The following is a 57,025-nucleotide window of genomic DNA, read 5'->3' on the forward strand; positions in this document are numbered from 1 at the left end:
CCGGCACGGGCGGCCAGGGTGAGCGCCAGCCGCCCCGCGACCGCCGCGACGACGGCCGCGAGCGCGCCGCGCCCCCGGGAGGCGCCGTACAGCTGCGCCAGCGCCGCCGCCTGGGCGAGCAGGACGAGGACCAGGGTGAGCACGCCGAACGGCCCGATGTCCGACTGCTTCATGATCCGCAACGCGTCCTCGGCGGGCCTGCCGCTGCCCAGCCCGTCCGCGGTGTCGGCCAGCCCGTCGAGATGCAGCCCACGGGTGAGGACGGCGGGTACGGCGACGGAGGCGACGGCGGCGAGCAGGGGGCCCGCGCCCAGCAGCAGCGCCGCCAGCCCGGCCCCGGCCGCGCAGCCGCCGACGACCAGCCCGGCCACCGGGGCGCCGAGCATGCCCCCGCGCGCGGCCCGCCGGTCCCAGCGGGGCACCCGCACCGGGAGCACGGTGAGCGTGCCGAAGGCGAAACGGAGTCCGTCGAGGCGGGAGGGCGCGGGGAGCGGGGGCGGCGGGGGAGGCGGTGGCGGCGGGGTCGTGGACACCGGCGCAGGTTACCGGGCGGTCGGGCGGGCACCCCCGGGGGACGGGGATGAGAATGCGCTTATGGGACATTGGGTGCAGCGGAACATCGTCGAGCCGGGCAAGCTCCCGCTGCTCCTCGCCCTCGCCGCCTTCGTCCTGACCTTCCTGGTCACCCGTGCCGTCACCCGGCTGATCCGCGCCGGCCGGGGCCCGTTCGGCAACGTCAGCGCGGGCGGCCTGCACGTCCACCACGTGGTCCCGGGCGTCGTCCTGACCGTGCTCGGCGGTTTCGGCGCGGTGGCGAGCGGCCGGAACGGCTTCGGCGCGGCCGCCTTCGCGATCGTCTTCGGCGTCGGCGCCGGACTCGTCCTGGACGAGTTCGCGCTGGTCCTGCACCTCGACGACGTGTACTGGACGGCGGCGGGCCGCAAGAGCGTCGAGGTCGTCGTCCTGACGGCCGCCCTGGTGGGGCTGGTCCTGGTGGGGTTCTCGCCGTTCGGCGTCAACGACGTCGGCCCGGACGAGCGGCAGGACCGGGGGAGCGTGATCTCGACCGTGGTGCTCAACTTCCTGTTCGCCCTGGCGGTCCTGAGCAAGGGCAAGGGCCGGATGGCGATCTTCAGCGTGATCGTCCCGTTCGTCGGCCTGATCGGCTTCGTCCGCCTGGCCCGCCCCGGCTCCTGGTGGGCCCGCCGCTTCTACCGCCGCCGCCCCCGGGCGCGCGCGAGAGCGGCGCTGCGCGCCTACCGGCACGACCGGCGGTGGGCGCGGCCGAGGCGGGTGGTGGGGGACTGGCTCGGCGGCAAGACGGACGCGGAACTGCGCTCCGCCGGGCGGGGGTGAGGGCGCTCGCCGGGCGGGGCGACCGGCTCGTGATCCCCCGCGCGCCTGCGAGGAGCCGCCCCTCAGGGGCGCCGCGCCGCGCCGCGCCCCGGTGGCACCGCCCGCCGTGCGTGCCGCCCCGTCCGAACGAGCCCGCACCCCACCGCCACGCCCGCGATGGCCGCCAGGTGCTCCTTGCCCGCCAGGTTCGCCTTCAGGAGCACCTCGACGACCATCGCCACGACGACCGCGCCGGCCGTGGCGTACGCGTGGTACCGGTGGCCGAGGAGGACCGCGAGGCCCACCACCGCCGCCGAGGGGCCGGTGTCGACCACCTGGGCGTCGGAGGCGGGCAGGCCCAGGAGGCGGCCCGGGCCGAGGGCGACGCCCACGCGCGCGTACAGCGAGCCGGCGAGGGTGGCGGCGTACGCGACGAGGAGGGTCGGCCGCCGGCCCAGGCAGATCTCCGCGAGGCCGAAGACGCACAGGACCTGGGCGAGGGCGCCCCAGACCGGCAGGTCCGGCGCGGGCACGAACAGCGACAGCGGGGTGCGCAGCAGGGCCGCCCCCAGCGGGTCCCCGGCCCGCACCACGCCCACGGACCGCACGAACGCCTGTCCCCAGCCCTGGTTCTGCACGACGTGCAGGGCCGCCGTCAGGCACACCGCCCCGAGCGTCATCGGGACCGCCCGCCACCGCCGGGCCAGGAGGGGTCCGCGCACGGCGGCGCCGAGCGGCCCCCACTCGGTGCGGGCCCAGCGGGCGAGCGGGTTCACCGGCGGGCCCCCAGGCGCGTACGGCGCGGTCGCCCGGCCGGCACCGGCGGCTCCAGGAAGCCCTCCGCCCGCGCCGACGCCAGGCCGATGCGGAGCAGGTCCGCGCTCTTCTCGAAGAGCAGGAAGCGGGGCTCCCAGGCGGGCCGGTACTTGGCGTTGGCGCGGTACAGCGACTCGATCTGCCACCACCGGGAGAAGAAGCCGAGCAGCGACCGCCACAGCCTCAGCACCGGCCCGGCGCCCAGGCGGGAGCCGCGCTCGAAGACCGACCGGAACATCGCGAAGTTCAGCGAGACCTGGGTGATGCCGAGGCCGCGGGCGCGCCGCAGCAGCTCGATGACCATGAACTCCACCAGTCCGTTGTCGGAGTCCCGGTCCCGCCGCATCAGATCGAGCGACAGCCCGTGCGGCCCCCACGGGACGAAGGACAGCAGGCCCCTGAGCCGGCCCTCGGCGTCGGTGCACTCGACCATCACGCACCGCCCGTCCTCCGGGTCCCCGAGCCGCCCCAGCGCCATGCTGAACCCGCGTTCGGACGCCCCGTCCCGCCACTCGTCGGCGCGCCGCACCAGGTACGCCGTCTCGTCGGCGGAGATGTCCTCGTGCCGCCGGATCCGCACCGCGTACCCGGCCCGCCGCACCCGGTTGTGGGCCTGCCGGACCGTCCGCATGGCCCGCCCCTCCAGGGTGAACCCGGCGACCTCCACGACCGCCTCGTCGCCGAGTTCGAGCGCGTCCAGCCCGTGCCGGGCGTAGACCGTCCCGGCCTCCTCGCTCGCCCCCATCACCGCCGGGATCCAGCCGTGCGTGCGGGCCTCGGCGAGCCACGGCCCGATCGCCCCCGGCCAGGCCTCGGGGTCCCCGAGCGGGTCCCCGGACGCCAGGGACACCCCGCCGACCACCCGGTAGGCGACGGCGGCCTTCCCGGTCGGCGACCAGCGCACGCTCTTCTCCCGGCGCAGCGCGAAGTAGCCCAGCGAGTCCCGCTCCCCGTGCCGGTCGAGCAGTTCCCGCAGCCGTTTCTCGTCGTCCGCGGTGAGGGGGTCGACGGCCCGCCGGGAGCGGAAGGCGGCGTACAGGACGGCGAGGACGAGGAGCGTGCTGAGGACGTTCACGGCGACGTCGACCCAGGTGGGCGGGGAGATCTGGGGGAACAGGTGGTCGTCGGCGACCGAGACCAGCCGCAGCGCGCCGTAGCGCCAGCGGTCGAGGAAGGTGGACGGGCCGGGGGCCCGGTCGGTGAGGGTCACCAGCAGCGAGGCCAGCAGCGAGGCGCCGAGCAGCCCGCCGGCGCCGACGGCCGCGGCGAGCCTCGGATTGGCGCGGTCGCCCTTGGCGTAGAACTCCGCGCGTCCGACGAGCAGCGCGGCGACGAAGGCGGCGGTCAGGGCGAGGGAGATCCAGTTCTGGGGGTACCGCCGGATCTCCGGGAACGCCATGGCGGGGCCGAGCAGCGCGAGGAACGCGCCGCTCAGTCCGAGGTTGAGGATCCACGCGGCCCGTTTGCGGCGCCGCATGGTGACGGCCAGGAACGCGGTGAAGACACCGGGGGCGAACCCGGCCGTCAGCAGGTAGGGGGTGAAGAAGTCCGCCTGGTTGTGCCGGCGCACGTCCTGCCCCAGGGAGACCCATACCGCGCTGAGCAGGTTGACGAAGGCGACGGTCCGCAGATACCAGACGGTGAAGGCGGCGGCCCGACGGGAAGCGATCCGGACATCTCCCATGACATGTGATCATATGGGCGTAGATCGGGTGAACCGCTCTTCCGCCGCCTCCGCCGGTGCCGCCCCGTCAGCCGTCCGGCCCACGCCCGCCCCGCTCCGGTGAGGACGCCGAGGACGCCTCCGGCGCCTTGGTCTCCCGGTTGTCTCCGGTGCCTCGGTCTCCCGGTTGTCTCCGGCGCCTTGGTCTCCCGGCCGCCTCCGGTGCCTCGGTCCCCCGGCTGCCTCCGGTCCCTCCGGCTCCTCCTCCGTCTCGGTGCCGCCCCCCGCTCCGGCTTCGCCGCCGCGCCGGCCTCCTACTCCTCCTCCGCCGCGGCCGTCTCCTGCTCTTCCGCCGCCGCGGACCCCTCCGGCTCGTCCGACCCCTCGGGCTCGTCCGGCGTCCCGTGCTTCGCCTGCTTCTCCGGCAGCTCGGCGGCCAGCGCCGCCGCGGCCTGCACCAGGGGCAGCGCGAGCAGGGCGCCCGCGCCCTCGCCCACGGTCACGCCCTGGTCCAGCAGCGGCTCCAGCGCCATCCGGTCCAGCGCCTTGGCCTGCCCCGGCTCGCCGCTGCGCTGCCCCGCCAGCCACCAGTCCGGCGCCCGGAAGGCGATCCGCTGCCCGACCAGCGCACAGGCGGCCGTCACGACCCCGTCCAGGACCACGGGCACCTTCCGTACGGCGCACTGGAGCAGGAAGCCCGTCATCGCGGCGAGGTCGGCACCCCCGACGGTCGCCAGCAGCCGCAACTGGTCCCCGAGCACCGGCCGGGCCCGCCGCAGCGCGTCGCGGATCGCCGCGCACTTGCGCATCCACGCCAGGTCGTCGATCGCCTCCCCGCCCCGCCCGGTCACCACGGACGCGTCGGTCCCGCACAGCGCGGCGACCAGCACGCCCGCCGCCGTGGTGCCGCCCACGCTCACATCGCCGAGCACGACCAGGTCCGTACCGGAGTCCGCCTCCTCGTCGGCGACGGCGACCCCGGCCAGGAAGGCGGCCTCGGCCTCCTGCGCGGTCAGCGCGTCCTCGACGTCGATACGGCCGCTGCCGCGCCGCACCCGATGCCGTACGACGTCCTCGGGGAACGCGTCCGGCTCGCAGTCCAGCGCCATGTCCACGACCCGCACCGGAACCCCGAGCCGGCGCGCCAGCACCGCCGACGGGCGGCCGCCCTCCAGCACCTCCCGCACCAGCTGCCCGGCGCCGCCCGCGGGCCGGGCGGAGACGCCGAGCGCGGCGATCCCGTGGTCGCCGGCGAACAGCACCACCCGCGGCCGCTCCACCGGGCGCACCGGCACCGCGCCCTGCGCCGCCGCCAGCCACTCACCCAGGTCGTCGAGGCGCCCCAGCGCCCCGGCCGGGACGATCCGGCGGTCCCGGTACGCCTCCGCGTCGCGCCGCACCCCGCCGTCGGGGCGCTCGATCAGATCGGTGAAGTCGTCGAGATTAAGCGAGCTCATTCGCCGAACAGTACCGGCACCGAACGAACGGTTCCGCGCCACACCGCCACCCCGTCCGCACGGCGTCTTTGCACCCGTCACCGCGATCCCATACGTTCCGTTTTGCTATGGATTGCCGCATGGTTCGCCCGCCCTCCCACCGGAGCCGCTCATGCCCCCCAGGCCCATCCACGAGCCGCGCCGCGACGACTGCCCCTGGTGCGGCTCCAGACGCCTGCGCACCCGGCTGCGCGCTCCGGACCTGCTGCACCACAGACCGGGCACCTTCACCGTCGACGAGTGCAGGGACTGCGCCCACGCCTTCCAGAACCCCCGCCTGACCCCGGAGGGGCTCGCCCTCTACCGGCGCGGCCCGGACGAGGAGTTCCCCACGGTCCCCACCCACCGCGCCCTCACCGACCGCGTCCTCGCGGTCCGCACCCGCCGCCGCCGTCTGCGGGCCGTGGCCCGGACCATGCTGCCGTTCGGGGAGCCGGAGAGCTGGCTGGACGTGGGCACGGGCCACGCCCTGTTCCCGGAGGCCGCGCGGACGATGTTCCCGTACACGGCGTTCGACGGCCTCGACCCCACCCCGACGGTGGAACGGGCGCGGCTGGCGGGCCGTGTCGAGGAGGCCCACGTCGGGCACCTGACCACCCCGGGCGTCACCGCGCGCCTGCGCGCCCGCTACGACGTGGTCAGCATGCTCCACCACCTGGAGCACACCCACGACCCCCGCGAGGAACTCCGCGCCGCCCTCACCGTCCTCCGCCCCGGCGGTCACCTCCTCCTCGAAGTCCCCGACCCGCGCAGCGCGTTCGCCGCCCTCCTGGGCAAGTGGTGGCTGCCGCACGGCCAGCCCCGCCACGTCCACCTGATGCCGCTGCCCAACCTCCGCACCGAACTGGAGGGCCAGGGCTGCACCGTCCTCACCGCGGACCGCCGCGCCCCCCACCTCCCCCACGACCTGTCGGCGGCGCTCTCCCTGTCCCTGGCCCGCGCCGTCCCGCCGAACCGCCCCGGCCTCCTGCGCGGGGCGGCCGCCCTGGTCCGGACGGCGACCGTGCTCGACCACACCCTGGCCCCGCTCCTGTGCCGCACCCGCTTCTCGAACGCGTACCGGCTCATCGCCCGGAAGGGATGAGCACACGGCGGAACACCGCACCCCGCACTCCACTCCGCGCACGCCCCCCGCTCGGCCGCCCGCCCCGCCCGCCCCGCCCGTCTCACCCCCGCAGCACCACCGCCTGCCCCGCCACCACCAGCACCACCTGCTCGCACTCCGCCGCGACCGCCGCGTTGAGCCGCCCCAGCTCGTCGCGGTACCGCCGCCCCGACGCCGTGGCCGGGACGATGCCCGAGCCGACCTCGTTGGAGACCAGGACGACCGTCCGCCGGGTCGCCCGCACGGCCGCCGCCAGCTCCGCGACCCGCGAACGCAGCGCGCGCTCGCCGCCGTCCGCCCACACCGCGTCGTCCCACGCCCCCACGGCGTCCATCGCGTCCGTCAGCCACAGCGACAGACAGTCGATCAGCAGCGCGGGACCGTCCAGCCCCAGCAACGGCACCAGGTCGCACGTCTCGGCCGTACGCCACGAACCCGGCCGCCGCTCCCGGTGCGTCAGGACCCGTTGCGCCCACTCGGTGTCCCCGCCGCGCGAACCGCCCGTCGCGACGTACAGCACGCCGGGGAAGGACTCCAGCCGCCGCTCCGCCTCCACCGACTTGCCCGACCTGGCCCCGCCCAGCACCAGCGTCCGCCGGGGCACGTCCGGCACGTCCTCGTACGCCCCCACCGTCAGCGTCGACCCGTCGGGCACCGCTCGGGCCCCCGCCGCCGCGAGCCGCCGCCGGGACTCCCGCCCCGGCGGCACGTCGTGGTCCAGGTGCACGGCGAGGACGTCGGTCGTCGGCCCCACCGCGCCCACCGCCCGCAGCTTCGCCAGCGCGTCCGGCCGCCCCATGACGTCCAGCAGGACCATGGCGTACCGTTCGGCCGGCTCCGCCCCGTCCTCCAGACCGGCCGGCGCGCCCCCCGGCGGCAGGTACAGCAGCCGCTGCCCGTCCGGTCCCGTCACCGCGTACCCCGTGCCCGGCGCGTCCATCGCCACAGCCCGCACCCGATGCCCCGTCAGCAGCGTCAACTCCCGTCCGTCCGGCACCCGCCCGGGCTGCGGCAGTCCGGCCGGCACCTCGACGGGCGGCCCGTCGTGCGGATGCGACAGCAGCACCTGCCGTACGCCGGCCAGCGAACGCCCGGCGCGGGCGGCGGCGAACGCCGCACCCGGCGTCAGGTCCAGCAGCAGCGAGCCGTCCACGAGCACCGCGGCCGCCGCCCGCGCGTCCACGCCGAGCGAGGCCGCGCAGGCCGCGCAGGGACAGTCGGGGCGGGGCAGGCCCGCGGGGGCACCGGTACCGAGCAGTGTCACTTCCACGAACCGATTTTCGCCGCTCGCCCTCCGCCCCGCGCGCCCGGTACCCCCGATCATGGCGGCCCGTTCCCGCCCGGCGCACCCGCCGAGCGCATAGGCTCTGAGCAGGAGCCGGACCGAGATCCGGCTTCCGCTCTGCTGGTGCCGACGCGTTGGAGGCGTACATGGCGGCATGGACGTGGCGTTTCGAGAAGGCCGACGGGACGGAGGTCGAGCCCGCGGTGCAGCCCGAGGAGTTCACCACGCAGGGGGACGCCGAGTCCTGGATCGGGGAGCACTGGAAGGACCTGCTCGAAGGCGGCACGGACCAGGTGCGGCTGTTCGAGGACTCCACCGAGATCTACGGCCCGATGAGCCTGCGCGCGGCCGAGGCGTCCTAGACGACGGGGCCCGGCGCGGGACCGGGCCGGGCCGGACCTGACCTGACCGGAAGGGCTGGACCTGACCGGGGCGGACCGGCACGGACCGGGGCGGGCCGGGGCGGCCACACCCCGGTCCGGTGTCCCGCCGCGTCCGGTCAGTCCGGCGGCCCCTCCTGCTCGCCCAGCGTCACCTCCACGGTCCGCTCCCGGCCGTCGCGCGTGAACGTCACCGTCGTGCGCCGTCCGGGCCGCTGCGCGGCCAGCGCCTCGGACAGCGTGGTGATGCTGGTGACGCCGGTGTCCCCCAGCGCGGTGATGACGTCCCCGGCCTCCAGGCCGGCCCGGTCGGCCGCGCCCCCGCCGCTCACCTCCACGACGGCCACCCCGGCGGGCCGGAACTCCGCGTCCACGTAGGTCCGTCCGACGATGCCGAGCGCCGCCCGGCCGGACGCGGTCACCCTGCCGTCCCGGACGATCTGGTCGGCGAGCGACCGCACCGTCGACGCCGGGATCGCGAACCCGATGCCGGGCGCCGCGCTGTCGCCGAACCCCGGGTCGACCGCGGCGAGCGTCGGGATGCCGATCACCTGCCCGTCCAGACCGACCAGCGCGCCCCCGCTGTTGCCGGGGTTGATGGCCGCGGACGTCTGCACCATGTTGGTGAGCGTCGCCCCCGTACCCCCTTCGGCGCCGCCCTCGGTGACGGTCCGTCCGGTCGCCGAGACGATGCCCTGCGTCACGCTCGACGACAGCCCCAGCGGCGAGCCCATCGCGAGGACGATCTGCCCGACCTCGACCTTCGCGGAGTCCCCGAAGGCCGCCGGCCGCAGCCCGTCGGGCGCCCGGTCCAGCTTGACGACGGCGAGGTCCTGCTCCGGGTACGAGTAGACGACGGTCGCGGCGAGCGCCGCCCGGCTGGTGGCGGTGGTCACCTCCAGCGTTCTCGCGACGCCGACCACGTGCGCGTTGGTGACGATGTGTCCCTGGTCGTCGTAGACGACGCCCGAGCCCAGACCGTTGCCGGTCCGCAACTGCACGACCGACGGCAGAACGTCCTTGATCACCTTCTGGTAGGCGTCCTCCAGGTCGTCCGCCCGCGTGACGACCTCGCGCCGTACGGCCTGCCGGGTCACCGTCTCCCCGCCCGAGGACCCGGGGGCGGAACAGCCGGCGACCAGCGCGAGGGCGCACACCCACACGGCCGGGACCGGCCGGCGGACACGGGGAGGGGAGGAAGGATCCATGCCCCGAGTCTTCCCGCCGGGCGAGAGCCCGGCTCGCCCTGATCACCCGAAAGAGCGCCACCGACCGTCCCGCGGGGACCGCGCCACGGCCTGCCGTGGCCGTGTTCGGTGTGCCTCAGCGGGCGGCGGTCCGCGGCGCGCGGGTGGCGTGCATGCCGCTCCTGCCGGCAGCGGGTGCACCGGCCCCGCGGGGACCGCGCCGCGGCCTGCCGTGGCCGTGTTCGGTGTGCCTCAGCGGGCGGCGGTCCGCGGCGCGCGCAGCGGTGTGCATGCCGCTCCGGCCGTCGGCCGCCGGTGCCGGCCGCTCAGCCCCGTACCCCGCACAGGTGCAGCAGCGCCGCCACACCCCGGTAGGGATCCGTGCGCCCGGCCCGCTCCTCCACGGCCAGCAGCGTCTCCACGTCGTCCGGGGGCCGCGTCTCGTCGGCCGCCGTGTCGGTGAAGACCCGCACGCCGTACCAGGCCTGAAGGGGCGCGCCGATGCCGGCGAGTGTCGCGGTCAGCGTCTCGCGCCGGTCCGCGCGGACGTCCAGACCGAGCCGGTTGGTGTAGGAGACGCTGTCGAAGGCGGCCAGGGCGCCCGCCCAGTCGCCGGCCAGACCGGGCCGCATGGCCAGCCCGTCGGCGTTGCGGACCAGCAGCGACAGCAGCCCGCCCGGGGCGAGCACACGGGCCAGACCCGCCAGCAGCGGGTCCGGCTCCTCCACGTACATGAGCACGCCGTGGCAGAGCACCACGTCGAAACTGCCGGGCAGGAAGTGCACCCCCGTGTCCCGGCCGTCGCCCTCGAAGATCCGCATCCGCTCCCGGATGCCCTCCGGCTCCCCGGACAGCGCCTCACGGGCCGCCGCGATCATCGTCGCGTCCTGCTCCAGGCCGGTCACCTGGTGACCGAGCCGGGCCAGCCGCAGCGCCTGCGTGCCCTGGCCCATCCCCACGTCGAGCACCCGCAGCCGCTGCCCGACCGGATACCGCCCGGCTATCTGCTCGTCGAGCTGCCGGGCCACCAGCTCCTGCCGTACGACGTCACGCAGCCCGCCCAGCTTGTTCAGCCAGGCCTCGGCCGCCCCCCCGGAGAACGCAGCAGTGCTCAGGGCCGCTCCCCGCGCTTGACCAGCGGCTTGGGCAGCCGGAGCCGGCGCATCTGGAGGGAGCGCATCAGCGCGTAGGCCACCGCGCCCCGGCGGTTCTGGTCGGGGAAGCGCTCGGCCAGCCGCTTCTTCAGACGGAACCCGGTGACGATGGAGTCCAGCACGATCAGCACGATCACCACGAGCCACAGCAGCAGCGCGATGCTCTGCAACGACGCCACCTGGATCATGCTCAGCACGAGGATGACCACGGCCATGGGCAGGAAGAACTCCGCCACGTTGAACCGCGAGTCGACGAAGTCGCGCGCGAACTTGCGGACCGGGCCCTTGTCGCGGGCCGGCAGATACCGCTCGTCGCCGCCGGCCAGCGCCTGGCGCTGACGCTCCAACTGGGCTCGGCGCTCGTCGCGCTGCCGCTTGGCGGCCTCCTTCCGCGTCACCGGCGTGTTGGCCACGCTGCGGCGCTGGGACTGGGCCTGACTGCGCTTGGGCGTCGGCCGGCCCTTGGGGGCCTGCGGGTCTCGGGTTTGCTTGGAGTCGGTCACCGTCGCCTTGTCGGCGACCGGTGCCTTCTCTTCCTTGGCACGGCTACGGAACACAAAACCCAAGGGTAAGCGCTCCCCCCGCATGGACCCCAGCCCCAAGGGGAACGATCCGGCAACACCGGTCGTCCGAACTGGGGAAGGACCTGGGACAGACCGGGGGAGAGGGGACAGCCGGTGACCTGATGCCACGGGAGGGCCACCACCCGGAAGGTCACCTACTCCTCACGCCGGAGCAGGGCCTTGGTCAGTCGTCCTTGGGGAGGAGCGCATCCGCCCCCGAACAGTGCGTCAATGGAAGCAGGGCCCGTACTGTGGGTTCTGTCGCAGACCGGTGAGCTGGAGTCCGTCAGAAGGGGGCGCGCGAAGCCCATGAGCGGTGTCATGAAGCGTATGGGGATGATCTTCCGCGCGAAGGCGAACAAAGCCCTTGACCGGGCCGAGGACCCGCGCGAGACCCTCGACTACTCGTACCAGAAGCAGCTGGAACTCCTCCAGAAGGTCCGCCGCGGCGTCGCCGACGTCGCCACCTCCCGCAAGCGCCTGGAACTCCAGCTGAACCAGCTCCAGTCGCAGTCCTCCAAGCTGGAGGACCAGGGCCGCAAGGCGCTCGCCCTCGGCCGGGAGGACCTCGCCCGCGAGGCACTCTCCCGCCGCGCGGCCCTCCAGCAGCAGGTCACCGACCTGGAGACACAGCACGCGACGCTCCAGGGCGAGGAGGAGAAGCTCACCCTCGCGGCCCAGCGGCTCCAGGCCAAGGTCGACGCCTTCCGTACGAAGAAGGAGACCATCAAGGCCACCTACACCGCAGCCCAGGCCCAGACCCGCATCGGCGAGGCCTTCTCCGGCATCTCCGAGGAGATGGGCGACGTCGGCCTGGCCATCCAGCGCGCCGAGGACAAGACCGCCCAGCTCCAGGCCCGGGCCGGCGCCCTCGACGAGCTCCTCGCCTCCGGCGCCCTGGACGACCCCACCGGCCTGGCCAAGGACGACATCCAGGCCGAGCTGGACCGGCTCTCCGGTGGTACGGATGTAGAGCTGGAGCTCCAGCGGATGAAGGCCGAGCTCGCCGGAGGCGGCTCCGCCGGGCAGCAGGCCATCGAAGGTGGCACGAGCCAGTCGCAGCCCCAGCAGCAGCCACAGGACACCCCGCGCTTCGACAAGCAGTAGCCCGGCGCCGGGGACCGGAGCCGAGGAGGGCGACGTGATCGTGCGGATCATGGGGGAGGGCCAGTGGGTTCTGGCCGACTCCCACCTCGCCGAGCTGGACAAGCTCGACGACGAACTGCTCGCGGAGATGGAGGGCGGTGACGAGGAAGGCTTCCGCCGCACCGTGGGCGCCCTGCTGGACGCCGTCCGCCGTCTCGGCGTTCCCCTGCCGGACGCCTCCCTGGAACCCTCGGAGCTGATCCTCCCGGCCCCCGACGCGAGCCTGGAGGAGGTCCGGGAGATGCTCGGCGACGGCGGGCTGATCCCGGGGTGAGACCCCCGTCGCCGCGGGCTCGGGGCGGATCTCCGTCCCCGGCAGCGGTTCGGCGCCGTCCGCCGGCGGGTCTCCGGTGCCGGCCACGGCACCCCAGCCCGTCCGGTGTCCGAGGACGAGGCCGTGCAGGGCCGACGCGGGGGTCCGGGGGCCTCTGAGACACGCCGGCCTCGCGGCAGCTCCCTGCGAACCGTCCGCACCGCGGCAACCCCCCTGCGACACGCCCGCCTCGCGGCAGCCCCCGGCGACGCGCCCGCACCGAGCGACGGTCATCCCGAGAAGGTACGGCACCTTGACCCCCCTGGCCCGAGCCCACCGCCGGCTCACCGCACACCCCCTGGCCCTCGACGCCGCCCTCGCCGCCGCCGTCCTCCTGTGCATGCTGGCCGGCTCCTTCGTGGACCCGCGCGAGCAGGGCGTCAGCTGGGAGCTGCGCACCCCGGACCCGCTGAGCCTGCTGCTGATCGTCCTCGGCGCCGCGGCCCTCGTGCTGCGCCGCCGCGCCCCCCGGACGGTCCTCGCCGTCACCGGCGTCCTCTCCGTGGTCGAGTCCGTCACCGGCGACCCCCGCGCGCCCGTCGCGATGGCCGCCGTCGTCGCCCTCTACACCGTCGCCTCCACCACCGACCGCCCGACGACCCTGCGGGCGGGCCTGCTCACCACCACGGTCCTCACCGGCACGGCGATGCTCGCCGGCCCCCTGCCCTGGTACGCCCAGGACAACCTCGCCCTCCTCGCCTGGACCGGCATCGGCGCCACCGCGGGCGACGCCGTCCGCAGCCGCCGCGCCGTCGTCCAGGCCATCCGGGAACGCGCCGAGCGGGCGGAACGCACCCGTGAGGAGGAGGCCCGCCGCCGGGTCGCCGAGGAGCGACTGCGCATCGCCCGCGACCTGCACGACGTGGTCGCCCACCACATCGCCCTGGTCAACGTCCAGGCCGGAGTCGCCGCCCACGTCATGGACAGACGTCCCGACCAGGCCAAGGAGGCCCTGGCGCACGTCCGCGAGGCCGGCCGCTCCGCGCTCGACGAGCTGCGGGCCACCGTCGGCCTGCTGCGCCAGTCCGGAGACCCCGAGGCCCCCACCGAACCGGCCCCCGGCCTGGACCGCCTCGACGACCTCGCCGGCACCTTCCGCAGCGCCGGACTCCCGGTCGAGGTCGCCCGCGCCGACCACGACACCCGGCTTCCGGCCGCCGTCGACCTCGCCGCCTACCGCGTCATCCAGGAGGCCCTGACCAACGTGCGCAAGCACGCGGGGCCGGACGCCAGGGCCGAGGTCAGCGTCGTGCGGGTGGGACCCCGTATCGAGGTCACCGTCCTCGACGACGGCCCCGGCGAGGCCACCGGCCCCAACGAAGCCACCGGCCCCGGCGAGGCCACCGGCCCCGGCGAGGCCACCGGCCCCGGCGAGGCCACCGGCCCCGGCGAGGCCACCGGCCCCGGCGAGGCCACCGGCGTCCCGGACGGCGGCGGTCACGGCCTGCTCGGCATGCGGGAACGCGTCACCGCCCTGCGCGGCACCCTCACCACCGGGCCCCGCTACGGGGGCGGCTTCCGCGTCCATGCCATCCTGCCGCTCGACACCCCCAGCGCCTCCGAGGACTCCGCATGACCATTCGCGTCCTGCTCGCCGACGACCAGGCGCTGCTGCGCAGCGCCTTCCGCGTGCTCGTCGAGTCCGAGCCCGACATGGAGGTCGTCGGCGAGGCGTCCGACGGCGCGGAGGCGGTGCGGCTGGCCAAGGAACGGCAGGCGGACGTCGTCCTGATGGACATCCGCATGCCCGGCACCGACGGACTCGCCGCGACCCGGCTGATCAGCGCGGACCCGGCGCTCGCCCGGGTCCGCGTGGTGATCCTGACGACCTTCGAGGTCGACGACTACGTCGTGCGGTCGCTGCGCGCGGGCGCCTCCGGCTTCCTCGGCAAGGGCAGCGAGCCGGAGGAGCTCCTCAACGCCATCCGGGTCGCCGCGGCCGGCGAGGCCCTGCTCTCCCCGGCCGCCACCAAGGGCCTGATCGCCCGCTTCCTCGCCCAGGGCGACGCCGACGGCGACCGCGACCCGGCCCGGGCGCAGCGCCTGGACGCGCTCACCGTGCGCGAGCGCGAGGTCCTCGTCCAGGTCGCCGGCGGCCACTCCAACGACGAGATCGCCGAACGCCTCCGGGTCAGCCCGCTGACCGTGAAGACGCATGTCAACCGGGCCATGGCCAAGCTGGGCGCCCGCGACCGGGCCCAGCTCGTGGTGATCGCGTACGAGTCCGGGCTGGTCCGTCCGAGGGTGGAGTGATCCCCGCCGGCCGTACTGCGCCCGGAGTATGCGCCGCATAAGGAAACCGACCTGGGGCCTACGGAACCACCCGCCCCGATGCCACAGGGTGAAGGGGCCACTTCTGTCGCTCCCAGAAGAGAGAACCTCCACCCATGTCCTGGCTGTCGAGATTCAGCCTCGCGCAACGGGCCCTGATCGGCCTGATGTCCATCATCGCGATCGTGTTCGGCGCGATCGCGATCCCCCAGCTCAAGCAGCAGCTGCTGCCGACCATCGAACTGCCGGTGGTGTCCGTGCTCGCCCCCTACCAGGGCGCCTCCCCGGACGTCGTCGAGAAGCAGGTCGTCGAGCCGGTCGAGGCCGGTCTCGAAGCCGTCGACGGCATCACCGGCGTCACCTCCACGGCGAGCGAGGGCAACGCCGTGATCATGGCGTCCTTCGACTACGGCAGCGACACCGACCGGCTCGTGGCCGACGTCCAGCAGGCCGTCAACCGGGCCCGGGCCCAGCTCCCGGACTCCGTGGACCCGCAGGTCGTCGCCGGTTCCACGGACGACATACCGACCGTGGTCCTCGCCGTCACCTCCGACCGGGACCAGCAGGCGCTCGCCGACCAGCTCGACCGGACCGTCGTCCCGGCGCTGGAGGACATCGACGGCGTCGGCCAGGTCACCGTCGACGGTGTGCGCGACCTCCAGGTCTCCGTCACCCCCGACGACGCGAAGCTGGCGCGGGCCGGCCTGACGACGCAGTCCCTCGCCCTGGCGCTCCAGGCGGGCGGCGCCACCGTCCCGGCGGGCTCCTTCGACGAGGCCGGATCCAACCGCACCGTCCAGGTCGGCGGCGGCTTCACCTCGCTCGAGCAGATCCAGGACCTGATGATCGCGGGCACGGCCGGGGCGAAGCCGGTGCGGCTCGGGGACGTGGCCGGCGTGCGGCAGGAGGAGGCCCCGGCCGACTCGATCACCCGTACCGACGGCCGGCCCAGCCTCGCCGTCTCCGTCACCATGGACCACGACGGCAGCGCGGTCGCCATCTCCGACGCCGTCGAGGACAAGCTGCCCGGGCTGCGCGAGGACCTCGGCTCCGGCGCGTCGGTCACGGTCGTCAGCGACCAGGGCCCGGCGGTGTCGAAGTCCATCGAGGGCCTGACGACGGAGGGCGCGCTCGGCCTGCTCTTCGCGGTGCTCGTCATCCTGGTCTTCCTGGCGTCGGTCCGCTCGACGCTGGTGACCGCCGTGTCGATCCCCCTGTCGGTCGTGCTGGCGCTGATCGTGCTGTGGACGCGGGACCTGTCGCTGAACATGCTGACGCTGGGCGCGCTGACCATCGCCATCGGCCGGGTCGTCGACGACTCGATCGTCGTCCTGGAGAACATCAAGCGCCACCTCGGCTACGGCGAGGAGCGCCAGGCCGCGATCCTCACCGCGGTGCGCGAGGTGGCCGGCGCGGTCACCTCCTCCACCCTGACCACGGTCGCCGTGTTCCTGCCGATCGGCCTGGTCGGCGGCATGGTGGGCGCGCTGTTCGGCTCGTTCAGCCTCACCGTGACGGCGGCCCTGCTGGCCTCCCTCCTGGTCTCGCTGACGGTCGTCCCGGTCCTGTCGTACTGGTTCCTGCGCGCCCCCAAGGGCACCCCCGAGGACGCCGAGGAGGCCCGCCGGGCCGCGGAGGAGAAGGAGGCGAAGAGCCGCCTCCAGCGCTTCTACGTCCCCGTCCTGCGGTTCGCGACCCGGCGCCGGCTGACCAGCGTGGCCATCGCCGTGGTCGTCCTGATCGGCACCTTCGGCATGGCGCCCCTGCTGAAGACCAACTTCTTCGACCAGGGCGAGCAGCAGGTGCTGACGGTCAGGCAGGAGCTGGCGCCGGGCACCGGCCTGGCGGCGACCGACGCCCAGGCCGAGAAGGTCGAGCACCTGCTCGCCGACGTCGACGGGGTGAAGGACTACCAGGTCACCGTGGGCTCCTCCGGCTTCCTCGCGGCCTTCGGCGGCGGAACGGACACCAACCAGGCGTCGTACCAGGTGATGCTGGAGGACTCGGCGTCGTTCGAGGACGTGCGGGACCGCGTCGAGGCGGGGCTGAAGAAGCTCGACGGCATCGGCTCGACCACCGTCGCCGCCGGTGACGGCTTCGGCAGCCAGGACCTGAGCGTCGTCGTGAAGGCGGCCGACGGCGACGTGCTGCGGAAGGCGGCGGAGCAGGTCCGCGAGGCGGTGGCCGGGCTGGACGACGTCACCGACGTCACCAGCGACCTGTCGCAGAGCGTGCCGCGCATCTCCGTGCGGGCGAACGCCCGGGCCGCGGCGGCCGGTTTCGACCAGCAGACGCTCGGCGCGGCGGTCGCGCAGGCGGTCCGCGGCACGACGGCGGCGAAGGCGGTCCTGGACGACACCGAGCGGGACGTCGTCATCACGTCGGCGAAGCCGGCGCGGACGCTGGCGCAGCTGAAGGCCCTGCCGCTGGGCAAGGTGACGCTGGGCGACATCGCGACCGTGCAGCTGGTCGACGGCCCCGTCTCGATGACCCGTATCGACGGTCAGCGCGCGGCCACCGTCACCGCCCGGCCCACCGGCGACAACACCGGCGCGGTGAGCGCCGACCTCCAGTCGCGGATCGACGGGCTGACGCTCCCGGCGGGCGCGACGGCCCAGATCGGCGGTGTCACGCAGGACCAGGACGACGCGTTCGCCAACCTCGCCCTGGCGATGCTCGCGGCGATCGCGATCGTCTTCATGCTGCTGGTGGCGACCTTCCGGTCGCTCGCCCAGCCGCTGATCCTGCTGGTCTCCATCCCGTTCGCGGCCACCGGCGCGATCGGTCTGCTGCTCGTCACCGGCACCCCGATGGGCGTCCCGGCGATGATCGGCATGCTGATGCTGATCGGCATCGTGGTGACCAACGCGATCGTGCTGATCGACCTCATCAACCAGTACCGCCGCCAGGGGTACGGCGTCGTCGAGGCCGTCGTCGAGGGCGGCCGCCACCGTCTGCGGCCCATCCTCATGACGGCCCTCGCGACCGTGTTCGCCCTGCTGCCGATGGCCCTGGGCGTCACGGGGGAGGGCGGCTTCATCGCCCAGCCCCTGGCGGTGGTCGTCATCGGCGGCCTGATCACCTCGACGCTCCTCACCCTGCTGCTCGTGCCGACGCTCTACGCGATGTTCGAGCTGCGCAAGGAGCGCCGGGCGGCGAAGCGGGCGGCCAAGCGGCGGCCGGAGCCGGAGAAGACGCCGGAGCCGGCGGGCGTGTAGCTCGGGGGTGTCCCCCGGGGGAGCCCCCCGGGGCGGGGGCTGTGCGTCGGCGGTCGGCTGCGGGCCGTCGGTGGCTGGTCGCGCAGTTCCCCGCGCCCCTGGGGGGTTGGTGCCTGCGGTGTCGGCAGGTGGGCCCCGGTTCCCGCGTGCCTGGGGGGTTGGTGCCTGCGGTGTCGGCAGGTGGGCCCCGGTTCCCGCGTGCCTGGGGGGTTGGTGCCTGCGGTGTCGGCAGGTGGGCTCCGGGGAGTCCGGTCCGTGTGCCTGTCCCCGGCAGGGCGCCGGGGCGTCGTCGTACTGCGGTCGGGGCAAGGCGGCCTGTTCGGCACTTCTCCTTGTGCGGGGTGTACCTATCCTGTGAGCTCGGACTGCTCTGCGGGGGAGGGGGATCGGGGCGGTGCCACTGCACAGGGACGATCCGCGGTCGGTCGGCGGGTACCGGGTCGTGGACCGGTTGGGATCCGGCGGGATGGGAGTCGTCTACCGGGGGAAATCGAGGTCCGGCCGGGAGGTCGCCGTCAAGGTGGTGCACGCCCAGTACGCCGAGGACCCGGTCTTCCGCACCCGTTTCCGTCAGGAGATCGAGGCCGTCCGCAAGGTGAGCGGTGCCTTCACCGCCCCGGTGGTCGACGCGGACCCGGACGCCGTACGGCCCTGGATGGCCACCCAGTACGTCCCGGCGCCCACGCTCTCCGCCCGGATCCGGGCCGACGGCCCGCTGCGGGGCGCGGAGCTGCGGCGGCTCGCGCTGGGTCTGGTGGAGGCGCTGCGGGACATCCACCGGGCCGGGGTCGTCCACCGCGATCTCAAGCCCGCGAACGTCCTGGTGGCCGAGGACGGCCTGCGCGTCATCGACTTCGGCATCTCCCGGGCCGCCGAGAACCAGACACTGACGGAGACGGGGAAGGCGATCGGCACCCCGCCGTTCATGTCCCCGGAGCAGTTCACCGACGCCCGCTCGGTGGGCCCCGCGTCGGACGTCTTCTCGCTCGGGGCGCTGCTGGTGTTCGCGGCGACGGGACGCGGCCCGTTCGACGCCGACAGCCCCTACCTCACGGCGTACCGGGTGATGAACGAGCAGCCGGAGCTGGAGTCGGTGGCCGAGCCGCTGCGCGCGGTCCTGGCCCGCTGTCTGGCCAAGGACATCGCCGACCGGCCCGGACTCGACGAGCTGGCGCGGGAGTTCGCGGCCGCCCTGCCGGAGCCCGCGCCGGGTGACGCGCACACGGTGACGTTGCGTCTGGCCCCGGCGGCGGGGGAGTCCCGCACGCCGACCGAGGTGGACGGGGCACCGGACCGTCCCGCCCCCCGGACCCGCCCGCGCCGCCTGCCGGCCGTGGCCGTCGCGGCCGGCGTGCTGGCCGTCGCGCTCACGGCGTACCTCCTCCTCGGCCCGCTGCGGGACGGCGGCGCCGCGGAGGCGGAGGGGCCGGCGAGCCCCTCGGCGTCCCCGGCCTCCCGCTGGGAGGCGCTCCCGGCCGGCTGGCAGCCCTGGCGGACGACGCTGTTCGAACCCGCGGCCCGCGGCGAGGAACCGCTGCGCGACACCTCCGACGGACTACCGGTCTGCCGGTTCGGGGAGGGCGCCCTGTTCTGCGGCGGCGACACCGTCCTGCCGGTCCGCCTGGACGCCCTGACCGGCAGGACGGACTGGCGGGCCGCGTCCGTGCCGGCCACGGTGGAGCCCGACGCGTACGCCTCCTGGATCCTCGACGTGCGGGACGGCACGGTGCTCGTCCGGCAGACCCTCACCGATCCCCCCACGGGCGAGACCGAGAGCGACCTCCTCATCGCCCTCGACGCGGTGTCCGGGAAGCGGCTGTGGTCCCGCGAGATGAACGGCGAGAACATCGAACCCGCGGTCGTCGGGGACCTGGTCCTGACCCCGGACGGCGACGGCCGGTCGCTGACCGCCCGCGCCCCGCGCGACGGCGCCGAGCGCTGGACGACGACCCTGCCCGCCGGGTACTTCTGCGGCGTCCACGGCATCGGCGGCCGCCCCTACGCGGACTGCACCGCCTACGACTCGGGCGCCCCCCGGCTCCTCGCGCTCGACCCGGCCGACGGCACCCGGCGGAGCCTGCCGTCCCTGCCGGCGGACGCCAGTTACGTGGGTTCCCTCGGGGAGCGCCTGGTCTTCGCGGAGTGGCTGGAGGAGGAGGGCGCGATGGAGATGGCGTACTCGCGGCTCCAGCTCGTCGACCCCGACACCGGCGCCCGGACGGCGACGAAGCTGGCGCAGGTGTTCCGGGGGACGGCGACCATGGTGAACGGCGCGCTCTGGTTCGCCGGCTCCAGCGGCCAGGTGACGGCCGTGTCACCCACCACGGGCAAGCAGCTGTGGCAGACCCGGACGACCCTGGAGCAGCCGGGCGAGCCCGTGGCCGACGGCCGGGGCCGCACCGTCTACCTGGCGAGCGCCAGCGGGCGGGTGGCGGCGCTCGACGCCCGTGCGGGCACGTTGCTGTGGGAGTCCTTCCCGCGCGCCGACCACGTGGCCAGCGGCGGCTTCCCCTCGCCCGGGGTGTTCGTGCACGAGGGCGCGCTGCTGGTGTCGACCCCGGACGGCACGGTCTTCAGCGTCGACCCGGCCCACCCCGACCGGGGTACGGCGTCGGAGTGACGGCACTCCGGCGCCGTACCCCGGATCCGGGAGTACGGGTGTCCGGGAATCCGGGTGTCCGGGAATCCGGGCCGTCCCCTACGGCAGGGCCAGCATCCGCTCCAGCGCGAGTTTCGCGAACGCCTCGGTCTCCTGGTCGACCTCGATCCGGTTGACCAGCTTGCCGTCGGCGAGGGACTCCAGGGCCCAGACCAGGTGGGGCAGGTCGATGCGGTTCATGGTCGAGCAGAAGCAGACCGTGCGGTCGAGGAACACGATCTCCTTGCCCTCGGGAGCGAAACGGTTCGCCAGCCGGCGCACCAGGTTCAGTTCGGTGCCGATGGCCCACTTCGAGCCGGCCGGGGCGGCCTCCAGGGCCTTGATGATGTACTCGGTCGACCCGACGTAGTCCGCCGCGGTCACGACCTCGTGCCGGCACTCGGGGTGCACCAGGACGTTCACCCCGGGGATGCGGGCGCGGACGTCCTCGACCGACTCCAGGCTGAAGCGGCCGTGCACCGAGCAGTGGCCCCGCCACAGGATCATCTTCGCGTCGCGCAGCTGCTCGGCGGTGAGCCCGCCGTTCGGCTTGTGCGGGTTGTAGACGACGCAGTCCTCCAGGGACATGCCCATGTCGCGGACGGCGGTGTTGCGGCCCAGGTGCTGGTCGGGCAGGAACAGCACCTTCTCGCCCTGCTGGAAGGCCCACTCCAGCGCCCGCTGCGCGTTCGACGAGGTGCAGATGGTGCCGCCGTGCTTGCCGGTGAAGGCCTTGATGTCCGCCGAGGAGTTCATGTACGACACCGGCACGACCTGCTCGGCCACCCCGGCCTCGGTCAGCACGTCCCAGCACTCGGCGACCTGCTCGGCCGTCGCCATGTCGGCCATCGAGCAGCCGGCGGCGAGGTCGGGCAGGACGACCTTCTGGTCGTCGGAGGTCAGGATGTCCGCTGACTCGGCCATGAAGTGCACACCGCAGAACACGATGTACTCGGCCTCCGGGCGCGCGGCCGCGTCCCGGGCCAGCTTGAAGGAGTCGCCCGTGACGTCGGCGAACTGGATGACCTCGTCGCGCTGGTAGTGGTGCCCCAGGACGAAGACCTTGTCGCCGAGCCTCTCCTTGGCCGCGCGGGCCCGCTCCACCAGGTCCGGGTCGGAGGGGGAGGGCAGATCGCCGGGGCACTCGACGCCCCGCTCGCTCTTCGGGTCGGCCTCACGGCCGAGCAGCAACAGGGCGAGCGGAGTCGGCTGTACGTCGAGCTCCGTGGTCTGGGCGGTGGTCACGGCACGCACCCTTTCTACTTTTCGTCGAACTGACGTTATCTATCATAGCCTGCTTCACGTCACTTTGACGATGGTCATCGCGTCGATGTGACGTGAATCCCGGTGGCGCCCGGCCGGCCCGTCTCGCGCGCCGACGTGAGCCGCTGTCCGCTTCACGGCGCATGTGCGAGCATGAAGGAACAGGCGAAAAGACACGGGCCCGGCCCGGAATGAATCCGCGGCCCCGCCGGTTGGAACCGTCGGCAAGCAGTCTCCGTACAACCCGGGAGAGATGTAGATGTCCGTATCGGACGAGACCACCACCGTCACCGACGGCATCGTTCTGACCGACGCCGCCGCGTCGAAGGTCAAGACCCTGCTCGACCAGGAAGGCCGTGACGACCTCGCCCTCCGCGTGGCCGTCCAGCCCGGCGGCTGCTCCGGCCTGCGCTACCAGCTCTTCTTCGACGAGCGTTCCCTCGACGGCGACGTGGTGAAGGACTTCGGCGGAGTCAAGGTCGTCACCGACCGCATGAGCGCCCCCTACCTGGGCGGCGCCACGATCGACTTCGTGGACACGATCGAGAAGCAGGGCTTCACGATCGACAACCCGAACGCGACCGGCTCCTGCGCCTGCGGCGACTCCTTCAGCTGAGCCGTCCCCGACACCGGCCGAGCCGTCCTCGACGGTATGAAGGCGGCGGCCCCTCCGCGGGGCCGCCGCCTTCGGCGCGCACGGGCCGCTACGGCAGCCGTGCCCCGGGCTTCTCCAGCGGGATCTCCCCGCCGTCCGAGCCCACCACGGTCCTGCCGCCCAGCGGCTCCTCCAGCTCGACGGTCCGGTGGTGGAGCTGCGCGATCGCGATGCAGACCCGGTCCGGCCAGGACGTGGCCGTCACCGTGACCCTCACCTCGTCCCCGCTCTCCACCGCCGTCGCCGCGTAGTCGGAGCACACCCCGCCCGTGAAGGCCACGGTCAGTTCCTCGCCCTGCGCGGTGTAGCCGTCGACGGACACGTCACTGGTCCTCCCGCCCGGGGACGGCTCCCCCGAGGGGGTCGACGCCGTGGGCGCCCTCAGGTACTCCGGCTCCAGCGCGGGCTGTGTCACCGTGTGCTCGCCCCCGGCGTCCCGCACCTCGAACAGCCATGACGGCACCAGCACCTGACGCCCGCCCGAGGCGTGCGGGGCGAGCCCGAACACCGCGTCCCCCACGGTCAGGGACTCCCCCTGGGGGGCGGTCGTCGAGGTCCCGCACGGGGTGCCCGGCCCCTCCTCCAGGGGCACCGGGTCGGCGCAGCCGCCGATGCCCGTCCGCGGATCCGTCCCCGGCGCCGCGTTCAGCCGGTCCAGCGCCTCCCGCGCGCTCAGCACCGGATACGTGTCCCCCTTCACCGGCGTCGCCAGCTGACCGCCCCCGGCGACGACCTCTCCCCGGACGTTCACGGTGACGCCGGTCGTCCACCCGTAGGTGGGCAGACCGCCGATCTCGGGGTCGGCGTTCACCAGCCGCTGGGCGCCCACGACCCGGCTCGCGTCGATCTCGGCGTCGTCCTGGCCGAGTGCCTTCAGGACCGGCGCCGCCGCCTTCTTCGCGGCCGCCTCGCTCACCGGGGCACCGGACGGATCGGCGCTGTTCGCGTCGCAGCCGGTGGGGCTTCCGCAGGTGTCGGTGCCGGGCGTGTAGCGGTTGAACGTCCAGGCGCCGGGCGCCTGCCGGTTCACCCGCAGCACCGGTCCCGAGCCGTCCGTCACGGAGCCGACCCGCCAGTCCTGCCCCTCGCTCACCGGCGTCCCGTCGACGCCCAGCGCCGCCGCCAGCCGCGTCACCTGGTCCGCGGTGACCTCGCCCCGCGCCCAGTACACGGCCGCCGAGCCGGGGCCGTCCGGGAGGGTGCCCTCGGCCCGGTAGGTGACCCCGTAGGGGTTCGGCTCGCCGGGCGCGATGCCGTTCACGTCCCCGCCGGGGTCGCCACCGGCGTAGTCGTCGAGGACGAGCGCCGGGGGCGTGCCGCTCTCCGAGGGCGCCCCCGCCCCGGACCCGCCGCCCGCGCCGCCCGTCGTACTGGCCGCGAGGTAGGCACCCCCGCCGCCCACCAGCAGCACGGCGGCGGCGACGGCGGCGACGAACAGGCGGGAGCGGCGACGGCCACCGGACGAACCACCGTCCGGAACCTCGCCGTCGAACCGGCCACCGCCGGCCCCACGCCCGTCGGCCCCACGGCCGTCGGCCCCACGGCCGTCGGCCCCACGGCCGTCGGCCCCACGGCCGTCGGCCGCGCCGCCGTCAGCCCGGCCACCGTGGGCCTTGCCGCCGCCCGCCCCATCGCCCTCGGCCTCGCGATCGGCATCACCGTCGGGGCGCTCTCCTGACGGCCTCTCCCGGGGGGACTCCTCCCGTACGGGCTTGTCCGGAGGGGGCTCGTCCCGTACGGGCTCGTCCGGAGGGGGCACCTCCCGTACGGGCTCCTCCGCAGGAGACTCCTCCCGCACCGGCTCCCGGGGAGACTCCCGTACAGGCTCCTCCGGCCGGTTCCGCTCCGACCGCGTCTCCTGCCGCGCGCCCCGGTCCTCGGGCCCGCGCGCGGTGTCGTCGTCGTCGGGTCGCTCGGTGTTCACCGCATCGCTCCTTCGGCCGCCCTGCTGTCGTACCCCCCATCCCCCCGACGGGGGACAGCGATGGGACGCGGCGGGGGAGCGCACGGTTCCACGCCGGGCGCCCCGCCGGGGAGGGCGGGCGGGGCCGGCGGAGCGGCGGACGGCTCAGTTGCCGTAGTCCGGCATCTCCTCCAGCAGCCGGGCCGAGGCCGCCGGGACGGTCACGCCGTGGATCCAGGACGGCGGCACGGGACGGGCGGCGTCCCGCTCGGGAGCCGCCCAGTGCGGAGCCATCCGGGCGCAGTCGCTCCGCAGCGACGCGAGATCTCCGTCGGGATCGGCCGGGGCGGGGGCGTGGTCCTCGAGGTTCGTCATAGCGGCACCGTATGCGGGGCCGGCCGTGCGAAGAAAGATCTACTATCGGGTAGTTTCGCCTGCTTCAGTGGCGTCCGTCTTCCGGGTAGCGTGAACTGTCAATCCCCCTCCCACAGGAGAGTCCACGCCGTGCGCATCGCAGTCACCGGCTCCATCGCGACCGACCACCTCATGACGTTCCCGGGCCGCTTCGCCGACCAGCTCGTCGCGGACCAGCTCCACACGGTCTCGCTGTCCTTCCTGGTCGACCAGCTGGACGTACGGCGTGGCGGGGTCGCCGCGAACATCGCCTTCGGCATGGGACAGCTCGGCACCCGTCCCATCCTGGTCGGCGCAGCGGGCGCCGACTTCGACGAGTACCGCGCCTGGCTGGACCGGCACGGCGTGGACACCGAGTCCGTCCGCATCTCCGAGACGCTGCACACCGCCCGCTTCGTGTGCACGACGGACGCCGACCACAACCAGATCGGCTCCTTCTACACCGGCGCGATGAGCGAGGCCCGCCTCATCGAGCTGAAGACCGTCGCCGACCGCGTCGGCGGCCTCGACCTGGTCACGATCGGCGCCGACGACCCGGAGGCGATGCTCCGCCACACGGAGGAGTGCCGCTCCCGGGGCATCCCCTTCGCCGCCGACTTCTCCCAGCAGATCGCCCGGATGGACGGCGAGGAGATCCGCATCCTGCTGGACGGCGCGACCTACCTCTTCTCCAACGAGTACGAGAAGGGCCTCATCGAGTCCAAGACCGGCTGGAGCGACGAGGAGATCCTCTCCCGGGTCGGCCACCGCGTCACCACCCTCGGCTCGCGCGGCGTCCGCGTCGAGCGGACCGGCGAGGACCCCATCGAGGTCGGCTGCCCCCAGGAGGAGCGCAAGTCCGACCCGACCGGTGTCGGCGACGCCTTCCGGGCCGGCTTCCTCTCCGGCCTGGCCTGGGACGTCTCCCTGGAGCGGGCCGCCCAGATCGGCTGCATGCTCGCCACCCTCGTCATCGAGACCGTCGGCACCCAGGAGTACCAGCTGCGCCGCAACCACTTCATGGACCGCTTCGCCCAGGCCTACGGCGACGAGGCCGCCGCCGAGGTCAAGAAGCACCTCGGCTGACGCGGAGGAGCTTGCGGACCGGAGCTGACTCGCACGAGCCGGCGGACCGGAGCTGACTCAGACGAGCCGGCGGACCAGATAGGCCGAGCCCCGGGCCGCCGGCTCCTCGCCCACGTACTCCTGCTCCCGCATCGCGCACCACGCGGGGATGTCGAGCCGCGCAGCCTCGTCGTCGGACAGCACCCGGACCGTGCCGCCCACCGGCACGTCCCCGATGACCTTGGCCAGCTCGATCACCGGGATCGGGCAGCGCCTGCCGAGGGCGTCCACCACGAGGACGTCGTCCCGCACGTCCTGCCGCACGTCCGCCACCGGGGCCGGCGCCCCCAGCTTCTCCCGCACCCCCGCCACCGTCCCCGGCAGCAGCGCGAGGAACCGCTCCACGTCCTCCTCCGCCGTCCCCGGCGGCAGCGACACCCGCACATTGCCCTCGCTCAGCACCCCCATCGCGCGCAGCACATGGCTCGGCGTCAGCGTGCTGCTCGTACAGGACGACCCCGACGACACGGAGAAGCCCGCCCGGTCCAGCTCGTGCAGCAGGGTCTCCCCGTCGACATAGAGACACGAGAAGGTGACGGTCCCGGGCAGCCGCAGCTCCGGATCCCCGACCACCTCCACGTCCGGCACCAGCTCCGGCACCCGCGCCCGGATCCGCCGCGTCAGCTCCCGCAGCCGCGCCGCCTCGGCCGCCGCCTCCGCGCGCACCGCCCGCAGCGAGGCCGCCGCCGCCACGATCGCCGGCAGGTTCTCGAACCCGGCCGCCCGCCCGGACTCCCGCTCGTCCGCGGGGCCCCGGACGGCGAACCGCACGCCCTTGCGCACCACCAGCAGCCCCACCCCCGACGGCCCGCCCCACTTGTGGGCACTCGCCGTCAGCAGCGACCAGGGCCCCTCCACCGGCCCCCACCCCAGCGACTGGGCGGCGTCCACCAGCAACGGCACCCCGGCCGCCCGGCACACCTCGGCCACCGCCGCCACCGGCTGCTCGGTCCCCACCTCGTGGTTGGCGGACTGAAGACAGGCCAGCGCGGTGTCCGCCCGCAGCGCGTCCTCGTACGCCTCGGCCGTCACCGCGCCCGTCCGCCGGACCGGCACCCGCGTCACCGTCCCGCCCTCGGCCTCGAACACCTCGGCCGAATGGAGCACCGAGGAGTGTTCGACCGATGACACGATCAGGTGGCGTCCGGCCCGCCGCCGGCCGGCCAGCGCCCCGGCGATCCCGCTGTGCACGGCCCGCGTCCCGGACGGTGTGAACACCAGCTCGTCGGCCCGGCACCCGACGGCGTCGGCGGCGGCCTCCCGGGCGGCGTCGAGCAGCAGCCGGGCCCTCCGCCCCTCCCGGTAGAGCCGGGCCGGATCGGCCCAGCCCTCGTCGAGCGAGGCCAACAGCGCCTGCCGGGCCACAGGATGAAGGGGAGCGGCGGAGGCCGCGTCGAAGTAGGGCACACGGCAACGCTAAGCGCCCCGGAGGGACGGGGGGAACCGCGCGACCGGCCCCCGCGCGTCCGCAGTCGCGAACACATCGCGAACGCCCGCCCGATGAGGCGCGAACCCGGCACGCTCCCACCCCTTCGGGGTGACCCGCGGCGCGTATGCCACCCTCCCCGCGAACCCCCGGAGGGCGTCGGCTAGGGTTTGGTCCGCATAAACATCCAAACCCCTGCCCGACGCAGGGCGGCGACCGACCAGCGAGAAGGCCGCAGCCGATCCGCGCGGGCGAGACTCTCGGGAAGGCGCTACGTGAGTCCCAACGGCTCCGACCGCTCGCCGCGGCGCCCGATGCGGCGGAAGCTGCTGCAGGCAATGACCGCGGGCCTGGTCCTGGCGACCGCCACCGGTTGCACATGGGAGGACTTCCCCCGCCTTGGTATGCCCACCCCCACCACGGAAGAGGCTCCGCGGATCCTCTCCCTGTGGCAGGGGTCCTGGGCTGCCGCGCTCGCCGTCGGCGTGCTGGTGTGGGGCCTGATCCTGTGGAGTGCTTTCTTCCACCGGCGCAGCCGCACCAAGGTGGAGGTACCTCCGCAGACCCGGTACAACATGCCGATCGAGGCGCTGTACACGGTGGTCCCCATCATCATCGTGTCGGTCCTCTTCTACTTCACGGCCCGCGACGAGTCCAAGCTCCTCGACCTGGAGAAGAAGCCCGACGTCACGGTCAACGTGGTCGGCTTCCAGTGGAGCTGGTGCTTCAACTACATCGAGAACGTCGACGGCTCCAGCGGTGACGCGAAGACCGACGCGAACCTGGACGCGATCCCGGACCGCTACAAGGACGAGTTCCCGGACAACGCGGGCGGCGTCTACACCTGCGGCACCCCCGGTGAGCGGAACCCGCAGACCAACAACCCCGGCCCGACCCTCTGGCTCCCCGAGGGCAAGACGGTCCGCTTCGTCCTCACCTCGCGTGACGTCATCCACTCCTTCTGGGTGGTGCCGTTCCTGATGAAGCAGGACGTCATCCCGGGCCACACCAATGCCTTCCAGGTGACCCCCAACAAGGAGGGCACCTTCCTGGGCAAGTGCGCCGAGCTCTGCGGCGTCGACCACTCGCGCATGCTGTTCAACGTGAAGGTCGTCTCCCCCGAGCGCTACGAGCAGCACCTCAAGGACCTCGCCAAGAAGGGGCAGACCGGTTACGTTCCCGCGGGCATCGAGCAGACCGCCCATGAGAAGAACCGGGAGACGAACAACCTGTGAGCATCCTCAACGAACCCCAGGGTGCCGCGGCGGCAGGGTCCCACTACGAGGACGAGCTGCCGGTCCGGCGCCAGCGCCGCGGTGAGGTCGTCATCAAGTGGCTGACCACCACCGACCACAAGACGATCGGCACGCTCTACCTCGCCACGTCGTTCGCGTTCTTCCTCATCGGCGGCGTGATGGCGCTCCTCATGCGCGCCGAGCTGGCCCGGCCGGGCCTGCAGATCATGTCGAACGAGCAGTTCAACCAGGCGTTCACGATGCACGGCACGATCATGCTGCTGATGTTCGCGACGCCGCTGTTCGCCGGATTCGCGAACTGGATCATGCCGCTCCAGATCGGCGCGCCCGACGTGGCGTTCCCGCGGCTGAACATGTTCGCCTACTGGCTGTACCTGTTCGGCTCGCTGATCGCGGTGGCCGGCTTCCTCACCCCGCAGGGTGCGGCCGACTTCGGCTGGTTCGCCTACTCCCCGCTGTCGGACGCGGTCCGCAGCCCGGGCATCGGCGCCGACATGTGGATCATGGGTCTGGCCTTCTCCGGCTTCGGCACGATCCTCGGCTCGGTCAACTTCATCACCACGATCATCTGCATGCGCGCCCCCGGCATGACGATGTTCCGCATGCCGATCTTCGTGTGGAACGTGCTGCTGACCGGTGTGCTGGTCCTGCTGGCCTTCCCGGTCCTCGCGGCCGCGCTGTTCGCCCTGGAGGCGGACCGCAAGTTCGGCGCCCACATCTTCGACGCGGCCAACGGCGGCTCGCTGCTGTGGCAGCACCTCTTCTGGTTCTTCGGACACCCAGAGGTGTACATCATCGCCCTGCCGTTCTTCGGCATCATCAGTGAGGTCATCCCGGTCTTCAGCCGCAAGCCGATGTTCGGCTACTTCGGTCTGATCGCCGCGACCATCGCGATCGCCGGCCTCTCCGTGACCGTGTGGGCCCACCACATGTACGTCACCGGTGGTGTGCTGCTGCCGTTCTTCTCCTTCATGACGTTCCTCATCGCCGTCCCGACCGGTGTGAAGTTCTTCAACTGGATCGGCACGATGTGGAAGGGGTCACTGAGTTTCGAGACCCCGATGCTCTGGGCGACCGGCTTCCTGATCACCTTCACCTTCGGTGGTCTGACCGGTGTCATCCTGGCGTCGCCGCCGATGGACTTCCACGTCTCCGACTCGTACTTCGTGGTGGCGCACTTCCACTACGTCGTCTTCGGCACCGTCGTCTTCGCGATGTTCTCCGGCTTCCACTTCTGGTGGCCGAAGTGGACCGGCAAGATGCTGGACGAGCGCCTCGGCAAGATCACCTTCTGGACGCTGTTCATCGGCTTCCACGGCACCTTCCTGGTCCAGCACTGGCTGGGCGCCGAGGGCATGCCCCGCCGGTACGCCGACTACCTGGCCGCCGACGGCTTCACCGCCCTGAACACGATCTCCACGATCAGCTCGTTCGTGCTCGGCCTGTCGATCCTGCCGTTCATGTACAACGTGTGGAAGACGGCCAAGTACGGCAAGCCGGTCGGCGTCGACGACCCGTGGGGCTACGGCCGCTCCCTGGAGTGGGCGACCTCCTGCCCGCCGCCGCGGCACAACTTCCTCACCCTGCCGCGGATCCGCAGTGAATCCCCGGCGTTCGACCTGCACCACCCGGAGATCGCCGCGCTCGAGCAGCTGGAGCACGCCGGCCACGGCGCCGGTGCCATCGCGGGCAGCAAGGAGGCCGGCAAGTGAAGATCCAGGGCAAGATGTTCGTCTGGCTGAGCGTCTTCGTCCTCGCCATGGCGGTCGTCTATGGCGTGTGGTCGAAGGAGCCGGCCGGTACCACGGCCCTCTTCCTGGCCTTCGGCCTGTGCATCATGGTCGGCTTCTACCTGGGCTTCACCGCCCGGCGGGTCGACACCGGTGCCCAGGACAACAAGGAGGCGGACGTCGCGGACGACGCCGGCGAGCTGGGCTTCTTCAGCCCGCACAGCTGGCAGCCGCTCTCCCTGGCCATCGGCGGCGCCCTGTCCTTCCTGTCCGTCGCGGTCGGCTGGTGGCTGCTGTACTTCTCCGCACCGCTGGTCATGATCGGCCTGTGGGGCTGGGTCTTCGAGTACTACCGCGGTGAGAACCGCACCCAGTAGCACACGCCGAGCACGGCACGAGCCCGGACACTCCGTCAGGAGGGTCCGGGCTCACGCTTTCGCCGCAAAACCGGTCGTCCATCCGTGTCTCCCGGCGCGCCGCCGTTGACAGGGCTCCCTAGCGTGAAGCCATGAACCGCTCCGAGCCTTCCCGCGGCGCCCGAACCGGTGCCGAGGGGGTGACCGCACCCCGCCCCTCGGGCCTGCGCGCGCTCACCCCCGCGGCCCCGCCGCGCCTGCGCCCCCGCACCGTCGTCGGCTGCACCCTGCTGGTGATCGCCCTGGCCGAGGGCGCGATCGCCTGCGGCTCGGACGACCACCCCCTCGCCGCCCGCCCCTACGACGCCACCGACCGGATCTCCTTCAACGGCCCGGGCGACGGCGTGAAGGCCGACCCGGACAAGCCCCTGGAGATCACCGCGGAGGACTCCGACGACCGCATCACGGACGTCACCGCCGTGGACGCCTCGGGCCGCCACGTGGCCGGAGAACTCTCCGCCGACGGCAGCCGCTGGCGCAGCACCGAGCCGCTCGCCGCCAACGCCCACTACACGGTCCGCGTCAGCACCGAGGACGAGGACGGCGCCCCCGGCCGCCGGGTCCTCACCGTCGACACCGGCAAGCCCACCGCCAAGACGCTGCTGACGGTGACGTTCGGCCCCAAGACGGGCACCTACGGTGTCGGCCAGCCCCTCACGGCCGAACTCAGCCGGCCCGTCAAGGACCCCGCACAGCGCGCGGTCGTCGAACGCTCCCTCAAGGTCGACTCCAAGCCCTCCGTCGAGGGCGCCTGGCACTGGGTCGACGACAAGAAGCTCCACTACCGGCCCAAGGACTACTGGCCGGCCCGCACCGCGATCCGCCTGCACAGCACCCTGGACGGCATCAAGGTCGGCGACCGCCTCTGGGGCGGACCGGCGAAGGACGTCACCCTCACCATCGGCGACCGCGTCATCGCCGTAACCGACGCCGCCGCGCACTCCCTGACCGTCTTCAAGAACGGCGAGGAGATCAAACGGATACCCGTCACCACCGGCAAGCCCGGCTTCGAGACCCGCAACGGCGTCAAGGTCGTCCTGGGCAAGGAGTACTTCGTACGGATGCGCGGCACCAGCATCGGCATCGCCGAGGGCTCCTCGGAGTCCTACGACCTGCCGGTCTACTACGCCACCCGGGTGACCTGGAGCGGCGAGTACGTCCACGCCGCCCCCTGGTCCGTCGGCTCCCAGGGGTACGCCAACGTCAGCCACGGCTGCACCGGCATGAGCACCCAGAACGCGGCGTGGTTCTTCCAGAACGTCCGGGAGGGCGACGTCGTCCAGGTCGTCAACAGCTACGGCCACACGATGGAGACCTTCGGCAACGGCTTCGGCGACTGGAACATCGACTGGGCGAAATGGCGCACGGGCAGCGCGCTGACCACCGGGCAGCACCGTCCCGAGCAGGACCCGTCGAGGCTGTGGCCGACGGCCGTGTGAGGAGCCCCCCGGGGGCCCTCCGCGCGGTCCCCGGCGCCCCGGGCGGACGGCCCGGCGCCCCGGGAGGTGCCGCAGGCGCCCCGGGCGGTCAGACGCCCAGAGCCTGCCTGTCCCGCAGCAGGGAGGCCAGCGCCCCCGCGAACTCCACCGGCTCCACGGGCAGCGTCACCGCCGCGTCGGCCCGGGACCAGGTCGCCAGCCACGCGTCCTGGGGCCGCCCGATGAGGAGCAGCACCGGCGGGCACCGGAACACCTCGTCCTTGATCTGCCGGCACATCCCCATGCCCCCCATGGGCACGGCCTCGCCGTCCAGGACGCAGACGTCGATGCCGCCCTTGTCCAGCTCCGTCAGCACGGCGGCCGGGGTCGCGCACTCCACGAACTCGACCAGGGGCGCGTCGGGCGCCGGCCGCCGGCCGGAGGCCAGCCGCACCTGCTCGCGGGTGTTGGCGTCATCGCTGTAGACCAGCACCGTCGCGGTCGCCTGCATGGTTCCTCCACGCTCCTCAGAAGACACAGCACTGCTCGGGAACTTCCGGGTACCGACGGTGCGGATGCTACTCCTGCGGACACCCCGTCAACACCTGTCGGAACACGGCCACGATGGGCCATACGGGCAGTCCACGGGGTGCGGACACCCCGAACGGCACCCCCGGGAGTGAGGGCGGGATAAGCGACCGACATAATGTCGGTCGTGGCGACAGCAACGACAGTAGAAACCGGGCACGCGCACCCGTCGGTCAACCGGCCGAACCTCACCAGCGTCGGAACCATCATCTGGCTGAGTTCCGAGCTGATGTTCTTCGCGGCCCTCTTCGCGATGTACTTCACCCTGCGATCGGTGACGGGCCCCGAGCACTGGAAGGAAATGGCCGAGGCCCTGAACTTCCCGTTCTCGGCGACGAACACCACGATCCTGGTGCTCTCCTCCCTCACCTGCCAGCTCGGCGTGTTCGCCGCCGAGCGCGGTGACGTCAAGAAGCTCCGGGGCTGGTTCATCGTCACCTTCATCATGGGTGCGATCTTCATCGGCGGTCAGGTGTACGAGTACACCGAGCTGGTCAAGAAGGACGGGCTCTCGCTCTCCTCCGACCCCTACGGCTCGGTCTTCTACCTGACCACCGGCTTCCACGGCCTGCACGTGACGGGCGGCCTCATCGCCTTCCTGCTGGTCCTCGGGCGCACCTACGCGGCCAGGAGGTTCACCCACGAGCAGGCGACCGCCGCGATCGTCGTGTCCTACTACTGGCACTTCGTCGATGTCGTCTGGATCGGCCTCTTCGCCACGATCTACATGATCAAGTAGCCGGGCCCGCTCCCGCACCCATCCCAGAAGCATCGACGCAGAAGATCCTGACACCGGGGTAATCCGTGAAAAAGCTCTCCGCACGACGACGCCATCCGATGGCGGCGCTCGTCGTCCTACTCCTCGCGCTGGCATGCACCGGGGGGCTGTACGCCGCGTTCGCACCCGCGAGCAAGGCGCAGGCAGACGAAACCGCCCAGTCCCTCGCCATCGACGAGGGCAAGAAGCTCTACGCCGTCGGCTGCGCCAGCTGCCACGGCACCGGCGGTCAGGGCACCTCCGACGGTCCCAGCCTCGTGGGCGTGGGCGCCGCGGCCGTCGACTTCCAGGTCGGCACCGGCCGCATGCCGGCCTCGACGTCCCAGATGGCCCAGATCCCGCGGAAGAAGGTCGTCTACACGCAGGCCGAGATCGACCAGCTCGCCGCGTACATCGCCTCGCTCGGCGCCGGCCCGTCCATCCCGACCGAGGCCGAGTACGGCGAGGAGGGAGCGGACATCGCCAAGGGCGGTGAGCTGTTCCGCACCAACTGCGCGCAGTGCCACAACTTCACCGGCAAGGGCGGTGCCCTCACCAAGGGCAAGTTCGCGCCGTCCCTCGAGGGCGTGGACCCGAAGCACATCTACGAGGCCATGCAGACCGGCCCGCAGAACATGCCCTCCTTCCCCGACACCACGCTGTCGGAGCAGAACAAGAAGGACATCATCGCGTACCTGAACGCGGTCAACGGTGATGAGACGGAGAGCCCCGGCGGTCTCGAGCTGGGCGGCCTCGGGCCGGTCAGCGAGGGTCTGTTCGGCTGGATCTTCGGTCTCGGCGGACTGATCGCCGTCGCCGTGTGGGTCGCCGCCCGGACCGCAAAGGCCAAGAAGTCATGAGTAGCCAAGACATTCCAGAAGAGAACCTGCCCGCTGAGCAGGGCCGCGCGCACGGTGCGGTGGACGTGGCGGACGAGCAGCACCCGTTCGCCGACCCGGGGCTGCCGCCCCACGAGCACCGGATCCAGGACATCGACGAGCGGGCCGCCAAGCGGTCCGAGCGTACGGTCGCCTTCCTGTTCACGCTGTCGATGCTGGCCACCGTCGGCTTCATCGCCTCGTACGTGGCGATCCCGCACGACCAGTCGGTCTACATCTTCCCGCTCGGGCACATCAACGCGCAGAACTTCGCGCTCGGCCTGACGCTGGGTGCCGCCCTGTTCTGCATCGGCGCCGGCGCCGTCCACTGGGCCCGCACCCTGATGTCCGACGTGGAGGTCGCCGACGAGCGGCACGCGATCGAGGCGTCGCCCGAGGTCAAGGCCAAGGTCATGGCCGACTTCAGGGACGGTGCGCAGGAGTCCGCGCTGGGCCGCCGCAAGCTGATCCGCAACACGATGTTCGGTGCGCTGGCCCTGTTCCCGCTCTCCGGTGTCGTGCTGCTGCGCGACCTCGGCCCGCTGCCCGAGGACAAGCTGCGCCACACGCTGTGGTCCAAGGGCAAGCTGCTCGTCAACATGAACACCAACGAGCCGCTGCGTCCCTCGGACGTCGCGGTCGGCTCCCTCACCTTCGCCAAGCCGGAGGGCCTGGAGGAGACCGACCACGACTTCCAGAACGAGATCGCCAAGGCCGCCCTGATGATCGTCCGGATCGAGCCGGACGACATCAAGGACAAGCAGGAACTCGAGTGGTCGCACGAGGGCATCGTGGCGTACTCGAAGATCTGCACCCACGTCGGTTGCCCGATCTCGCTCTACGAGCAGCAGACGCACCACGTGCTGTGCCCCTGCCACCAGTCCACCTTCGACCTGTCCGACGGTGCCCGAGTGATCTTCGGCCCGGCCGGCCACGCCCTTCCGCAGCTGCGCATCGGCGTGAACGACGAGGGGTACCTCGAGGCGCTCAGCGACTTCGAAGAGCCCGTCGGTCCTGCCTTCTGGGAGCGCGGATGAGTAACAACGACGACCGCCGCAAGGCACCCGCGGGCGAGCGGGTCGCCGACTGGGCGGACGGCCGGCTGGGGATCTACTCCCTGGCCAAGGCCAACATGCGCAAGATCTTCCCGGACCACTGGTCCTTCATGCTCGGCGAGATCTGCCTCTACAGCTTCATCATCATCATCCTCACGGGTGTGTACCTGACGCTGTTCTTCCACCCGTCGATGAACGAGGTGGAGTACCACGGCAGCTACGTCCCGCTCCAGGGCCAGCTGATGTCGGAGGCGTTCAGCTCGACGCTGGAGATCTCCTTCGACGTCCGCGGTGGTCTGCTCATCCGGCAGATCCACCACTGGGCGGCGATCATCTTCCTCGCCGGCATGTTCGTGCACATGATGCGCGTGTTCTTCACGGGCGCGTTCCGCAAGCCGCGTGAGATCAACTGGCTGTTCGGCTTCCTGCTGTTCGTCCTCGGCATGTTCACCGGTTTCACCGGCTACTCGCTCCCGGACGACCTGCTCTCCGGCACCGGTGTCCGCTTCACCCAGGGCGCGATCCTGTCCGTGCCGATCGTCGGCACGTACATCTCGATGTTCCTGTTCGGCGGGGAGTTCCCGGGCGGCGACTTCGTCGCGCGGTTCTACTCGATCCACATCCTGCTGCTGCCGGGCATCATGCTCGGTCTGGTGGTCGGCCACCTGATCCTGGTCTTCTACCACAAGCACACGCAGTTCGCGGGTCCCGGCCGGACCAACAAGAACGTCGTCGGCATGCCGCTGCTGCCGGTCTACATGGCCAAGGCCGGAGGCTTCTTCTTCCTGGTCTTCGGTCTGATCGCGGCGCTCGCCGGCATCGCGTCCGTCAACCCGATCTGGGCCCTGGGCCCGTACCGTCCGGACCAGGTGTCCACCGGCGCCCAGCCCGACTGGTACATGGGCTTCGCCGAGGGTCTGGTCCGCGCCATGCCGGGCTGGGAGATCAACTTCTGGGGTCACACGCTGGTCCTCGGCGTGTTCATCCCGCTGGTGCTCTTCGGTCTGTTCCTCGGTGTGATCGCCCTCTACCCGTTCATCGAGTCTTGGGTCACCGGCGACAAGCGCGAGCACCACATCCTGGACCGCCCGCGCAACGCCCCGACCCGTACGGCCTTCGGTGTCGCCTGGGTCACCGGCTACATGATCATGCTGATCGGCGGTGGCAACGACATCGTCGCCACCCACTTCCACCTGTCGATCAACGCGGTCACCTGGTTCGTCCGGATCGGCTTCTTCGTCGGCCCGGTCATCGCCTTCGTCGTCACCAAGCGGATCTGCCTCGGCCTCCAGCGCCGCGACAAGGACAAGGTGCTGCACGGTCGCGAGACCGGCACCATCAAGCGCCTGCCGCACGGTGAGTTCATCGAGGTGCACGAGCCGCTCAGCCAGGAGCAGCTCTACACGCTCACCGCGCACGAGCAGTACGCGCCGGCCGAGATCGGCCCGACGGTCGACGAGAACGGCGTCGAGCGCAAGGTGAAGCGCACCGAGAAGGTCCGCGCCAAGCTGAGCGAGGCGTACTACGGCGAGGAGAGCCAGATCGCCAAGCCGACCGTCGAGGAGTACAGGGAGATCACGAGCGGCCACGGCCACCACTGATCACTGCGTCGCCACGCAACCGCAGAAGGGCCCCGTCCGGTGTTCGGACGGGGCCCTTCGCCGTTCCCCGTGGCTGGATAGGGTGGGACCCGTTGAGACGCGTGTCCCGTCGGAGCGGGACCACCATGACACCCAGGAGCGGCTTATGAGCGCTGTGACCCCCGCTGGAGGCGACACCGCGGCGGGCCGTTCCTGGCCCGTCCTGCTGAACGGTCTGCTGGACGGCCGGGACCTCTCCTCGGAGGAGACCGCCTGGGCCATGGACGTGATCATGCGCGGCGAGGCGACCGACACCCAGATCGCCGCCTTCGTGGTGGCGCTGCGGGCCAAGGGCGAGACCGTGGCGGAGATCAACGGTCTCGTACGGACGATGTACGAGCACGCCAACCTGATCGAGGTGCCCGGCCCCACCGTCGACATCGTCGGCACCGGCGGCGACGGCGCGAAGACGGTGAACATCTCCACCATGGCGTCGATCGTCGTCGCCGGAACCGGCGCGAAGGTCGTCAAGCACGGCAACCGGGCCGCCTCCTCCGCGTCCGGGGCATCGGACGTCCTGGAGCAGCTGGGCGTCAATCTGGAGCTGACGCCGCAGCGGGTGAGCGAGGTGGCCGAGGAGGCCGGGATCACCTTCTGCTTCGCGGTCAAGTTCCACCCGGCGCTGCGCCACGCGGGCGCCGCCCGCAAGCAGCTGGGTGTCCGCACGGTGTTCAACGTCCTCGGCCCGCTCACCAACCCCGCCCGGGTGCGTGCCCAGGCGGTCGGGGTCGCCGACCCGCGCATGGCGCCGATCGTCGCCGGCGTCTTCGCCGAGCGCGGCCACTCGTCGCTGGTGTTCCGGGGCGACGACGGTTTCGACGAGCTGACCACCACCTCCACCTCCCGGGTGTGGATCGTCCGCGACGGCAAGGTGACCGAGGAGACCTTCGACCCGCGGCACGTCGGCATCGAGCTGGTGTCCGTCGAGGCGCTGCGCGGCGCCGACCCCTCGTACAACGCGCAGGTCGCGCGCCGGCTGCTGGAGGGCGAGCGGGGGCCGGTGCGGGACGCCGTCCTGCTGAACGCCGCGGCGGCGCTGATGGCGCTGGAGCCGACGGACGCACCGCTGGCCGAGCAGATCCGCGCCGGCATGGAGAAGGCGGCGCGGTCCCTCGACTCCGGTGCGGCCGCGCGGGTGCTGGAGCGCTGGGTGGCGGCCAGCAACGCCTGACGACAGGGCCTGGGAAGCGGTCCCGCGATCCGGACAGGAGTTGCGGGACCGCGATCGTTTACCGTACTTTCCTCCTCAGGTCATGAGTGACAGTCATGAGGCCCCGGCCGACTGTCCGGCAACCCTCCGTCCGTGGCGGGGTGCCCCGGGTGAAGACCAGGCCGTGGGCAGCAAGGCCCACGGCAAGCGCGGACCCCTCGCACGCTTTTGATTCAGCGGCGGGGCAGGGGTCCTGGTCGTCGAGGAGCCTCCCGTGAGCAAGCGAATGCGATAGGGCCGCAGAGCCCCGCCTCCGCATACCCCTCTTTCCTCTTCCCTCCGTGCCGTCGACGCGCTGTCCGGCACGGCGGTTCGACGCGTCCTCACGGGAGTTCCGCCATGTCCGTCTCCACCGCTGCCTCCGCCCAGTCCGTTTGTGCCCCGCTGCCCGTTCTGGGCCGGGATGTCACCGTGCCGCTCGTCACCGGCGGGGAGGTCACCTACGCCGCGCTCGACTACGCGGCCAGCGCCCCCGCCCTCCAGCGCGTCTGGGACGACGTGGCGGCCTACGCCCCGTACTACGGCAGCGTCCACCGCGGCGCCGGCTACCTCTCCCAGCTGTCCACGGACCTCTTCGAGAACGCCCGCCGGACGGTCGCGGAGTTCCTCGACTGCCGCGACGACGACCAGCTGGTCTTCACCCGCTCCACCACGGACTCCCTGAACCTCCTCGCCGCCGCCCTCCCCGCCGGCTGCCAGGTCTTCGTCTTCGAGACCGAGCACCACGCCTCGCTGCTGCCCTGGAAGGACGCCCGGGTCACCTACCTCGACGCCCCGCGCACCCCGCGCCAGGCCGTCGAGACCCTGGAGCGCGCGCTCGCCGAGCGCGACCCGTACGGCCCGGCCCTGGTCTGCGTGACCGGCGCCTCCAACGTCACCGGCGAGCTGTGGCCGGTGCGCGAGCTGGCCGCCGCCGCCCACGCCCACGGAGCCCGGATCGTCCTGGACGCCGCCCAGCTGGCCCCCCACCACCCGGTGTCCGTGCGCGACCTCGACGTCGACTGGGTCGCCTTCTCCGGGCACAAGCTGTACGCCCCGTTCGGCTCCGGCGTCCTGGCCGGCCGCGCCGACTGGCTGCGCGCCGCCGAGCCGTACCTGGCCGGCGGCGGCGCCAGCCGCAAGGTCACCCGGCGCGAGGACGGGGGAGTGGACGTGGAGTGGCACGACAGCGCCGCCCGGCACGAGGCGGGCTCGCCGAACGTCATCGGCGCCTACTCCATCGCCTCCGCCTGCAAGACCCTGACGGAGGCGGGCTTCGACACGCTGGTCGCCCGGGAGCGGTACCTCGTCGAGAAGGTGCGTGCGGGGCTGGCCGAGGTCCCCGAGGTGCGCGTGCTGTCCCTCTTCGGCGACGACGCCCCCCGCGTCGGCGTGATCTCCTTCGTCGTCGAGGGCTGGAACAGCTCCCACTTCGCCGCCGCCCTCTCCGCCGAGTACGGCATCGGCGTCCGCGACGGCCTCTTCTGCGCCCACCCCCTCGTCCGCACCCTCCTCGGCAGCGACCCGCGCAGCCAGGGCGAGTGCGGCGCCCCCGAGGCGGCGCCGGGCGAGAAGTCCCTCAACGCGATCCGGGTGAGCTTCGGCGCGGGGACGCCGGACGAGCACGTGGAGCGTTTCGTGACCGCGGTGAAGGAACTGGTCGGGAGCGGCGCCAAGTGGCAGTACCGCACGGAGGACGGCCGCTGCGTCCCGGCGGTGTGAGGCAGCCGACGTCAGGGACAGCACCGCAGGGGCGCGGGGCCGTGTCGACATGCGGCTCCGCCGCGTGGGCGCGACCAGCCACAGCCGACCGGCAGCCGCACACACGCTCCGCGCCCCCAGGCGCTCCCGCGCTAAGAGTCCAGCCCGATGGCGAACGCAGCCTCGAGATCATGCTGCGAGTACGTCCGGAAAGCGACATGCGTGTCCGTCGCCTCGACGCCGGGGATCTTGCTGATCCGCCCGGGGATCACCTCGGCGAGGTCCTCGTGCCGCCGCACCCGCACCATGGCGATCAGGTCGTACGTCCCGGTGACGGAGAAGACCTCGCTCACGGACTCCAGCGAGGCGATCGACTCGGCGATCTCGGGGATCCGGTCCACGCTGGTCTTGATCAGGACGATCGCGGTGATCACGGCTGGTTCTCTCCCTCGGGGGCCGGGGCTCGGGCGGCTTTCACTCTAGTCGTCCCGTTGCGCCCGGCCCACGCGCAGCCGAAGCCCAGGCCGAAGCCCAGCAGGTGGGCCAGGTAGGCCACGCCCGGCCCCGGGCCCGCCCGCCCCGCCGCCAGCCATTGCAGGGCCGCCCAGAAGGGCAGCACCACCCACGCCGGGAAGCGCAGCGGCAGGAAGAGCAGGAACGGCAGGAGACTGGTGACGCGCGCCCGGGGAAAGAGGTGGAGGAACGCGCCGAGCACCGCGGAGATGGCCCCCGAGGCGCCGACCAGGGACTGCCCGGAGCCGGCGTGGGCGGCGGCGTAGCCGAGCAGGGCCAGGTAGCCGCAGCCGAGGTAGAAGAGGGCGAAGCGGAGGCGGCCCATCCGGTGCTCGGTCATCGTCCCGAAGACGTGGAGGAACAGCATGTTGCCCAGCAGGTGCACCCAGCTGCCGTGGACGAAGAGGGCCGTGGCGGGGGTGAGGGCGGCGCGCGCGGACCCCTCGAACAGCTCGGCCGGGATCACCCCCCACCGGCGGAAGTAGGCGCGCCGGACGGCCGGCAGCTCCTCCGCGGTGCCGTACCCCGCGTCGAGGCCCGAGGCGGGGCCGGCCAGGAAGATCACACAGCACAGGGCGATCAGTCCGTACGTCACCGGCGCCGCCGGCCGCCGGACCGCTCTGCCCACGCTCCGGCTGACGGCGCCGCTCCAGTCCCTGATCATGAGTACAGAGCATGACGTAACGGGACGTACGTCCATGGACCGCCTCGCCGCCGTGGACGGATGGGCGGCGAGTACCCGCCAGGCCGTAGGGTTACGAGCCACACGGACCGGGGAGCCCTTGGGCGCGCCCCGGCGCCGGAAGCCCGACACTAGAAGGAAGCGGACGGTCACGATGACGGTTCCCCTGCCGACCGCCACGACGCGGTGGCGCTGCACGCTCTGCGGCAACCTCACCCGGTTCGACGTGACGCGCTCGTCGAAGGTCGTGGAGTACGTCCACCTCGATCTCGCCGGCGAGCCCACGGTCGAGGAGCGCGAGGTGGTCAGTGAGACCATCGAGTCGGTGCGGTGCCGTTGGTGCAACGCCGTGGACCAGGTGGAACTCGTGGACAGGCCGGGCGCCGGCTCCTGACGACGGGGGCCCTCCCGTTCGAGAGAAGTCGAGAGCGGGGGAGGGCCCGGCTCAGAAATTGGGGTGTGACGGATGGTGGAGAGCGCAGGCGGGGGGCCGGGCGACGGCGCCGCTGAGGTGCTCGACCGTCCGCTGCCCGACGGTGTGCGCCGCCGGGTCGTCCAGATCGTCTCGGACGGCTTCGGAGGGCTGACCGTCGCCGAACTGCCCGCCCAGTTGCGGCAGTACGCCCGGTTCGCCCCCAATCGGCGGGCGAAGTTCGCGGGCAACGCGATGGCGGCCGCGCTGGAGACGGACACGCTGTTCCGGCAGCGCATCGCCGAGAAGTTCAGAGAGGCCCAGCCGGAACTGGCCGGCGCCCTCGACTCCGGCTCGCCGCCCCCGGCCGCGGACCCGCTCGACGTGGCGGCCGCGGCCTACGTGCTGCGGCCCGTCGACTGGGTGAAGCTGGTGACCGCGGCCGGCGAGGAGGCGCAGCGGGCGGACGCCGAGCGCGCCGGCGAGGAGAGCCGCGCGGAACTGGAGCGGCTGCGCGACCAGCTCTCCCAGGCCCGCGCGCAGACCCGCGCCGAGACCGAACGGCTGCGGGCCGAGCTGGAGACGGCGAGGAAGGAAGCCGAATCGCTTCACCGCAAGCTGCGTTCGGCGCTCAGCGACGTCAAGCGCGGCGAGGCCGCGCTGCGCAAGGTGCAGGGCGAGATAGAAGCGGTCCGTACCGAGGGGCAGGCGCAGGTGTCCGCCGCCGAGAGCGAGACACGGCGGCTGAAGGCGCGGCTCGGGGAGGTGGAGACCGCCCTGGAGGCCACCCGCAGGGCGGCGCGCGAGGGGCGCAGCGTCGAGGACATGCGGGTGCGGCTGCTGCTGGACACCGTGCTGGACGCGGCCCAGGGGCTGCGCAGGGAGCTGGCGTTGCCGCCCGTGTCGGTCCGGCCGGCGGAGACCGTCGACGCCGTGGAACCCGGACGGATGACCCCGAAGGACATCGCGGCCCGGGCCCTGTCGGAGAACGACCCCGCGATCCTGGACCAGTTGCTCGCCCTGCCGCAGGCGCACCTCGTGGTCGACGGGTACAACGTCACCAAAACGGGTTATCCGCAGATGCCACTGGAGAAGCAGCGGCTGCGGCTGCTCGGGCAGCTCTCGCAGCTCGCCGCGCAGACCGGCGCCGAGGTCACCTGCGTCTTCGACGGGGCCGAACTGGCCGCGCCGGTGCTGCTGGCGCCGCCGCGCGGGGTGCGGGTGCTGTTCTCCAAGCCGGGCGTCACCGCCGACGAGCTGATCCGCCAGCTGGTGCGGGCCGAACCGCCCGGCCGTCCGGTCATCGTCGCCTCGACCGACCGCGAGGTGGCCGACGGGGTGGCCCGGGTGGGGGCGCGGCCTGTCGCGTCTGCGGTACTCCTCAAGCGACTGACCTGATAGCGACCTGATGGTCAACGTACAGGTTTAATGCCCGAATTGGTGGAATCGTCACGCAACGTAGCGTCAATCGAGCATTACCACACGTGAGTTGCCGTAAAGAATGCGTTGCGTCACCGACTTTTTTGGTGCGAGGATTTGAACTGATCACAGGATGGTCACTAGGGTCTGCCATCGAACCTCCGCACGAGTGATCACTCACAAGAAGGAGCTCGTCCTCCGTGGCGTCCCACCGTCGACCCAAGCAGCCGAGCCGCGCACGTGTGACCGTGCTGACCACCGCGGCCGCCGCGGCTGTCGTCCTGAGCTCGCAGGCCGCCAACGCGGCCCCGAGCGAGAAGCTCACGAAGGACGAGGTCAAGACCAAGGTCGACAAGCTCTACGAAGAGGCCGAGAAGGCCACCGAGAAGTACAACGGCGCCAAGGAGAAGCAGGAGACCCTCCAGAAGGAGATCTCCGCCATCCAGGACGACGTCGCCAGCGGCCAGGAAGAGCTCAACGAGCTGCGCGACAGCATCGGCCTCGCGGCCGCCGCCCAGTACCGCACCGGCAGCATCGACTCCTCCCTCCAGCTCTTCCTCTCCTCCGACCCGGACGACTACCTGGACAAGGCGTCCACCGCCGACCAGCTCAGCGCCCAGCAGGTCGAGGCGCTGAAGAAGATCCAGGAGAAGCAGCGCGAGCTGGCCCAGGACCGCGCCGAGGCGTCCGACAAGCTCAAGGACCTCGCCTCCACCCGGACCGAGCTGGGCAAGAAGAAGAAGGAAGTCCAGGCCAAGCTGGCCGAGGCGCAGAAGCTCCTCAACACGCTGACCGCCGAGGAGAAGGCCGAACTGGCCGCCGCCGACGCCCGCGCCAGCCGCTCGTCGAGCGAGCGCGTCGACCTCGGCAGCACCGCGTCCGCCTCCAGCCGCGCCCTCGCCGCCTTCCAGGCCGCCCAGAGCAAGATCGGCTCGCCGTACGTCTACGGCGCCACCGGCCCCTCGTCCTTCGACTGCTCGGGCCTGACCTCCTGGGCCTACGCCCAGGCCGGCGTCTCCATCCCGCGCACCTCGCAGGCCCAGGCCAACGCGGGCACGCGCATCTACTCCCAGTCCGACCTCAAGGTCGGCGACCTGGTCATCTTCTACAGCGACCAGCACCACGTCGGCTTCTACGCGGGCAACGGCCAGGTGCTGCACGCCCCGCGCACCGGCACCGTGGTGCGCTACGAGTCGATCGACAACATGCCGTTCCAGTTCGGCGTCCGGATCTGACCACCCTCAAGATCACGACACCGTGCCGCCCGAACGGGCGAATCGCCACCACGTGAACTGACCCCGCGCCCCGCCCATGACCTGCGTCAGAGGCGGGGCGTCACGGTGTGTGGCCGCGCGGGTCTTTTGCCGGGCCCCCACCACCGGGCTACTGTCGCCGCGTTTCCTCGTCCGTCAGTGGAAGGAGCGCGGCTTCCCGTGGGGTCCCATCGCCGCCTTGCACCGTCCGGGTTCGACCGGGGTGCCCTGTGCGTCCTGTCCGCCACGACCGCCCTCCTCGGCGCCGTGTCCGCCGCCGTACCGGCCCAGGCCGCACCGCTCGACGACACCCGCGCCGAGGTGGACCGCCTCTACCGGCAGGCCGAGAAGGCCACCGAGGCCTACAACGAGGCCGGCGAGCGGGCCGGGGCGCTGCGCCGGCAGGTCGGCGACTCCCAGGACCGGATCGCCCGCCAGCAGGAGCGCGTCAACGACCTGCGCGAGCGGCTCGGCTCGCTGGCCGGCGCGCAGTACCGCTCCGGCGGCCTCGACCCGTCCCTCGCGCTGCTGTTCTCCGACGACCCCGAGGACTACCTCGACCGGGCCTCCGTCCTCGACCGGATCACCACCCACCAGGCCGGTGAGCTGTCGGACCTCCAGGACGCCCTGCGCGACCTGGCCCAGGAACGCGCCGAGGCGTCCCGGCAGCTGGGCGAGCTGGAGAAGAGCCGCAAGGCCGTCGCCCGGCACAAGCGGACCGTCGAGGGGAAGCTCGCCAGGGCCCGGCAACTGCTCAACTCCCTGCCGTCCGCGGCGCGCGCCGCCTACGACCGGGCCTCCCGTTCCGGCCGCGCCGGCCTGCCCGGCCCCGGGAGCGCCGCCCCGGCCTCGGGCCGGGCGGCCGCCGCCCTGGCCGCCGCCCGCTCCGCGCTCGGCAGGCCGTACGTCTGGGGCGCCAACGGGCCCTCCGGCTTCGACTGTTCGGGCCTGGTGCAGTGGTCGTACGCGCAGGCCGGCGTCTCCCTGCCGCGCACCTCGCAGGCGCAGGCGTACGCCGGCCGGCAGGTCCCGCTCTCCCAGGCCCGGCCCGGAGACATCGTCACCTACCGCTCCGACGCCGGCCACGTCGGCATGTACGCCGGCAACGGCCAGGTCATCCACGCCCCCTATCCGGGCGCGCCGGTGCGCTACGACCCGGTCGGGATGATGCCCGTGTCGGCGGTGACGCGGCCCTGACGGGCCCCTGGGCCGGGTTCCGGCCCGGGCGGGTCCCCGTACGATCGGGAGAATGGCTGGTCGAAGACGGGCGCGCGGATCCCGGGACGCGGGGCTGTGGCGGGCGCTGCTGTCCCCGGTGCTCCTGCTGGTGCTGCTCGTGGGGTGCGGGGGACGGCCCGCGACGGACGGCGTCCGGGCCGATGTGCAGCGGGTGCTCGACCGGCGGGCCGCCGCCCTGCTGGCCCACGACGCGGACGCCTACGCCGCCACCGGTCCGAGCGCCGGATACGCCCGGCTGCGGGCCGTGCCGCTGGCCGGCTGGTCCTACCGGGTGACCGCCGTGCACCGCAGCGGCGACACCGCCACCGCCGACGCGGAGCTCAGCTACCGCCTCACCGGTCACGACCGGGCCCCGGTCACCGCCGACCGCAGCGTGCGCCTCGCCCGCGACGCGGACGGACGCTGGACCGTCACCTCCGAGCGGCCCGCCGGGAAGGCCGGCGAACAGCTGTGGGACCAGGGCACGGTGACCGTCGTCCGCGGCGCGCACAGCCTGGTGCTGGGCGTCGGGCAGTCCACCGCCCGGCTGCGGGACTTCGCCGGCCTGGCCGACCGGGCGGTCCCCGCCGTCTCGGAGGCCTGGGGCACGGACTGGGCGCGCGGCGTCGTGCTGCTCGTCCCCGGGTCGCTGGACGGCATGGCGGCGCTGCTCGGCTCGCCCGCCTCCTCCTACCGGGGGATCGCCGCGGTCACCACGGCCGAGACGGGGGGCGCGGGCCCGGCCCCCGCGGACCGGGTCGTCGTCAACCCGGACGCGTACGGCTCGCTGGGCCCGCTCGGGCAGCAGGTCGTACTGACCCACGAGACCACCCATGTCGCCACCCGCGCCCACACCAACGCCGCCACCCCGCTGTGGCTCTCCGAGGGCTACGCCGACTGGATCGGCTACCGCGGCACCGGCCGCACCCCGCGGCAGGTCGCCCCCGAACTCGTCGGCGCCCTCGCCGCGGGGGAGTCGCCCGAGGACCTCCCCGCCGACGACGACTTCGGCTTCGCCGGGGACGCGGACCGGCTGGCGCGGGCGTACGAGGGCGGCTGGCTGGCCTGCCGCCTGATCGCCGACCGGTGGGGCGAGGAGCGGCTGGAGGCGTTCTACCGGGCCGTCGGGGCGCACGGGAAGCGGGACGGGGCGGTCGAGGACGCGCTGGAGAGCGCGCTCGGGACGACGACGGAGGACTTCACCGCCGCCTGGCGGCAGTACCTGCACGACGAACTGGGCTGAACCGGCGGCCCGCCCCACGCCGCCCACGCGACCGCGGGCTGCCCGGCGGCTCGGTGGGCGGGTGGTTCGCGGTGGCGGACAGGGGGTGGGGGCGTGTAGCGGATGCGGATGCGGATGCGGATGCGGCGGGGGCGCGTGACCGTGCCGGCCGTTCCGGCGGCCTGCCGGCACAGTCGGCCGCGGTGGGGCGCGCGATCGGCCGCGGTGGGGCGCGTGGTCGCGGTCGCGGTGGGGCGCGGGTGGTTCGCCGGGGTGGTGGCGGACGGGGTGGTCGGGGTGGCTGCCGGGGTGGTGGCGGGTGATCCGGTCGGTCGCGGTGGGTGGGGTGTCAGGAGGAGACCGGGGTGCCGTCGGTGCGGGCGGTGGGGGCGGGGAGGGGGGCCGGGGCGCCGGGGCGGGGCACGGTGGAGCGCCACAGCCGTACGGCGGCGGTGACCGCGGCCGCCACCAGGAGGCCGTTGCGCAGGAACAGGAGGGTGACGCCGAGGGCGTCGCTCGCGACGACGTGCGCGAACCAGAGGGGGAACTCCAGGACCGTCACCGGCGTCGCGGCCAGCACCAGCGCGGCCGGCAGCCCCATGCGGGTGCCCCGGAAGCACAGGCAGACGGCCGCCAGACCGACCAGCCACACCATGTACTGGGGGCTGATCACCCGGCTGGTGACGGTGAACAGCAGGACGGCGGTGAGGGCGGCGTCCGCGAGCGTGTGCGGCGCGAACCGCCGGGCCCGCAGCCGCCACACCAGCAGCCAGCCGAAGGCCAGCGCGGCGAGCCCCAGGGCCGCGTCGCTCACCGTGTCCACCCACGGCCCGAGGAACTCCACCGAGCCGTAGTGGAGCAGCACCTCGCCCTGCCAGCCCGCCTGCCGGGCCAGGTGGAAGACGAGCGCGCCCAGCGACTCCACCTCGGTGCCCCGGTCCCGCTGGAACGTCAGGAAGGCGAAGGCGCCCGGCATCACCGCCGCGAACAGACCGGCCAGCGCGGCCGCGGTCACCGCCGCCGCGGCCCACGCCCGCCGCCGCACCGCACCGACGAGCAGCAGCGCCGGCCACACCTTCAGCAGCGCACCGAAGCCGGCCAGCGCGCCCATCGCCCGCGGGTGGCGGGCCCCGGCGACCAGCGCGGCCACCGCGACCGCGGTCACCATCACGTCGTAGCGGGAGTAGACCGTCGGGCCGAGCAGCGGCAGGCCCACCACCCACACCCACACCCCGCGCGCCGACCGGCCCGGACGCAGGCCCGTGTGCAGCAGCAGCGTGAGGACGGCCAGGTCGGCGAGGAAGGCCAGGACGAAGAAGGCCGACGCGTAGTCCAGGAACGGCAGCAGGGCGGGCGACAGGATCGCCAGGGCGGCGGCCGGCGGGTACTGCCAGGTGACATCGCCCTGCGGGAACGTTCCGCCGCTCAGCACCTCGTACCAGCCCCGGTAGATGACCGACACGTCGCTGGTGACGTCGGGGCCGGGGAAGACGACCACCTTGAACACCCAGAGCAGCAGGACGAACCGGGTCACGCCCCAGACGGCCAGCAACCCGGCCGGGTTCGTCGGGGAGCGCCTGCCGTCCATGAACTCCACTTCCGTCCCCGTTCGTCCTCATGGTCAGGTCATGTCGGCGACATGATCTCGCGCCCGGCTGTGCGCAGGCCGTGAAGCCCGGCCGGGCGCAGCTGTGAACACGGGTTGGATAAGGTCGGCGGCGATGCACAAGACCCTGATCGTGACGAACGACTTCCCGCCCCGCCCCGGCGGCATCCAGGCGTTCCTGCACAACATGGCGCTGCGCCTCGACCCCGAGCGGCTCGTCGTCTACGCCTCCACCTGGAAGCGCGGCCGGGAGGGGGCCGAGGCCACGGCGGCCTTCGACGCCGAGCAGCCCTTCACCGTCGTCCGTGACCGTACGACGATGCTGCTGCCCACGCCAGGGGCGACCCGGCGGGCGGTCGGGCTGCTGCGCGAACACGGGTGCACGGCGGTGTGGTTCGGAGCGGCGGCGCCCCTTGGGCTGATGGCGCCCGCGCTGCGCCGGGCCGGCGCCGAACGGCTGGTGGCCACCACGCACGGGCACGAGGCCGGGTGGGCGCAACTGCCCGCCTCCCGGCAGCTGCTGGGCCGGATCGGCGAGTCCACCGACACGATCACCTACCTCGGCGAGTACACGCGGGCGCGGATCGCGACCGCGCTGAGCGCCGGGGCGGCCGGCCGGATGGTGCACCTGCCGCCCGGCGTCGACGAGAAGACCTTCCACCCGGACTCCGGCGGGGACGAGGTGCGCTCCCGGCTCGGCCTCACCGACCGGCCGGTGGTGGTGTGCGTCTCGCGGCTGGTGCCGCGCAAGGGCCAGGACACGCTGATCCGGGCCATGCCCCACGTCCTGGCCGCCGAGCCGGACGCCGTCCTGCTGATCGTCGGCGGCGGGCCGTACGAGAAGGACCTGCGCCGGCTGGCGCACGAGACGGGCGTGGCCGACTCCGTGCGGTTCACCGGCGCCGTGCCCTGGTCGGAGCTGCCCGCGCACTACGGCGCCGGCGACGTCTTCGCCATGCCGTGCCGCACCCGCCGGGGCGGGCTCGACGTCGAGGGCCTCGGGATCGTCTACCTGGAGGCCTCCGCGACCGGGCTGCCCGTCGTGGCCGGCGACTCCGGCGGCGCCCCCGACGCCGTGCTGGACGGCGAGACCGGCTGGGTGGTGCGGGGCGGCTCACCGCGGGAGGCCGCCGAGCGGATCGTCGTCCTCCTCGGCGACGCCGAGCTGCGCCGCCGGATGGGGGAGCGGGGGCGGCAGTGGGTGGAGGAGCGCTGGCGCTGGGACCTGCTGGCGCAGAGGCTCGGGGACCTGCTGTAGGGCGCGGCGCGGCCCGTCGGGGCACGGGGCCGGTACCTCGTGGGCGGAGGACGCCCGGCATCCGGTGACCCGTGCGCGGAGCGTTCGGCCTGTCCGCGGGGCCTTCGACGTCAACGCGGCGGGCTCGACGTCCCTCCCGCGCGCCTGTGCGACCCCCGACGCCGCCGCCCCGCGCGCCTGTGCGCCCCCCGGCGCCGCCGCCACGGTCGACGCGAACGGACGGGAGGCGCGGACCCCGTCCCGGAGCCCGCGCCTCCCGTCCATCCGTGTCCTGACGCTCCGTCAGAATCCGTTCATCCTTGCTACTTGGCGTAGATGGCCTCGATCTCGGCCGCGTAGTCCTTCGCCACGACGTTGCGCTTGAGCTTGAGCGACGGGGTGAGGTGCCCCGAGTCCTCGGTGAACTGGGAGGAGAGGACGCGGAACTTGCGCACCGACTCCGCCTTCGACACCGCGGCGTTGCCGTCGTCGACCGCCGCCTGGACCGCCGCGAGCAGATCGGGGTCCTCGCGCAGCGACGCCGCGGTGGAACCGGCCGGCTTGCCGTGGTCGGAGGCCCAACGGCCCAGGAACTCCTCGTCGATGGTGACCAGCGCGCCCACGAACGGCCGCCCGTCGCCCACCACCATGCACTCCGCGACCAGGGCGTGCGACCGGATGCGGTCCTCGATCACGGCCGGGGCGACGTTCTTGCCGCCCGCCGTGACGATGATCTCCTTCTTGCGGCCGGTGATGCTCAGGTAGCCGTCCTCGTCGAGGGTGCCGATGTCACCGGTGTGGAACCAGCCGTCGGCCAGCGCCTCGGCGGTCGCGCCGGGGTTGTTCCAGTACTCCTTGAACAGGTGCTCGCCGTGCAGCAGCACCTCGCCGTCGTCGGCGATGCGCACGACCGAGCCCGGCAGCGGCTGGCCGACCGTGCCGATCTTCTGCCGGTCCCACGGGTTGAAGGCGGTCGCCGCGCAGGACTCCGTCAGGCCGTAGCCCTCCAGGACGGTGAAGCCGATGCCGCGGAAGAAGTGGCCCAGGCGCTCGCCCAGCGGGGCGCCGCCGGAGATCGCGTACTCGCCGCGGCCGCCGAGGACCGCGCGCAGCTTGCTGTAGACGAGCGCGTCGAACACCTTGTGCTTGATCCTCAGCCCGATGGACGGGCCCGACGGGGTGTCCCGCGCCCTGCTGTACGCGATCGCGGTGTCCGCCGCCTTGTCGAAGATCGCGCCCTTGCCGTCGGCCTGCGCCTTGGCGCGCGCCCCGTTGTAGACCTTCTCGAAGACGCGCGGCACGCCGAGGATCAGCGTCGGCCGGAAGGACGCCAGTTCGTCGGTGAGGTTCTTGATGTCCGGGACCGTGCCCAGCTTGATCGGCGCCATCATCGGCGCGATCTGCACCAGCCGGCCGAAGACGTGCGCGAGGGGCAGGAAGAGCAGCACGCTGCACTCCCCGGTGCGGAACAGCGGACGCAGCCGCTCCACCACGTTGCCGCACTCGGCGAAGAAGCTGCGGTGGGTGAGGACACAGCCCTTGGGCCGGCCGGTCGTGCCGGAGGTGTAGACGATGGTGGCCGGGTCGTCGGCCTTGGCGAGCGAGCTGCGCTCCTCGACCGCCTCGTCGGAGACGTCCTGGCCGAGCCGCCCGAGCTCCGCCACGCCCCCGCCCTCGATCTGCCAGACGTGTTTCAGGGCGGGCAGGGCGTCGCGCACCGACTCGACGGCCGCGGCGTGGGTGTCCAGCTCGACGAGGCAGGCGGTGGCGCCCGAGTCGGAGAGGATCCACCGCACCTGCTCCGGCGAGCTGGTCTCGTACACCGGCACGGTGACGGCGCCCGCGCACCAGATCGCGAAGTCCAGCAGCGTCCACTCGTACCGGGTGCGCGACATCAGGCCGACGCGGTCGCCCGGCTGCACCCCGGAGGCGATGAGGCCCTTGGCGGCGGCGTGCACCTCGGCCAGGAAGGCGGTGGCGGTCACGTCCTGCCAGGCGCCGCCCGCCTTGCGCGCGATGACGGCGACGTCAGGGTGCTGCGCGGCGTTTCTGCGGACGATGTCGGTCAGATTGCCGTCCGCAGGGACCTCGTACAAAGCCGGAAGGCTGAACTCGCGCAAGACTGCTGCTCCTCTTAGGGCGCCGGCGCCACGACGTTGTGCGATGCGACGGTGCGGTCCAAGGCTCGGGCGAGTGCTCGGGGTCGCCAAGGGCTGCGGGCCACTGGTTGAATTCCTGAGCACGACGGGACTGCCCGGACGTTACCCGCCGGTATGGCTTCTTCGACAGGGGGTCCCGGCGAGATGTTCGCTGCGTCACACAGATTGCTTTATCCCGCGCACAGTAGTTCATCCACTTGCTGACTGGCCAGTAACCGCAGGTCCGGCTGCCACTGTTCACGTTTGCCCCACACGCCTACCCTTGATCGCCATGGCATCCACACCCTCCGGAAACCACAGGACGCGTGTTCATGTGGTCAGCGACGTCCACGGCAACGCGCGCGACCTGGCCCGGGCGGGCGACGGCGCGGACGCCCTGATCTGCCTCGGGGACCTCGTCCTCTTCCTCGACTACGCCGACCACTCGCGCGGCATCTTCCCCGACCTCTTCGGCGTGGAGAACGCCGACCGGATCGTCGCGCTGCGCACGGCCCGCCGCTTCGAGGAGGCCCGGGAACTGGGGGCGCGGCTGTGGGCGGGGGTCGGCGACGACCGGGCGGCGGTCATCGAACGGGCGGTGCGGGGACAGTACGCCGAGATGTTCGCGGCGTTCCCGACCCCGACGTACGCCACCTACGGCAACGTCGACATGCCGCCGCTGTGGCCGGAGTACGCCGGGCCGGGGACGACCGTGCTGGACGGGGAGCGGGTGGAGATCGGCGGACGGGTCTTCGGCTTCGTGGGCGGCGGCCTGCGCACGCCGATGCGGACGCCGTACGAGATCGACGACGAGGAGTACGCGGCGAAGATCGAGGCCGTGGGCGAGGTGGACGTGCTCTGCACGCACATCCCGCCCGAGGTGCCGGAACTCGTCTACGACACCGTCGCGCGCCGCTTCGAACGGGGCAGCCGGGCGCTGCTGGACGCGATCCGCCGCACCCGCCCCCGCTACTCGCTCTTCGGCCACGTCCACCAGCCGCTGGTGCGGCGGATGCGCATCGGGGCGACCGAATGCGTGAACGTGGGGCACTTCGCGGGGACCGGGAAGCCCTGGGCGCTGGAGTGGTGAGGGCCGGTGCCCGGCGGGCGCGCGCCACGGGGTGAAGGCGGCCGGTCGGGTGCGCGGTAGCCTTCACGCTGCACACACGTGCGCACGGCGGCGCACGGGTGACCTCTCCCTACCGGCCCGCATCTGTGAGGAGCCACGGCGATGGCGGAACACACCAGCTCGAGCATCACGATCGATGCGGCACCGACCGAGGTCATGGCCGTCATCGCCGACTTCGCCCGCTACCCGGACTGGACCGGCGAGGTGAAGGAGGCGGAGGTCCTCGGCACCGACAGCGCCGGCCGCGCCGAGCAGGTACGGCTGGTCATGGACGCGGGCGCGATCAAGGACGACCAGACGCTGGCGTACACCTGGAGCGGTGAGCACGAGGTGTCCTGGACGCTGGTGAAGTCCCAGATGCTGCGGTCGCTGGACGGCTCGTACCTCCTCGCACCGGCGGGCGGCGGCACCGAGGTCACCTACCGGCTGACGGTGGACGTCAAGATCCCCATGCTCGGCATGATCAAGCGCAAGGCCGAGAAGGTCATCATCGACCGCGCGCTCGCGGGACTGAAGAAGCGGGTGGAGTCGGGCCGGTAGCACCGATTCCGGCGCGGACGCGGGCGTCGCCGGGCCGCCGTCCCCACGCCGGCTCGGGTCCGCCCGGGTGTGCCGCCCCCGTGCCGACGCGGGCGTCGCCGGGGCCGCCGCCCCCGTGCCGACGCGGGCGTCGCCGGGCCGCCGCCTCCGTGCCGACGCGGGCGTCGCCGGGGCCGCCGCCGCCCGTGCCGGTGTCGCACAGGTGCGGCCGGCGCCCACCGGTGAGCGGGCCGCCACCTCGGTGTCCGTTACCGTTCACCCTCATGCGCACCCTCCTGATCACCGGCCCCGGCGGCAGTGGCCGTACGACCGTTGCCGCGGCGACCGCACTCGGGGCGGCCGGCGCCGGCGTCAAGACGCTCGTGCTCAGCGCCGACCGCGCCGACACCCTGGGGGCGGCGCTCGGCGTGCCGACCGGGGCCGCCCCGGCACGGGTCACGCCCGCCCTCACCGCCTGGCGCCCCGACGCCGCCGCCGGCTTCCGCGACGACCTCGCCGGCTTCCAGGACCGCGCCTCCACCGTCCTCGACCTGCTCGGCGCCTCCCGGCTGGACCCGGAGGAGGTCACCCCGCTGCCCGGCGCGGAGGAGCTGACCCTGCTGCGCGCGCTGCGGGACGCCGCCCTCTCCGACTCCCACGACCTCCTCGTCGTCGACCTGCCGCCCACCCCGCAGGCCCTCGCCCTCCTCGCCCTCCCCGAGGAGCTCCGCCGCTACCTGCGCCGCCTCCTCCCTCCCGAACGGCAGGCCGCCCGCGCCCTGCGCCCCGTCCTCGGACGCCTCGCCGGCGTCCCCATGCCCGCCGAGTGGCTGTACGAGACGACCGCCCGCTGGGACCTGGAACTGGCCGCCGTGCAGGCCGTCCTCGCCGACCGGCGGACCGCCGTACGCCTGGTCGCCGAGCCGGGACCGGCCGGTGACGACGCCGTGCGCGACGCGCGCCTCGGCCTCGCCCTGCGCGCCCTGCCCGTCGAGTCCCTCGTCGCCAACCGCGTCCTGCCCGAGACGGCCGACGACGGCGGCCCCCTCGCCGCTCTCGTGGCCCAGCAGCGGAAGTTCCTGGGGGAGTGGGACGACGCCCGGACCGTCGCCCACCTCGGCCGCGACCCCCGCGGCGGCGACGACCTCGCCGCGCTCTCCGTCCCCGGCGTCGACCCGGCGCCCTCCCCGGTCGAGTGGCCGGTGTCCGACCGGCTGGCCGACGACGGCGTGCTCGTGTGGCACATCCCCCTGCCCGGCGTCATACGCGACGACCTCGACCTCGTCCGGCGCGGCGACGAACTCGTCGTCACCGCCGGTCCGTTCCGCCGGATCGTCGCCCTGCCCTCCGCCCTGCGCCGCTGTACCGTCGACGGTGCCGGCCTGCGCGAGGGCGAACTGCGCGTCCGGTTCGCACCGGATCCCGCGCTGTGGCCGCGGACCCGGTGAACGCCGTACCGCCGTTCGGGTACCGTCGGAGAGACGAACCGTAGTCAGGAGTCCGTCATGAGCGAAGAGCTCCCCCCGCCCGGCGCATGGGGGTCCCCCCGCTCGAGCGAAGCCGAGAGCGGGGGAGAGCACGAGGCCGTCGCCGAGGAGCCGCGCGCCACCGACGCCGACGCCTGGGCCACCGCCTGCGCCGAGGACCTCGCGGAGGAGAAGGCCCGCCGCCACGGCCGCAACGGCCCGCCTCCCGGCTCCGCCGCCGAGGAACTGCGCAAGTTCGTCGACACCGTCGCCGACAAGCTCGCCGGCCTCCCGTCCTCCCCCCTGCTCGGCGCGGTCGCCGGGCCCGCCGCCCAGCAGGTGGTGCGCCAGGTCGTCCAGCAGGCCAAGGCCGCCGTCGAACCTGTCCTGGAGCGCAACCCGGACGTCTTCGACCACCTCGCCAAGGCCGGCGGCGAACTGCTCGCCGCCTACCGCTCCGCCGTCCAGCACCAGGAGACGCGCTGGACGGCCCGCGCCCACGACCCGGCCCGGGACCCGAGCGGGCGTCCCGAGGGCGACGAGGGCACCGGCGGCCCCGGGCAGCGCATCGACCTGGACTGACCCACCCCTGTCGCCCGTCCCTGTCGTCCACCTCTGTCGCCGTCCGCCCGGCGCGTCCGCCGGGCGGACGGCCGGACCCCGACGGCAGGGCCTCGGGTACGGTTGGCCGTAGCGGGGCTCGACCGAAACTGAGGGATTCATGGGACTCACCATCGGCGTCGACATCGGCGGCACGAAGATCGCGGCCGGCGTGGTCGACGAGGAAGGCAACATCCTCTCGACCTTCAAGGTGCCCACCCCCACCACGCCCGAGGCCATCGTGGACGCCATCGCCTCGGCGGTGGAGGGGGCGCGCGCCGGGCACGACATCGTCGGCGTGGGCATCGGCGCCGCCGGATACGTCAACCGGCAGCGCTCGACGGTCTACTTCGCGCCGAACATCGACTGGCGCAACGAGCCGCTCAAGGAGAAGGTCGAGGCCCGCGTGGGCCTCCCGGTCGTCGTGGAGAACGACGCCAACGCCGCGGCCTGGGGCGAGTACAAGTTCGGCGCCGGCAAGGGCCACCGCAACGTCATCTGCATCACGCTCGGCACCGGACTCGGCGGCGGCATCATCATCGGCAACAAGCTGCGCCGCGGACACTTCGGCGTGGCCGCCGAGTTCGGCCACATCCGCATGGTGCCGGACGGCCTGCTGTGCGGCTGCGGCTCGCAGGGCTGCTGGGAGCAGTACGCCTCCGGCCGCGCCCTCGTGCGGTACGCCAAGCAGCGCGCCAACGCCACCCCCGAGCGCGCCGAGGTGCTCCTGGGCCTCGGCGACGGCACCCCCGACGGCATCGAGGGCAAGCACATCTCCATGGCCGCCCGCCAGGGCGACCCGGTCGCGGTCGACTCCTACCGCGAGCTCGCCCGCTGGGCCGGCGCCGGCCTCGCCGACCTCGCCTCCCTCTTCGACCCGTCCGCCTTCATCGTCGGCGGCGGCCTCTCCGACGAGGGCGACCTGGTGCTCGACCCGATCCGCAAGTCCTACAAGCGCTGGCTGGTCGGGGGCAACTGGCGCCCGGTCGCCGACGTGATCGCCGCCCAGCTCGGCAACAAGGCGGGCCTGGTGGGCGCGGCCGACCTGGCCCGCGAACCTGACCCCATCATGTGACGGACACCGTCCGAGGCACCGGCGGCCCCGCACCCCGTGAGGGATGCGGGGCCGCCCGCCTTCACGGATCCGCGCAGGGGCACGAGGGAACGACGGACAGCCGCCCCTCCCCGCCCGCTCACGACCTATCGTGACGGTATGGTGACGCCCCCGCTCGACAGCTCCCGCACCGAAGCCGACGGCTCCGCCGTCCTCCGCGTCCTCAGCTACAACATCCGCTCGATGCGCGACGACACCGCCGCCCTCGCCCGCGTGATCGCCGCCTGCGCCCCCGACCTGGTCCTCGTCCAGGAAGCCCCCCGGTTCTTCCGCTGGCGCAAGAAGCTCGCCCGGCTGGCGGCCGCCTCCGGGCAGGTGATCCTCACCGGCGGTGGCACGGCCGCCGGACCGGCCGTCCTGTGCTCACTGCGGGCGACCGTGGAACGCACCGAGGACGTGCTCCTGCCCCTCACCCCCGGACAGCACCGGCGCGGTCTCGCCACCGCCGTCGTCCGTTTCGCGGGCGCCCGGCTGGGGGTCCTCGGCTGTCATCTCGGTCTGCACCCGGGCGAGCGGTACGACCAGGCCGGCATG

At 73.1% G+C, this 57,025-nt stretch carries 50 protein-coding genes and 1 riboswitch (2 of these 51 only partly in view); of the genes, 33 read left to right on the top strand and 17 right to left on the bottom strand.

The features are described 5' to 3' along the window. Positions 1-533 carry the 5' portion of an adenosylcobinamide-GDP ribazoletransferase gene (locus ACZ3KJ_RS04155; protein WP_467524404.1) on the bottom strand. 295 nt of this gene lie to the left of the window's left edge, so 533 of the gene's 828 nt are visible here — the first part of the coding sequence; its start codon is at positions 531-533; its stop codon lies off the left edge, out of view. 61 nt (positions 534-594) lie between these two features. On the opposite strand from ACZ3KJ_RS04155, the gene ACZ3KJ_RS04160 reads away from it, so the two are divergent. Continuing rightward, positions 595-1,356 (top strand): hypothetical protein, encoded by a 762-nt coding sequence (locus ACZ3KJ_RS04160; RefSeq protein ID WP_467524406.1) that lies wholly within the window; start codon positions 595-597, stop codon positions 1,354-1,356. A 62-nt stretch (positions 1,357-1,418) separates the two neighbouring features. On the opposite strand, the gene ACZ3KJ_RS04165 is transcribed toward ACZ3KJ_RS04160, so the two are convergent. The 3 genes from ACZ3KJ_RS04165 to cobT all read right to left on the bottom strand — a co-directional run bounded on the left by ACZ3KJ_RS04165 (position 1,419) and on the right by cobT (position 5,271). Beyond that, positions 1,419-2,111 carry a hypothetical protein gene (locus tag ACZ3KJ_RS04165; RefSeq protein ID WP_467524408.1) on the bottom strand — a complete coding sequence of 231 codons (693 nt, stop codon included), beginning with the start codon at positions 2,109-2,111 and terminating at the stop codon, positions 1,419-1,421. Continuing rightward, a complete protein-coding gene (locus ACZ3KJ_RS04170) occupies positions 2,108-3,835 on the bottom strand; it encodes a phosphatidylglycerol lysyltransferase domain-containing protein (protein WP_467524410.1) in 1,728 nt (575 codons plus the stop codon). The genes ACZ3KJ_RS04165 and ACZ3KJ_RS04170 overlap by 4 nt, the downstream gene beginning before the upstream one ends. Before the next feature lie 293 nt (positions 3,836-4,128). Further along, positions 4,129-5,271 carry a nicotinate-nucleotide--dimethylbenzimidazole phosphoribosyltransferase gene (gene cobT, locus ACZ3KJ_RS04175; RefSeq protein ID WP_467524412.1) on the bottom strand — a complete coding sequence of 381 codons (1,143 nt, stop codon included), beginning with the start codon at positions 5,269-5,271 and terminating at the stop codon, positions 4,129-4,131. A 151-nt stretch (positions 5,272-5,422) separates the two neighbouring features. Between cobT and ACZ3KJ_RS04180 the strand changes: the two genes are divergently transcribed. Continuing rightward, complete coding sequence (locus ACZ3KJ_RS04180; RefSeq protein ID WP_467524414.1) at positions 5,423-6,394, top strand: class I SAM-dependent methyltransferase; 972 nt, start codon at positions 5,423-5,425, stop codon at positions 6,392-6,394. 82 nt (positions 6,395-6,476) lie between these two features. Here ACZ3KJ_RS04180 and ACZ3KJ_RS04185 read toward each other — a convergent pair whose 3' ends face one another. Then, positions 6,477-7,685 (bottom strand): bifunctional adenosylcobinamide kinase/adenosylcobinamide-phosphate guanylyltransferase, encoded by a 1,209-nt coding sequence (locus ACZ3KJ_RS04185; RefSeq protein ID WP_467524416.1) that lies wholly within the window; start codon positions 7,683-7,685, stop codon positions 6,477-6,479. Positions 7,686-7,846: 161 nt separating this feature from the next. On the opposite strand from ACZ3KJ_RS04185, the gene ACZ3KJ_RS04190 reads away from it, so the two are divergent. Further along, entirely contained in the window at positions 7,847-8,062 is a 216-nt protein-coding gene (locus tag ACZ3KJ_RS04190; RefSeq protein WP_401690130.1) for a hypothetical protein, read from the top strand. A 137-nt stretch (positions 8,063-8,199) separates the two neighbouring features. Here the strand turns inward: ACZ3KJ_RS04190 and ACZ3KJ_RS04195 are convergent, their stop codons facing one another. The 3 genes from ACZ3KJ_RS04195 to ACZ3KJ_RS04205 form a co-directional block, all read right to left on the bottom strand. Then, on the bottom strand, positions 8,200-9,288 hold the full coding sequence (locus tag ACZ3KJ_RS04195; RefSeq protein WP_467524418.1) for a S1C family serine protease: 1,089 nt from the start codon (positions 9,286-9,288) through the stop codon (positions 8,200-8,202). Between the two features lie 305 nt (positions 9,289-9,593). Next, positions 9,594-10,295 (bottom strand): methyltransferase domain-containing protein, encoded by a 702-nt coding sequence (locus tag ACZ3KJ_RS04200; RefSeq protein WP_467524420.1) that lies wholly within the window; start codon positions 10,293-10,295, stop codon positions 9,594-9,596. Between the two features lie 83 nt (positions 10,296-10,378). Beyond that, on the bottom strand, positions 10,379-11,008 hold the full coding sequence (locus ACZ3KJ_RS04205) for a DUF3043 domain-containing protein (protein ID WP_467524810.1): 630 nt from the start codon (positions 11,006-11,008) through the stop codon (positions 10,379-10,381). Between the two features lie 285 nt (positions 11,009-11,293). Between ACZ3KJ_RS04205 and ACZ3KJ_RS04210 the strand changes: the two genes are divergently transcribed. The 6 genes from ACZ3KJ_RS04210 (at position 11,294) to ACZ3KJ_RS04235 (ending at position 20,552) form a co-directional block, all read left to right on the top strand. Beyond that, positions 11,294-12,091, top strand: a complete 798-nt coding sequence (locus ACZ3KJ_RS04210; protein ID WP_389511656.1) for a PspA/IM30 family protein — start codon at positions 11,294-11,296, stop codon at positions 12,089-12,091. 34 nt (positions 12,092-12,125) lie between these two features. After that, the gene (gene pspAA / locus ACZ3KJ_RS04215) at positions 12,126-12,404 is read left to right on the top strand and encodes a PspA-associated protein PspAA (RefSeq protein WP_467524422.1); all 279 of its coding nucleotides are present in this window, start codon (positions 12,126-12,128) and stop codon (positions 12,402-12,404) included. A gap of 292 nt (positions 12,405-12,696) precedes the next feature. Beyond that, the gene (locus tag ACZ3KJ_RS04220) at positions 12,697-14,019 is read left to right on the top strand and encodes a sensor histidine kinase (protein ID WP_467524424.1); all 1,323 of its coding nucleotides are present in this window, start codon (positions 12,697-12,699) and stop codon (positions 14,017-14,019) included. After that, positions 14,016-14,696: a response regulator gene (locus ACZ3KJ_RS04225; protein ID WP_467524426.1), complete on the top strand. Its 681-nt coding sequence runs from the start codon at positions 14,016-14,018 to the stop codon at positions 14,694-14,696. Before ACZ3KJ_RS04220 ends, ACZ3KJ_RS04225 begins: the two co-directional genes overlap by 4 nt. 134 nt (positions 14,697-14,830) lie before the next feature. Next, positions 14,831-17,932 (top strand): efflux RND transporter permease subunit, encoded by a 3,102-nt coding sequence (locus ACZ3KJ_RS04230; RefSeq protein WP_467524428.1) that lies wholly within the window; start codon positions 14,831-14,833, stop codon positions 17,930-17,932. Between the two features lie 394 nt (positions 17,933-18,326). Next, on the top strand, positions 18,327-20,552 hold the full coding sequence (locus ACZ3KJ_RS04235) for a protein kinase domain-containing protein (RefSeq protein WP_467524430.1): 2,226 nt from the start codon (positions 18,327-18,329) through the stop codon (positions 20,550-20,552). A gap of 78 nt (positions 20,553-20,630) precedes the next feature. On the opposite strand, the gene nadA is transcribed toward ACZ3KJ_RS04235, so the two are convergent. Next, positions 20,631-21,815 (bottom strand): quinolinate synthase NadA, encoded by a 1,185-nt coding sequence (nadA, locus tag ACZ3KJ_RS04240; protein ID WP_467524432.1) that lies wholly within the window; start codon positions 21,813-21,815, stop codon positions 20,631-20,633. 277 nt (positions 21,816-22,092) lie between these two features. Here nadA and erpA point away from each other — a divergent pair, with 277 nt between their 5' ends. Continuing rightward, on the top strand, positions 22,093-22,449 hold the full coding sequence (gene erpA, locus ACZ3KJ_RS04245; RefSeq protein ID WP_389511649.1) for an iron-sulfur cluster insertion protein ErpA: 357 nt from the start codon (positions 22,093-22,095) through the stop codon (positions 22,447-22,449). A gap of 88 nt (positions 22,450-22,537) precedes the next feature. Here erpA and ACZ3KJ_RS04250 read toward each other — a convergent pair whose 3' ends face one another. Further along, positions 22,538-24,412: a hypothetical protein gene (locus tag ACZ3KJ_RS04250; RefSeq protein WP_467524434.1), complete on the bottom strand. Its 1,875-nt coding sequence runs from the start codon at positions 24,410-24,412 to the stop codon at positions 22,538-22,540. A gap of 144 nt (positions 24,413-24,556) precedes the next feature. Beyond that, positions 24,557-24,766 (bottom strand): hypothetical protein, encoded by a 210-nt coding sequence (locus tag ACZ3KJ_RS04255; RefSeq protein ID WP_467524436.1) that lies wholly within the window; start codon positions 24,764-24,766, stop codon positions 24,557-24,559. 129 nt (positions 24,767-24,895) lie between these two features. Between ACZ3KJ_RS04255 and ACZ3KJ_RS04260 the strand changes: the two genes are divergently transcribed. Then, on the top strand, positions 24,896-25,870 hold the full coding sequence (locus tag ACZ3KJ_RS04260; protein WP_467524438.1) for a carbohydrate kinase family protein: 975 nt from the start codon (positions 24,896-24,898) through the stop codon (positions 25,868-25,870). Between the two features lie 57 nt (positions 25,871-25,927). Here the strand turns inward: ACZ3KJ_RS04260 and ACZ3KJ_RS04265 are convergent, their stop codons facing one another. Further along, entirely contained in the window at positions 25,928-27,316 is a 1,389-nt protein-coding gene (locus ACZ3KJ_RS04265) for an aminotransferase class V-fold PLP-dependent enzyme (RefSeq protein ID WP_467524440.1), read from the bottom strand. Positions 27,317-27,610: 294 nt separating this feature from the next. Between ACZ3KJ_RS04265 and ctaC the strand changes: the two genes are divergently transcribed. The 4 genes from ctaC to ACZ3KJ_RS04285 all read left to right on the top strand — a co-directional run bounded on the left by ctaC (position 27,611) and on the right by ACZ3KJ_RS04285 (position 32,176). Continuing rightward, positions 27,611-28,570: an aa3-type cytochrome oxidase subunit II gene (gene ctaC / locus ACZ3KJ_RS04270; protein WP_389511643.1), complete on the top strand. Its 960-nt coding sequence runs from the start codon at positions 27,611-27,613 to the stop codon at positions 28,568-28,570. Beyond that, a complete protein-coding gene (gene ctaD, locus ACZ3KJ_RS04275) occupies positions 28,567-30,303 on the top strand; it encodes an aa3-type cytochrome oxidase subunit I (RefSeq protein ID WP_467524442.1) in 1,737 nt (578 codons plus the stop codon). Before ctaC ends, ctaD begins: the two co-directional genes overlap by 4 nt. After that, a complete protein-coding gene (locus tag ACZ3KJ_RS04280) occupies positions 30,300-30,698 on the top strand; it encodes a cytochrome c oxidase subunit 4 (protein ID WP_467524444.1) in 399 nt (132 codons plus the stop codon). Before ctaD ends, ACZ3KJ_RS04280 begins: the two co-directional genes overlap by 4 nt. A 131-nt stretch (positions 30,699-30,829) precedes the next feature. Further along, positions 30,830-32,176 (top strand): L,D-transpeptidase, encoded by a 1,347-nt coding sequence (locus ACZ3KJ_RS04285; protein WP_467524446.1) that lies wholly within the window; start codon positions 30,830-30,832, stop codon positions 32,174-32,176. Positions 32,177-32,264: 88 nt separating this feature from the next. Here the strand turns inward: ACZ3KJ_RS04285 and ACZ3KJ_RS04290 are convergent, their stop codons facing one another. Then, positions 32,265-32,666 carry a response regulator gene (locus ACZ3KJ_RS04290; protein ID WP_389511640.1) on the bottom strand — a complete coding sequence of 134 codons (402 nt, stop codon included), beginning with the start codon at positions 32,664-32,666 and terminating at the stop codon, positions 32,265-32,267. A gap of 195 nt (positions 32,667-32,861) precedes the next feature. On the opposite strand from ACZ3KJ_RS04290, the gene ctaE reads away from it, so the two are divergent. The 6 genes from ctaE (at position 32,862) to ACZ3KJ_RS04320 (ending at position 39,984) form a co-directional block, all read left to right on the top strand. Next, positions 32,862-33,482 (top strand): aa3-type cytochrome oxidase subunit III, encoded by a 621-nt coding sequence (ctaE, locus tag ACZ3KJ_RS04295; protein ID WP_389511639.1) that lies wholly within the window; start codon positions 32,862-32,864, stop codon positions 33,480-33,482. A gap of 65 nt (positions 33,483-33,547) precedes the next feature. Beyond that, complete coding sequence (gene qcrC / locus ACZ3KJ_RS04300; protein ID WP_467524448.1) at positions 33,548-34,360, top strand: cytochrome bc1 complex diheme cytochrome c subunit; 813 nt, start codon at positions 33,548-33,550, stop codon at positions 34,358-34,360. Then, positions 34,357-35,415, top strand: a complete 1,059-nt coding sequence (qcrA, locus tag ACZ3KJ_RS04305) for a cytochrome bc1 complex Rieske iron-sulfur subunit (protein ID WP_389511637.1) — start codon at positions 34,357-34,359, stop codon at positions 35,413-35,415. Before qcrC ends, qcrA begins: the two co-directional genes overlap by 4 nt. Then, a complete protein-coding gene (gene qcrB, locus ACZ3KJ_RS04310; protein WP_467524451.1) occupies positions 35,412-37,034 on the top strand; it encodes a cytochrome bc1 complex cytochrome b subunit in 1,623 nt (540 codons plus the stop codon). Before qcrA ends, qcrB begins: the two co-directional genes overlap by 4 nt. Positions 37,035-37,179: 145 nt before the next feature. After that, positions 37,180-38,244: an anthranilate phosphoribosyltransferase gene (trpD, locus tag ACZ3KJ_RS04315; RefSeq protein ID WP_467524453.1), complete on the top strand. Its 1,065-nt coding sequence runs from the start codon at positions 37,180-37,182 to the stop codon at positions 38,242-38,244. A 78-nt stretch (positions 38,245-38,322) separates the two neighbouring features. Next, positions 38,323-38,439, top strand: a riboswitch (SAM riboswitch). A 183-nt stretch (positions 38,440-38,622) separates the two neighbouring features. Beyond that, complete coding sequence (locus ACZ3KJ_RS04320; RefSeq protein WP_467524455.1) at positions 38,623-39,984, top strand: aminotransferase class V-fold PLP-dependent enzyme; 1,362 nt, start codon at positions 38,623-38,625, stop codon at positions 39,982-39,984. Between the two features lie 131 nt (positions 39,985-40,115). On the opposite strand, the gene ACZ3KJ_RS04325 is transcribed toward ACZ3KJ_RS04320, so the two are convergent. Together ACZ3KJ_RS04325 and ACZ3KJ_RS04330 are read right to left on the bottom strand one after the other, a co-directional pair. Then, complete coding sequence (locus ACZ3KJ_RS04325) at positions 40,116-40,397, bottom strand: Lrp/AsnC family transcriptional regulator (protein WP_467524457.1); 282 nt, start codon at positions 40,395-40,397, stop codon at positions 40,116-40,118. Beyond that, positions 40,394-41,140 (bottom strand): rhomboid family intramembrane serine protease, encoded by a 747-nt coding sequence (locus tag ACZ3KJ_RS04330; protein WP_467524459.1) that lies wholly within the window; start codon positions 41,138-41,140, stop codon positions 40,394-40,396. The genes ACZ3KJ_RS04325 and ACZ3KJ_RS04330 overlap by 4 nt, the downstream gene beginning before the upstream one ends. Before the next feature lie 172 nt (positions 41,141-41,312). Between ACZ3KJ_RS04330 and ACZ3KJ_RS04335 the strand changes: the two genes are divergently transcribed. The 5 genes from ACZ3KJ_RS04335 to ACZ3KJ_RS04355 all read left to right on the top strand — a co-directional run bounded on the left by ACZ3KJ_RS04335 (position 41,313) and on the right by ACZ3KJ_RS04355 (position 46,703). Then, positions 41,313-41,552 (top strand): hypothetical protein, encoded by a 240-nt coding sequence (locus ACZ3KJ_RS04335; RefSeq protein WP_014672226.1) that lies wholly within the window; start codon positions 41,313-41,315, stop codon positions 41,550-41,552. 72 nt (positions 41,553-41,624) lie between these two features. Continuing rightward, positions 41,625-42,968 carry an NYN domain-containing protein gene (locus ACZ3KJ_RS04340; RefSeq protein ID WP_389511632.1) on the top strand — a complete coding sequence of 448 codons (1,344 nt, stop codon included), beginning with the start codon at positions 41,625-41,627 and terminating at the stop codon, positions 42,966-42,968. Between the two features lie 221 nt (positions 42,969-43,189). Continuing rightward, on the top strand, positions 43,190-44,224 hold the full coding sequence (locus ACZ3KJ_RS04345; protein WP_389511631.1) for a C40 family peptidase: 1,035 nt from the start codon (positions 43,190-43,192) through the stop codon (positions 44,222-44,224). Between the two features lie 198 nt (positions 44,225-44,422). After that, positions 44,423-45,439 carry a C40 family peptidase gene (locus tag ACZ3KJ_RS04350; RefSeq protein WP_467524461.1) on the top strand — a complete coding sequence of 339 codons (1,017 nt, stop codon included), beginning with the start codon at positions 44,423-44,425 and terminating at the stop codon, positions 45,437-45,439. 52 nt (positions 45,440-45,491) lie between these two features. Further along, complete coding sequence (locus ACZ3KJ_RS04355; RefSeq protein ID WP_467524463.1) at positions 45,492-46,703, top strand: hypothetical protein; 1,212 nt, start codon at positions 45,492-45,494, stop codon at positions 46,701-46,703. A gap of 328 nt (positions 46,704-47,031) precedes the next feature. Here ACZ3KJ_RS04355 and ACZ3KJ_RS04360 read toward each other — a convergent pair whose 3' ends face one another. Next, a complete protein-coding gene (locus tag ACZ3KJ_RS04360) occupies positions 47,032-48,270 on the bottom strand; it encodes a glycosyltransferase 87 family protein (RefSeq protein ID WP_467524465.1) in 1,239 nt (412 codons plus the stop codon). 133 nt (positions 48,271-48,403) lie between these two features. Between ACZ3KJ_RS04360 and ACZ3KJ_RS04365 the strand changes: the two genes are divergently transcribed. Next, positions 48,404-49,546 (top strand): glycosyltransferase family 4 protein, encoded by a 1,143-nt coding sequence (locus ACZ3KJ_RS04365; RefSeq protein WP_467524467.1) that lies wholly within the window; start codon positions 48,404-48,406, stop codon positions 49,544-49,546. Between the two features lie 302 nt (positions 49,547-49,848). On the opposite strand, the gene ACZ3KJ_RS04370 is transcribed toward ACZ3KJ_RS04365, so the two are convergent. Then, positions 49,849-51,645: an AMP-dependent synthetase/ligase gene (locus ACZ3KJ_RS04370; RefSeq protein WP_467524469.1), complete on the bottom strand. Its 1,797-nt coding sequence runs from the start codon at positions 51,643-51,645 to the stop codon at positions 49,849-49,851. Positions 51,646-51,955: 310 nt separating this feature from the next. Here ACZ3KJ_RS04370 and ACZ3KJ_RS04375 point away from each other — a divergent pair, with 310 nt between their 5' ends. The 6 genes from ACZ3KJ_RS04375 to ACZ3KJ_RS04400 all read left to right on the top strand — a co-directional run. Beyond that, a complete protein-coding gene (locus tag ACZ3KJ_RS04375) occupies positions 51,956-52,753 on the top strand; it encodes a metallophosphoesterase family protein (protein WP_389511625.1) in 798 nt (265 codons plus the stop codon). 141 nt (positions 52,754-52,894) lie between these two features. Next, positions 52,895-53,332, top strand: coding sequence for an SRPBCC family protein (locus tag ACZ3KJ_RS04380; protein WP_389511624.1), 438 nt, complete (start codon positions 52,895-52,897; stop codon positions 53,330-53,332). Positions 53,333-53,595: 263 nt separating this feature from the next. Then, positions 53,596-54,759, top strand: a complete 1,164-nt coding sequence (locus ACZ3KJ_RS04385) for an ArsA family ATPase (protein WP_467524471.1) — start codon at positions 53,596-53,598, stop codon at positions 54,757-54,759. 57 nt (positions 54,760-54,816) lie between these two features. Then, complete coding sequence (locus tag ACZ3KJ_RS04390; RefSeq protein WP_467524473.1) at positions 54,817-55,359, top strand: DUF5304 domain-containing protein; 543 nt, start codon at positions 54,817-54,819, stop codon at positions 55,357-55,359. A 139-nt stretch (positions 55,360-55,498) separates the two neighbouring features. After that, positions 55,499-56,452 (top strand): ROK family glucokinase, encoded by a 954-nt coding sequence (locus tag ACZ3KJ_RS04395; RefSeq protein WP_385076088.1) that lies wholly within the window; start codon positions 55,499-55,501, stop codon positions 56,450-56,452. Positions 56,453-56,590: 138 nt separating this feature from the next. Beyond that, positions 56,591-57,025, top strand: the 5' portion of a protein-coding gene (locus ACZ3KJ_RS04400) for an endonuclease/exonuclease/phosphatase family protein (RefSeq protein WP_467524475.1). It continues 318 nt past the right edge of the window; the window shows 435 of its 753 coding nt (coding positions 1-435); it begins with the start codon at positions 56,591-56,593; its stop codon lies beyond the right edge, outside the window.

Source organism: Streptomyces sp. NPDC003248 (genome assembly GCF_055563235.1).

Bases quoted from the DNA above. Each gene is read 5' to 3' on its own strand.
- ACZ3KJ_RS04195 (WP_467524418.1), bottom strand. From the start codon at position 9,288: ATGGATCCTTCCTCCCCTCCCCGTGTCCGCCGGCCGGTCCCGGCCGTG.
- ACZ3KJ_RS04255 (WP_467524436.1), bottom strand. From the start codon at position 24,766: ATGACGAACCTCGAGGACCACGCCCCCGCCCCGGCCGATCCCGACGGA.
- ACZ3KJ_RS04385 (WP_467524471.1), top strand. From the start codon at position 53,596: ATGCGCACCCTCCTGATCACCGGCCCCGGCGGCAGTGGCCGTACGACC.
- ACZ3KJ_RS04360 (WP_467524465.1), bottom strand. From the start codon at position 48,270: ATGGACGGCAGGCGCTCCCCGACGAACCCGGCCGGGTTGCTGGCCGTC.
- trpD (WP_467524453.1), top strand. From the start codon at position 37,180: ATGAGCGCTGTGACCCCCGCTGGAGGCGACACCGCGGCGGGCCGTTCC.
- ACZ3KJ_RS04160 (WP_467524406.1), top strand. From the start codon at position 595: ATGGGACATTGGGTGCAGCGGAACATCGTCGAGCCGGGCAAGCTCCCG.
- ACZ3KJ_RS04290 (WP_389511640.1), bottom strand. From the start codon at position 32,666: ATGCAGGCGACCGCGACGGTGCTGGTCTACAGCGATGACGCCAACACC.
- ACZ3KJ_RS04320 (WP_467524455.1), top strand. From the start codon at position 38,623: ATGTCCGTCTCCACCGCTGCCTCCGCCCAGTCCGTTTGTGCCCCGCTG.
- ACZ3KJ_RS04180 (WP_467524414.1), top strand. From the start codon at position 5,423: ATGCCCCCCAGGCCCATCCACGAGCCGCGCCGCGACGACTGCCCCTGG.
- cobT (WP_467524412.1), bottom strand. From the start codon at position 5,271: ATGAGCTCGCTTAATCTCGACGACTTCACCGATCTGATCGAGCGCCCC.
- ACZ3KJ_RS04330 (WP_467524459.1), bottom strand. From the start codon at position 41,140: ATGATCAGGGACTGGAGCGGCGCCGTCAGCCGGAGCGTGGGCAGAGCG.
- ACZ3KJ_RS04355 (WP_467524463.1), top strand. From the start codon at position 45,492: ATGGCTGGTCGAAGACGGGCGCGCGGATCCCGGGACGCGGGGCTGTGG.
- ACZ3KJ_RS04395 (WP_385076088.1), top strand. From the start codon at position 55,499: ATGGGACTCACCATCGGCGTCGACATCGGCGGCACGAAGATCGCGGCC.
- ACZ3KJ_RS04380 (WP_389511624.1), top strand. From the start codon at position 52,895: ATGGCGGAACACACCAGCTCGAGCATCACGATCGATGCGGCACCGACC.
- qcrA (WP_389511637.1), top strand. From the start codon at position 34,357: ATGAGTAGCCAAGACATTCCAGAAGAGAACCTGCCCGCTGAGCAGGGC.
- ctaE (WP_389511639.1), top strand. From the start codon at position 32,862: ATGTCGGTCGTGGCGACAGCAACGACAGTAGAAACCGGGCACGCGCAC.
- ACZ3KJ_RS04340 (WP_389511632.1), top strand. From the start codon at position 41,625: ATGGTGGAGAGCGCAGGCGGGGGGCCGGGCGACGGCGCCGCTGAGGTG.
- ACZ3KJ_RS04375 (WP_389511625.1), top strand. From the start codon at position 51,956: ATGGCATCCACACCCTCCGGAAACCACAGGACGCGTGTTCATGTGGTC.
- ACZ3KJ_RS04190 (WP_401690130.1), top strand. From the start codon at position 7,847: ATGGCGGCATGGACGTGGCGTTTCGAGAAGGCCGACGGGACGGAGGTC.
- ACZ3KJ_RS04210 (WP_389511656.1), top strand. From the start codon at position 11,294: ATGAGCGGTGTCATGAAGCGTATGGGGATGATCTTCCGCGCGAAGGCG.
- ACZ3KJ_RS04285 (WP_467524446.1), top strand. From the start codon at position 30,830: ATGAACCGCTCCGAGCCTTCCCGCGGCGCCCGAACCGGTGCCGAGGGG.
- erpA (WP_389511649.1), top strand. From the start codon at position 22,093: ATGTCCGTATCGGACGAGACCACCACCGTCACCGACGGCATCGTTCTG.
- ACZ3KJ_RS04335 (WP_014672226.1), top strand. From the start codon at position 41,313: ATGACGGTTCCCCTGCCGACCGCCACGACGCGGTGGCGCTGCACGCTC.
- ACZ3KJ_RS04365 (WP_467524467.1), top strand. From the start codon at position 48,404: ATGCACAAGACCCTGATCGTGACGAACGACTTCCCGCCCCGCCCCGGC.
- ACZ3KJ_RS04230 (WP_467524428.1), top strand. From the start codon at position 14,831: ATGTCCTGGCTGTCGAGATTCAGCCTCGCGCAACGGGCCCTGATCGGC.
- ACZ3KJ_RS04225 (WP_467524426.1), top strand. From the start codon at position 14,016: ATGACCATTCGCGTCCTGCTCGCCGACGACCAGGCGCTGCTGCGCAGC.
- ACZ3KJ_RS04170 (WP_467524410.1), bottom strand. From the start codon at position 3,835: ATGGGAGATGTCCGGATCGCTTCCCGTCGGGCCGCCGCCTTCACCGTC.
- ACZ3KJ_RS04205 (WP_467524810.1), bottom strand. From the start codon at position 11,008: ATGCGGGGGGAGCGCTTACCCTTGGGTTTTGTGTTCCGTAGCCGTGCC.
- qcrB (WP_467524451.1), top strand. From the start codon at position 35,412: ATGAGTAACAACGACGACCGCCGCAAGGCACCCGCGGGCGAGCGGGTC.
- ACZ3KJ_RS04390 (WP_467524473.1), top strand. From the start codon at position 54,817: ATGAGCGAAGAGCTCCCCCCGCCCGGCGCATGGGGGTCCCCCCGCTCG.